This window comes from Leptolyngbya boryana PCC 6306 (assembly GCF_000353285.1).
Lineage (GTDB): Bacteria > Cyanobacteriota > Cyanobacteriia > Leptolyngbyales > Leptolyngbyaceae > Leptolyngbya > Leptolyngbya boryana.
Map to the genome: position 1 here is coordinate 5905087 of NZ_KB731324.1, position 57671 is coordinate 5962757.

53 protein-coding genes (1 of these 53 running past the window's edge) are annotated in these 57671 nt (G+C 47.5%); 25 read left to right on the forward strand and 28 right to left on the reverse strand.

The features are described from left to right. From LEPBO_RS0129450 to LEPBO_RS0129485, 8 genes are all read right to left on the reverse strand, one after another. On the reverse strand, nucleotides 1-1272 hold the 5' portion of the coding sequence (locus tag LEPBO_RS0129450) for an AAA family ATPase (RefSeq protein WP_017291190.1). It extends 252 nt beyond the left edge of the window; the window shows 1272 of its 1524 coding nt (coding positions 1-1272); it begins with the start codon at nucleotides 1270-1272; its stop codon lies off the left edge, out of view. Between the two features lie 39 nt (nucleotides 1273-1311). Next, nucleotides 1312-1848, reverse strand: coding sequence for a YceD family protein (locus LEPBO_RS0129455; protein ID WP_239741245.1), 537 nt, complete (start codon nucleotides 1846-1848; stop codon nucleotides 1312-1314). A 276-nt stretch (nucleotides 1849-2124) separates the two neighbouring features. Further along, nucleotides 2125-2628 (reverse strand): Jag family protein, encoded by a 504-nt coding sequence (locus LEPBO_RS0129460; RefSeq protein WP_017291192.1) that lies wholly within the window; start codon nucleotides 2626-2628, stop codon nucleotides 2125-2127. Between the two features lie 12 nt (nucleotides 2629-2640). Next, nucleotides 2641-3804: a membrane protein insertase YidC gene (gene yidC, locus LEPBO_RS0129465; RefSeq protein ID WP_026149017.1), complete on the reverse strand. Its 1164-nt coding sequence runs from the start codon at nucleotides 3802-3804 to the stop codon at nucleotides 2641-2643. Nucleotides 3805-3901: 97 nt separating this feature from the next. After that, on the reverse strand, nucleotides 3902-4300 hold the full coding sequence (locus LEPBO_RS0129470) for a PH domain-containing protein (RefSeq protein ID WP_017291194.1): 399 nt from the start codon (nucleotides 4298-4300) through the stop codon (nucleotides 3902-3904). Further along, a complete protein-coding gene (rnpA, locus tag LEPBO_RS0129475) occupies nucleotides 4290-4637 on the reverse strand; it encodes a ribonuclease P protein component (protein WP_017291195.1) in 348 nt (115 codons plus the stop codon). Before rnpA ends, LEPBO_RS0129470 begins: the two co-directional genes overlap by 11 nt. Before the next feature lies 1 nt (nucleotide 4638). Then, a complete protein-coding gene (gene rpmH / locus LEPBO_RS0129480; protein WP_026149018.1) occupies nucleotides 4639-4785 on the reverse strand; it encodes a 50S ribosomal protein L34 in 147 nt (48 codons plus the stop codon). Nucleotides 4786-4875: 90 nt separating this feature from the next. After that, complete coding sequence (locus tag LEPBO_RS0129485) at nucleotides 4876-5409, reverse strand: DUF2808 domain-containing protein (protein ID WP_017291197.1); 534 nt, start codon at nucleotides 5407-5409, stop codon at nucleotides 4876-4878. Between the two features lie 478 nt (nucleotides 5410-5887). Here LEPBO_RS0129485 and pntA point away from each other — a divergent pair, with 478 nt between their 5' ends. After that, nucleotides 5888-7510: a Re/Si-specific NAD(P)(+) transhydrogenase subunit alpha gene (gene pntA / locus LEPBO_RS0129490; RefSeq protein WP_017291198.1), complete on the forward strand. Its 1623-nt coding sequence runs from the start codon at nucleotides 5888-5890 to the stop codon at nucleotides 7508-7510. 9 nt (nucleotides 7511-7519) lie between these two features. Beyond that, entirely contained in the window at nucleotides 7520-8908 is a 1389-nt protein-coding gene (gene pntB / locus LEPBO_RS0129495) for a Re/Si-specific NAD(P)(+) transhydrogenase subunit beta (RefSeq protein ID WP_017291199.1), read from the forward strand. Nucleotides 8909-8971: 63 nt separating this feature from the next. On the opposite strand, the gene LEPBO_RS0129500 is transcribed toward pntB, so the two are convergent. Continuing rightward, entirely contained in the window at nucleotides 8972-9208 is a 237-nt protein-coding gene (locus tag LEPBO_RS0129500; protein WP_017291200.1) for a hypothetical protein, read from the reverse strand. A gap of 386 nt (nucleotides 9209-9594) precedes the next feature. On the opposite strand from LEPBO_RS0129500, the gene LEPBO_RS40460 reads away from it, so the two are divergent. Next, nucleotides 9595-10086: an FHA domain-containing protein gene (locus LEPBO_RS40460; RefSeq protein ID WP_190806269.1), complete on the forward strand. Its 492-nt coding sequence runs from the start codon at nucleotides 9595-9597 to the stop codon at nucleotides 10084-10086. A 12-nt stretch (nucleotides 10087-10098) separates the two neighbouring features. Further along, a complete protein-coding gene (locus LEPBO_RS0129510; protein ID WP_017291203.1) occupies nucleotides 10099-12063 on the forward strand; it encodes an FHA domain-containing protein in 1965 nt (654 codons plus the stop codon). Here the strand turns inward: LEPBO_RS0129510 and LEPBO_RS0129515 are convergent. The 4 genes from LEPBO_RS0129515 to secY form a co-directional block, all read right to left on the reverse strand. Continuing rightward, on the reverse strand, nucleotides 12060-13238 hold the full coding sequence (locus LEPBO_RS0129515; protein WP_017291204.1) for a cation:proton antiporter: 1179 nt from the start codon (nucleotides 13236-13238) through the stop codon (nucleotides 12060-12062). The genes LEPBO_RS0129510 and LEPBO_RS0129515 overlap by 4 nt on opposite strands. Continuing rightward, on the reverse strand, nucleotides 13239-13670 hold the full coding sequence (locus LEPBO_RS0129520; protein WP_017291205.1) for a hypothetical protein: 432 nt from the start codon (nucleotides 13668-13670) through the stop codon (nucleotides 13239-13241). It abuts the gene before it with no gap. 142 nt (nucleotides 13671-13812) lie between these two features. Further along, entirely contained in the window at nucleotides 13813-14364 is a 552-nt protein-coding gene (locus LEPBO_RS0129530; RefSeq protein WP_017291207.1) for an adenylate kinase, read from the reverse strand. Further along, nucleotides 14364-15668: a preprotein translocase subunit SecY gene (gene secY, locus LEPBO_RS0129535; RefSeq protein WP_017291208.1), complete on the reverse strand. Its 1305-nt coding sequence runs from the start codon at nucleotides 15666-15668 to the stop codon at nucleotides 14364-14366. The genes LEPBO_RS0129530 and secY overlap by 1 nt, the downstream gene beginning before the upstream one ends. A gap of 328 nt (nucleotides 15669-15996) precedes the next feature. Here secY and LEPBO_RS0129540 point away from each other — a divergent pair, with 328 nt between their 5' ends. Further along, entirely contained in the window at nucleotides 15997-16356 is a 360-nt protein-coding gene (locus LEPBO_RS0129540; protein WP_017291209.1) for a DUF5674 family protein, read from the forward strand. Then, on the forward strand, nucleotides 16332-16682 hold the full coding sequence (locus LEPBO_RS0129545; protein WP_017291210.1) for a hypothetical protein: 351 nt from the start codon (nucleotides 16332-16334) through the stop codon (nucleotides 16680-16682). Before LEPBO_RS0129540 ends, LEPBO_RS0129545 begins: the two co-directional genes overlap by 25 nt. A gap of 610 nt (nucleotides 16683-17292) precedes the next feature. On the opposite strand, the gene LEPBO_RS0129555 is transcribed toward LEPBO_RS0129545, so the two are convergent. Then, the gene (locus LEPBO_RS0129555) at nucleotides 17293-19386 is read right to left on the reverse strand and encodes a S8 family serine peptidase (RefSeq protein ID WP_017291212.1); all 2094 of its coding nucleotides are present in this window, start codon (nucleotides 19384-19386) and stop codon (nucleotides 17293-17295) included. 149 nt (nucleotides 19387-19535) lie between these two features. Between LEPBO_RS0129555 and LEPBO_RS42535 the strand changes: the two genes are divergently transcribed. The 3 genes from LEPBO_RS42535 to LEPBO_RS0129570 all read left to right on the forward strand — a co-directional run bounded on the left by LEPBO_RS42535 (nucleotide 19536) and on the right by LEPBO_RS0129570 (nucleotide 21770). Further along, entirely contained in the window at nucleotides 19536-19820 is a 285-nt protein-coding gene (locus LEPBO_RS42535) for a hypothetical protein (RefSeq protein ID WP_144056291.1), read from the forward strand. Then, nucleotides 19817-21067 (forward strand): glutathionylspermidine synthase family protein, encoded by a 1251-nt coding sequence (locus LEPBO_RS0129565; protein ID WP_017291214.1) that lies wholly within the window; start codon nucleotides 19817-19819, stop codon nucleotides 21065-21067. Before LEPBO_RS42535 ends, LEPBO_RS0129565 begins: the two co-directional genes overlap by 4 nt. 106 nt (nucleotides 21068-21173) lie before the next feature. Further along, complete coding sequence (locus LEPBO_RS0129570) at nucleotides 21174-21770, forward strand: hypothetical protein (protein ID WP_017291215.1); 597 nt, start codon at nucleotides 21174-21176, stop codon at nucleotides 21768-21770. Nucleotides 21771-21876: 106 nt separating this feature from the next. Here the strand turns inward: LEPBO_RS0129570 and LEPBO_RS38655 are convergent, their stop codons facing one another. The 3 genes from LEPBO_RS38655 to LEPBO_RS38660 all read right to left on the reverse strand — a co-directional run bounded on the left by LEPBO_RS38655 (nucleotide 21877) and on the right by LEPBO_RS38660 (nucleotide 24673). Continuing rightward, nucleotides 21877-22692 carry an autotransporter outer membrane beta-barrel domain-containing protein gene (locus LEPBO_RS38655; protein WP_017291216.1) on the reverse strand — a complete coding sequence of 272 codons (816 nt, stop codon included), beginning with the start codon at nucleotides 22690-22692 and terminating at the stop codon, nucleotides 21877-21879. A 44-nt stretch (nucleotides 22693-22736) separates the two neighbouring features. Beyond that, nucleotides 22737-23648 carry an IS982 family transposase gene (locus LEPBO_RS0129580; RefSeq protein WP_026148520.1) on the reverse strand — a complete coding sequence of 304 codons (912 nt, stop codon included), beginning with the start codon at nucleotides 23646-23648 and terminating at the stop codon, nucleotides 22737-22739. Between the two features lie 80 nt (nucleotides 23649-23728). Beyond that, on the reverse strand, nucleotides 23729-24673 hold the full coding sequence (locus LEPBO_RS38660) for an SGNH/GDSL hydrolase family protein (RefSeq protein WP_017291217.1): 945 nt from the start codon (nucleotides 24671-24673) through the stop codon (nucleotides 23729-23731). A gap of 301 nt (nucleotides 24674-24974) precedes the next feature. Here LEPBO_RS38660 and LEPBO_RS0129590 point away from each other — a divergent pair, with 301 nt between their 5' ends. Together LEPBO_RS0129590 and ndhD1 are read left to right on the forward strand one after the other, a co-directional pair. After that, nucleotides 24975-27047: an NAD(P)H-quinone oxidoreductase subunit 5 gene (locus LEPBO_RS0129590; RefSeq protein WP_017291218.1), complete on the forward strand. Its 2073-nt coding sequence runs from the start codon at nucleotides 24975-24977 to the stop codon at nucleotides 27045-27047. Between the two features lie 151 nt (nucleotides 27048-27198). Continuing rightward, nucleotides 27199-28803 (forward strand): photosynthetic/respiratory NAD(P)H-quinone oxidoreductase subunit D1, encoded by a 1605-nt coding sequence (gene ndhD1 / locus LEPBO_RS0129595; RefSeq protein ID WP_017291219.1) that lies wholly within the window; start codon nucleotides 27199-27201, stop codon nucleotides 28801-28803. 250 nt (nucleotides 28804-29053) lie between these two features. Here ndhD1 and LEPBO_RS0129600 read toward each other — a convergent pair whose 3' ends face one another. Then, a complete protein-coding gene (locus LEPBO_RS0129600) occupies nucleotides 29054-29773 on the reverse strand; it encodes a Crp/Fnr family transcriptional regulator (protein WP_017291220.1) in 720 nt (239 codons plus the stop codon). A gap of 265 nt (nucleotides 29774-30038) precedes the next feature. On the opposite strand from LEPBO_RS0129600, the gene LEPBO_RS0129605 reads away from it, so the two are divergent. Then, entirely contained in the window at nucleotides 30039-30935 is an 897-nt protein-coding gene (locus LEPBO_RS0129605; protein WP_026149021.1) for a DALR anticodon-binding domain-containing protein, read from the forward strand. A gap of 177 nt (nucleotides 30936-31112) precedes the next feature. On the opposite strand, the gene LEPBO_RS0129610 is transcribed toward LEPBO_RS0129605, so the two are convergent. Continuing rightward, entirely contained in the window at nucleotides 31113-31937 is an 825-nt protein-coding gene (locus LEPBO_RS0129610; RefSeq protein WP_017291222.1) for a Cof-type HAD-IIB family hydrolase, read from the reverse strand. A gap of 62 nt (nucleotides 31938-31999) precedes the next feature. Between LEPBO_RS0129610 and LEPBO_RS38665 the strand changes: the two genes are divergently transcribed. Further along, complete coding sequence (locus LEPBO_RS38665; protein ID WP_017291223.1) at nucleotides 32000-32947, forward strand: cation diffusion facilitator family transporter; 948 nt, start codon at nucleotides 32000-32002, stop codon at nucleotides 32945-32947. 70 nt (nucleotides 32948-33017) lie between these two features. Next, complete coding sequence (locus LEPBO_RS0129620) at nucleotides 33018-34196, forward strand: bifunctional sterol desaturase/short chain dehydrogenase (RefSeq protein WP_017291224.1); 1179 nt, start codon at nucleotides 33018-33020, stop codon at nucleotides 34194-34196. On the opposite strand, the gene LEPBO_RS0129625 is transcribed toward LEPBO_RS0129620, so the two are convergent. Together LEPBO_RS0129625 and LEPBO_RS0129630 are read right to left on the reverse strand one after the other, a co-directional pair. Beyond that, nucleotides 34188-35243, reverse strand: a complete 1056-nt coding sequence (locus tag LEPBO_RS0129625) for a sensor histidine kinase (protein ID WP_017291225.1) — start codon at nucleotides 35241-35243, stop codon at nucleotides 34188-34190. The two genes, LEPBO_RS0129620 and LEPBO_RS0129625, sit on opposite strands and share 9 nt — an antisense overlap. 3 nt (nucleotides 35244-35246) lie before the next feature. Then, a complete protein-coding gene (locus tag LEPBO_RS0129630) occupies nucleotides 35247-36392 on the reverse strand; it encodes an FIST signal transduction protein (protein ID WP_017291226.1) in 1146 nt (381 codons plus the stop codon). Nucleotides 36393-36558: 166 nt separating this feature from the next. On the opposite strand from LEPBO_RS0129630, the gene hemB reads away from it, so the two are divergent. After that, on the forward strand, nucleotides 36559-37542 hold the full coding sequence (gene hemB, locus LEPBO_RS0129635) for a porphobilinogen synthase (protein WP_017291227.1): 984 nt from the start codon (nucleotides 36559-36561) through the stop codon (nucleotides 37540-37542). Nucleotides 37543-37583: 41 nt separating this feature from the next. Here hemB and tadA read toward each other — a convergent pair whose 3' ends face one another. Then, nucleotides 37584-38087: a tRNA adenosine(34) deaminase TadA gene (tadA, locus tag LEPBO_RS0129640; protein ID WP_017291228.1), complete on the reverse strand. Its 504-nt coding sequence runs from the start codon at nucleotides 38085-38087 to the stop codon at nucleotides 37584-37586. A 90-nt stretch (nucleotides 38088-38177) separates the two neighbouring features. Here tadA and LEPBO_RS0129645 point away from each other — a divergent pair, with 90 nt between their 5' ends. Continuing rightward, a complete protein-coding gene (locus tag LEPBO_RS0129645) occupies nucleotides 38178-38501 on the forward strand; it encodes a DUF760 domain-containing protein (RefSeq protein ID WP_017291229.1) in 324 nt (107 codons plus the stop codon). Nucleotides 38502-38526: 25 nt separating this feature from the next. Here the strand turns inward: LEPBO_RS0129645 and LEPBO_RS0129650 are convergent, their stop codons facing one another. Continuing rightward, the gene (locus LEPBO_RS0129650; RefSeq protein WP_017291230.1) at nucleotides 38527-39705 is read right to left on the reverse strand and encodes an HhoA/HhoB/HtrA family serine endopeptidase; all 1179 of its coding nucleotides are present in this window, start codon (nucleotides 39703-39705) and stop codon (nucleotides 38527-38529) included. A 175-nt stretch (nucleotides 39706-39880) separates the two neighbouring features. Between LEPBO_RS0129650 and psbQ the strand changes: the two genes are divergently transcribed. The 3 genes from psbQ (at nucleotide 39881) to hemC (ending at nucleotide 42723) form a co-directional block, all read left to right on the forward strand. After that, nucleotides 39881-40324, forward strand: coding sequence for a photosystem II protein PsbQ (gene psbQ, locus LEPBO_RS0129655; RefSeq protein ID WP_017291231.1), 444 nt, complete (start codon nucleotides 39881-39883; stop codon nucleotides 40322-40324). A gap of 48 nt (nucleotides 40325-40372) precedes the next feature. Continuing rightward, nucleotides 40373-41449 (forward strand): NAD(P)/FAD-dependent oxidoreductase, encoded by a 1077-nt coding sequence (locus LEPBO_RS0129660; protein ID WP_017291232.1) that lies wholly within the window; start codon nucleotides 40373-40375, stop codon nucleotides 41447-41449. A 305-nt stretch (nucleotides 41450-41754) separates the two neighbouring features. Continuing rightward, a complete protein-coding gene (gene hemC, locus LEPBO_RS0129665; protein WP_017291233.1) occupies nucleotides 41755-42723 on the forward strand; it encodes a hydroxymethylbilane synthase in 969 nt (322 codons plus the stop codon). Here hemC and LEPBO_RS43060 read toward each other — a convergent pair. Then, the gene (locus LEPBO_RS43060) at nucleotides 42720-42875 is read right to left on the reverse strand and encodes a hypothetical protein (protein WP_017291234.1); all 156 of its coding nucleotides are present in this window, start codon (nucleotides 42873-42875) and stop codon (nucleotides 42720-42722) included. The genes hemC and LEPBO_RS43060 overlap by 4 nt on opposite strands. A gap of 268 nt (nucleotides 42876-43143) precedes the next feature. Here LEPBO_RS43060 and LEPBO_RS0129675 point away from each other — a divergent pair, with 268 nt between their 5' ends. Together LEPBO_RS0129675 and dapB are read left to right on the forward strand one after the other, a co-directional pair. Beyond that, nucleotides 43144-45588 carry an AMP-binding protein gene (locus LEPBO_RS0129675; RefSeq protein WP_017291235.1) on the forward strand — a complete coding sequence of 815 codons (2445 nt, stop codon included), beginning with the start codon at nucleotides 43144-43146 and terminating at the stop codon, nucleotides 45586-45588. A gap of 95 nt (nucleotides 45589-45683) precedes the next feature. Next, nucleotides 45684-46505 (forward strand): 4-hydroxy-tetrahydrodipicolinate reductase, encoded by an 822-nt coding sequence (gene dapB / locus LEPBO_RS0129680; RefSeq protein ID WP_017291236.1) that lies wholly within the window; start codon nucleotides 45684-45686, stop codon nucleotides 46503-46505. A 101-nt stretch (nucleotides 46506-46606) separates the two neighbouring features. On the opposite strand, the gene LEPBO_RS0129685 is transcribed toward dapB, so the two are convergent. Continuing rightward, complete coding sequence (locus tag LEPBO_RS0129685; RefSeq protein WP_017291237.1) at nucleotides 46607-47803, reverse strand: WD40 repeat domain-containing protein; 1197 nt, start codon at nucleotides 47801-47803, stop codon at nucleotides 46607-46609. A 147-nt stretch (nucleotides 47804-47950) separates the two neighbouring features. Between LEPBO_RS0129685 and LEPBO_RS0129690 the strand changes: the two genes are divergently transcribed. Then, nucleotides 47951-48712, forward strand: a complete 762-nt coding sequence (locus tag LEPBO_RS0129690; protein ID WP_017291238.1) for a pentapeptide repeat-containing protein — start codon at nucleotides 47951-47953, stop codon at nucleotides 48710-48712. A 124-nt stretch (nucleotides 48713-48836) separates the two neighbouring features. Next, entirely contained in the window at nucleotides 48837-49538 is a 702-nt protein-coding gene (gene ispD, locus LEPBO_RS0129695) for a 2-C-methyl-D-erythritol 4-phosphate cytidylyltransferase (protein WP_017291239.1), read from the forward strand. Here the strand turns inward: ispD and LEPBO_RS0129700 are convergent. Both LEPBO_RS0129700 and LEPBO_RS38670 read right to left on the reverse strand, forming a co-directional pair. Further along, nucleotides 49516-50268 (reverse strand): hypothetical protein, encoded by a 753-nt coding sequence (locus LEPBO_RS0129700; protein WP_017291240.1) that lies wholly within the window; start codon nucleotides 50266-50268, stop codon nucleotides 49516-49518. The genes ispD and LEPBO_RS0129700 overlap by 23 nt on opposite strands. A 28-nt stretch (nucleotides 50269-50296) precedes the next feature. Then, nucleotides 50297-52042: a sensor histidine kinase gene (locus LEPBO_RS38670; RefSeq protein ID WP_017291241.1), complete on the reverse strand. Its 1746-nt coding sequence runs from the start codon at nucleotides 52040-52042 to the stop codon at nucleotides 50297-50299. A gap of 257 nt (nucleotides 52043-52299) precedes the next feature. On the opposite strand from LEPBO_RS38670, the gene cobN reads away from it, so the two are divergent. Continuing rightward, entirely contained in the window at nucleotides 52300-55977 is a 3678-nt protein-coding gene (gene cobN / locus LEPBO_RS0129710; protein ID WP_017291242.1) for a cobaltochelatase subunit CobN, read from the forward strand. Nucleotides 55978-56051: 74 nt separating this feature from the next. Further along, a complete protein-coding gene (locus LEPBO_RS0129715) occupies nucleotides 56052-56720 on the forward strand; it encodes a hypothetical protein (RefSeq protein WP_199323808.1) in 669 nt (222 codons plus the stop codon). Nucleotides 56721-56871: 151 nt separating this feature from the next. On the opposite strand, the gene LEPBO_RS0129720 is transcribed toward LEPBO_RS0129715, so the two are convergent. Beyond that, on the reverse strand, nucleotides 56872-57234 hold the full coding sequence (locus LEPBO_RS0129720; RefSeq protein ID WP_144056292.1) for a hypothetical protein: 363 nt from the start codon (nucleotides 57232-57234) through the stop codon (nucleotides 56872-56874). Nucleotides 57235-57671: the final 437 nt, after the last annotated feature.

Genomic DNA, 57671 nt, shown 5'->3' on the forward strand with positions numbered 1-57671 from the left:
TTCGTAAGCTAAGCGATCGAGGTCATATTGTTTCAAATTGTGCGGACGCAGCCGAGACAGATGCACTGAAAAAATTGATTTCCGTTCTTCCTGAGTCGGCAATCCCACAAAGAAAATTTCATCAAATCGCCCTTTTCTCAGCATCTCTGGCGGCAAAGATTGAATGTTATTCGCAGTTGCCACGACAAAGACAGGAGATTTTTTCTCAGCCATCCAAGTGATAAAAGTTCCGAAGACGCGGCTCGTTGTTCCCGCATCGCCTCGACTATCGACTCCTGCAAACGCTTTATCGATCTCATCAATCCAAAGCACACAAGGCGCAAGCGCTTCTGCGAGTTGAATCATTTGACGAGTGCGCGATTCGGATTCTCCGACTAAGCCACCAAACAAACGCCCAACATCCAAGCGCAGCAGCGGCAAATGCCAATGATGCGCGATCGCTTTTGCCGTTAAAGATTTTCCTGTCCCTTGAATGCCGACGAGCATTAAGCCTTTTGGGTGCGGTAATCCATATTGTCGAGCACGATCGCTAAATGATCCACCGCGCCGAATCAGCCAATCTTTGAGATTATCCAATCCGCCAATATCCGAAATCGCTTCCGTTGCGGGATAGAAATCGAGAATCTGAGTTTGCCGAATCGTTTGGCGTTTTTCTTCCAAAATCAATTCAATATCTTCAGAGCGCAGTTCGCTATGTAAGGCAAAAGCACGAGCGAGAACGCGCCGAATTCTCTCGATCGATAAACCCTGGCACGATCGCACCAAATCATCCAAATTCTTACTCTCAAGCTGCTGACCTGTAGCACTTAACAGTCGCTCAATCTCAGACTTAATATCTGCGGCTCCTGGCAGTGGAAACTCCAAAACGGTGAGCACTTCGGTCAGATCATCGGGAATCGCAATCTGCGATGAAAGTAAAACTAAATTCTTAGGCTGAGACTTCAGCAATCGCGTTAAATTTCTCAATTTTCGCGAAATCGAAATGTCATCTAGAAACCGATGAAAGTCCCGCAAAATGAAAATCGCAGGCGCACTCATCGGCAGTTTTTCGACGAATTCTAAAGCTTGCAGCGGGTTGCGTTTCCCAAATCCCACATCATTCGGATTGCCCTGATAGCCATCGACAAAATCCCAGGTGTAAACGGCACGATCGCCTTGAAGTTTCGCCGCTTGTGCGATCGCAGCTTCGACTCGTTCTTCTTCACGAGTGGGGATGTAAATAATGGGGTAACGCGCCCGCAGCAGGAGATTAAATTCGTCGCTAAAACTCATAGTTTCTTAAAGTACGGTCTTTCTATTACCGTACAACACTCAATTGAGTTTTCCTTTCAATGACTGCAAGGATGCCCAGCGTTGATCGATGCCTGGGTTCTTCACTTCATCTGCTACCTCAATGCCCGCACAGTCTTGCTGACAGAGTTGGCGCTGCGGAATTTCCAGGGAAAGCTGCTCATAGAGCCAACTTTCTGGATCAAAGTAACCGTGCGGCGGCAAGGTTTCGACCAGATCATCCATCGATAAATCTTGATCCAGTGGGAGTTCGTCGAGTTGATCAGCCGTTTCATCGAGCCAAATCAATTCACTCGGCTCGATCTCTAATCGATGATTAAATTGCTGCAAACAACGATGACACGTTAAGGTGACGATCGTTTCAGCGTGAGCCGAGACTTCGAGAAAATTCCCTCGGTGAGCCACCTTCAGCCAGCCTTGAACCGGAGTCAGCGTTTTGAGATCTTTGAGGAGGGTTTTGAACTCAATCTTCTGGGTTTGTTCAGGGCACTGAGTCAGCCGAGGAATATGAATCGCTTCCATGATGTTTCTTAGAGTCGTAATCGTTCTGATCAGCATCCAGCTTTCAGAACATGTTCAGCAGTAAAGAGTCGAGTCGAAAAAGTGAAAGAAATGACCGAATCGCGATTGCAAAACCGCTCGATTTCAAGTGCAGCACGAGGGCGATTAGGCTAAAAATCTTCAAGCGTTAATCGCAGTGTTATTGCCTGTGTTATCAGAAATCTGTCTCACAAGGCTGTGCTGTTCGTACATCTATCAAACCAAAAGCGGCAGATTTGTTTTCTAAACCACAAAATCTCCCGCTTCTCTTAGTTTATCGAATTTTAGAACTTGCTAGTCTCCGTCGGAACCCGCTCCAACTAGCTTCACGACTAATCGTCGATCGGGTTCTTGTCCGCGACTGAAGGTTTCGATATCCTCGCTCCCTTGCAAAATCGAATGCACCTGTCTTCGTTCTGCTGAAGAGAGCGATTTGATCTCATACTCTCTTCCCGTCTCACGAACTTCTGCCGCTGCATTTTCAGCAATTTCGAGCAGTTCTTGATGCCGTTTTTCACGATAGCCGTTTAGCTCGATCGTATAAGCCATCTGTTCGCTTTGCCCAATGTTCAGAATCGAACTTGCTAAATACTGAATCGAATCTAAAACTGCACCTTTACTGCCCAGCAGTGCTTCGAGCTGATTCGGCTGGAGGGCAGTATGGTCGATCGTCAACCAGCAGCTTTTCTCAGCAAATGTTTCTCGTACTTCGGCAGTTACGGTTGCCGGAAAATCAGCGAACTTCAGGAAGGTTTCCAGCCATTGCTGACCTCGCTGCTGTAATTGAGTCTCAGCCATACGTCCAACCAATTATGCTTTTTTCTTACGACCGGGTTCAAACGGCAGAGAATCATCTCCACCTTCTTTATCTTTCTTCGCTCCACCCCCTGCTTTTGCCGTCGCCGCAGCTTCGGCATCCACCAGCTTCTGGAGATGTTCAGGCAAAGGTTCACGCGACAAAATGAAAGTTTGAGCCGTCTGGAAAATGTTCGCCAGCACCATGTACATCAACACACCCGCAGGCAAGGGGAAGAACAAGAACATGCCAGAGAAAATCACAGGCGTAATCTTATTCACTGTGTCTTGCTGAGCATTACCCGTTGAGCCTTGACCGGAAATCAATTGACTGATGTAAAGGCTAATCCCAAAGAACAGCACCATCCCAATGATGTCCCAGTGCAATGTGCCATCTGGATCGATCGCGCCGACGTGACCTAGCTGATCGATGAACAGGAATCCTTTATCGGCTGCCAGTCCAGGAATAAACGCTTGAACCGTTGCATCTCCGGGCTGAAGAGCTTCGATCGTGCCATCCTCATTAATCTTGATGCGCTCCGCTCCAACCGTTGCTTTGAACTTCGGAACTAAACGACTGTCAGGATACTCAGATTGCAGGGCACTAAATGGCTTGCCTTCGACGGTTTGAAACTCGATTTTCGTTTTCTCACCGACGGCGAGCTTTGTCCCAGCAGGAGCGATCGCAGTAATTTTTGAGTGAACGCCATCTGCCAAGTAAATATTCTGAGGGGCAGTAATAAAAGCTTGCGGTGCAACTTGTTCAACTTGAGCCTGAGGCGCAATTTGAAAATTCACCGTGTAAGGCACATCCGAGAAAGGCGATCCTCTCAGAGTCGCAAACAAGGCAAAGAGAATGGGCATCTGCAACACAACAGGCAAACAGCCTGCTAGAGGATTACCAAACTCCTTGTAAAGCGCACTCATTTCTTCCTGCTGTTTGGCAGGATCGTCTTTATATTTCGCCTGAACTTCTTTCACGCGCTTTTGCATGACCGGCTGAGTCACCTTCATGCGACGCATACTACGGATGGAACCAGCACTCAAGGGATAGAGGGCAAAGCGAATGACTAAAGTCAACGCCACGATCGCCAAACCATAGCTCGGCACGATCCCATAGAAAAAATCCAGGATCGGCAGCATCACGTTATTGGATAGGAAGCTAACACCAAAGTCCATTCGCTTTACGTCTACCTAATAGGATCTAAAGTTTGACTGTGACAATTCCTGAGGCAATTTTTGTCAAATGCTTAAATTGTCAAATACAGTGTAGCGTCTAGGGTTGACTTCCGAGACTTCCACTGACTTTTTTGGCGCGCTCAGAAAGCCGCTCGTTAATGAAATCGTAAACGTCCCGAAACTTAGGCACAGCGCGTAGTTCAACACGGCTGCCATCTCGAAGCGTCAACACCATATCGCCGTAAGATCCGATCCCACGCGGTACGGTTACGACCTTCGTAATTTCGGAATAAATCACGTCGGCACGATCGCGCCCTTGCCAGCCGCCCGTCACACTGATCCGTCGATTCGTAATCCGATAGCGCAACCAAAGGGCACGCACGATCGCACCAACGGTCAACGGCAAGCAAATCACCGTGAACCCAAGCAGCACATTGATAATGAGATCCCCCATGTGAGGGCCACCTTCGTAGAAGACTTCTTCTTTAACTGCCATTCAGCACCTCAGCTTTTATCAATAACTGCTCTAATTCTTGCAGATATTGAGGGTAATCACACTCAACCGCCTCGATCCGGACTCCGATCACGATCGAGAATCCAGCGTTCAGACGCGGCAAGAAATTCCGCAAAATTGCTCTCACTTGACGTTTAATTCGGTTGCGAATGACGGCTCGCTTGCTGACCTTTTTGCTGATTGAAATGCCAATCTGGGTCGGTTGCTCAGGCGTTTTTAGCACTCTGAGCGTAAAACAGCGCGATCCTCGACGAAATCCGCGCTGATAAACAGCATCAAAATCTCGTCGATGTCTGAGCCTATTTTCCTGAGGTAACAACTCAAGAAGTCGAAACCGAGAGGCGAAGCCGCCCTTTGCGACGACGCGCTTGAATGACTTTCTGTCCGTTTTTGGTTCGCATCCGAGCGCGAAATCCCGATACTCGTCTGCGTTTGCGGCTTGTTCCGCCGAGGGTACGCTTCGTCATGTCCGTGGCTCCAGTGAATAATAAATCCCAAGCAAAAAAATAGTAGACTGCGGGAAAAGTCACAGTCTACTAGAGTATCATGATTTTCGGTTACTGAATCGTAACGATCCAGGTTCCAAGATCCCGCAGAAGAGGAACATCTCCAGGGGTGAGGATGCGACAGTTGAAGTAGAACATGCCGCCGCTATTGGGATTCTTGACGTTTGAGAAGATGATTTCGACATTGGAACCTGCCGGAACAGGTTCTTTCGGGAAAATCTCAATCACGTAGTTTTCTTTCTCCCATTTGACTTCATCGATCGCAACTTTTTTGTCATTGACCAAAAGTTCAACTTCTTTCGGATCGAACGTGCCTTTGAAGTAGTTGGGGTAGTCGATCGCAAATTGAGCGATCGCGAGTTTCACTTTTTCTCGCCCGATGCGAAACCGATAGCGATCCCAGGAGCCGCTATTTCCACCAAAGTCGAGTCGATAGCTGAGTTGGTTTTTCGCTTCAACGCCGCTGAAGATTGTCAATCCGGGCAGACCTTGAGCGAACGCAACCAGGGGAGCCGCAGCGATTAAGCTTCCCGCAATCGCGAGAGTTGAAACCGTGCGACGCATTGAACATCCTTTCAGCAGCATAGAAAAAAATAGATTAGGGGTTAAGTTCATTCAACATTGAGATTAGCAGGAACTGTTGCGTGAGGGGCTACTCCACGGCGACGAGTTTTGCCTAGGATTCGTTCCCGAGTGTTAGACATCTCATTAATATCTCTATCTAGTTTAGAACAAGAATATTAGTCCAGGTCGGCACAATCTTGCGTGTTTAACGCTGCTCGAAATGAATCAGACGTATTGAAAGTTGTAAATTTCTATGTAAATCTCTATGTTTTTATCGCAATTTTATTAATTTAGATTTGCATTTTTCTTCAGATATTTAAACTCATACAAACTTACATCTTGTCGCTCATATACTGACTCTATAATTTCTGAACCTTTGCCTCAGAAATTACTTTTTGAAACACAAGCGACACCTCGCCTTGTGTTTTCGAGTATGAATGAGAAAGGCTTGGGAATTAAGGAACATGTTGTTACAAACCTCCACATATCAGGAGATGCTATGACGATCGCGATCGATAAAGAATCAGGGGCAGAGCGGACACCCGATCAAACCCCTGCCCTGTATAGAAAAATTGGAATTCCAAAAGAGATTTATCTAGGCGAATGCCGAGTCGCCGCAACACCTGACACGGCTCAGATTTTACAGAAATATGGATTTGAAGTATTAGTTGAATCGGGAGCCGGAGAAGCTGCAAACTTTTCAAATCAAGCTTATTTAGATGCCGGTTGCCGAATCATTGTCGATACTGAAACGCTCTGGTCTTATGCAGATCTAGTGCTGAAAGTTCGTCCGCCAACTTGGAATTCCAGCTTAAACAAACATGAAGCCGATTTATTACATGAAGGGGCAACCTTAATTAGTTTTATTTGGGCGGCTCAGAATCCAGAATTAATCAAGCATTTAGCCGATCGTAAAGCGACCGTGCTCGCGATGGATGCCGTGCCACGGATCAGCCGTGCTCAGAAATTAGATGCCTTGAGTTCGATGGCAAACATCGCTGGATATCGCGCGGTGATTGAGGCGGCTGAACATTTTGGACGATTTTTTACCGGACAAATTACGGCGGCGGGCAAGGTTCCACCTGCAAAGGTAATGGTAATTGGCGCAGGAGTTGCCGGATTGGCAGCGGTGGGAACCGCGCGATCGCTCGGTGCAATTGTGCGCGCCTTCGATACTCGCCCCGTCGTGAAAGAACAAGTGGAAAGCTTAGGGGCAGAATTCCTCGAATTGGAATTTGAGGAAGATGGCACTGGACAAGGCGGCTATGCCAAAACCATGAGTCCTGAATTTATCAAAGCAGAGATGGAACTGTTCGCGGCTCAGGCGAAAGAAGTCGATATCATCATTACAACCGCTCTGATTCCCGGCAAGAAAGCTCCCACCTTGATTACCAAAGAAATGGTAGAGAGCATGAAAGAAGGCTCAGTTGTCGTTGATTTGGCAGCAGAGCAGGGTGGAAACTGCGAAGTGACAACTCCGGGACAGATTGCTCGGCATCATGGGGTAACGATCATTGGTCTAACGGATTTGCCGAGTCGGATGGCGGCTCAAGCCAGTCAGCTTTATGGCAAAAATCTGTGTCATTTGCTCGATGACATGGGCAGAAATGATCACTATCACGTGGATTTAGAAGACGAAGTGATTCGAGGTGCTTTGGTTCTACATCAAGGTGAAAAAGTCGAGCCTTTGCCGAAAGTTGAACCCACCTCGAAAGTTGAACCCGCACCGAAAGCTGAAGCCTTGAAGGTTGAAGTCAAAGCTGAAGTCTCAAAGGTTCGCAAATCCACAAGCTGGATTTGGACAGTTCTCTTCGGATTAGGCTTACTCGGAATTGGCACGATCGCGCCTGCATCTTTCCTCAGCCACTTTACTGTCTTTGTGCTGGCGTGCTTTGTAGGATGGCAAGTCATTTGGAACGTGAAACCTGCATTGCATACGCCTTTAATGAGTGTGACGAATGCGATTAGCGGCATCATCATCTTGGGTGGAATGCTTCAGATTTCGGGGACTGCCACTTCTGCAACAACCATTTTAGGCGCGATCGCAATTCTGATCGGCACCATCAATATCGCGGGTGGCTTCTTAGTCACTCAGCGGATGCTCAAAATGTTCCAGAAATAGAGGTGAGCCATGTTTGATAGTCTTTCTAATGTGGCGTACATTGCCGCGAGTGCTTTGTTCATTTTGAGTTTGAGCGGACTTTCTAACCAGGAAACGGCTCAGAAAGGGAATGGGTATGGAATTGCTGGAATGGCGATCGCGTTTCTCGCAACCATTCTCCGCAGTGATGTGACAGGGTATGGAATTCTTGCCACTGTGATTGTACCGGGAGCAATTATCGGCGCAATTCTCGCAGGGCGAGTTGCAATGACTGAAATGCCTGAGCTAGTTGCCATGCTGCATAGCTTTGTCGGGATGGCAGCCGTGCTGGTTGGAATTGCGAATCATCTTCAACCGCAGGCTTTAACGGGAGCCGAAGCAACGATTCACCAAGTCGAGGTCTTTATCGGTGTATTTATCGGAGCGGTGACATTTACAGGCTCGATCGTTGCTTTTGGTAAGCTTCGAGGCTTAGTTAGCAGTAAGCCGTTAATGATTCCAGGACGGCACATTCTGAACCTTGGTTTACTCGGTGCAAGTGTTGCTTTGGGCGCACAGTTTTTGAATCATGACTCGACTCTGGCATTGCTGATCATGAGTGTGCTAGCTGGAGTGCTCGGCGTGCATCTGGTGATGGCGATCGGGGGTGCAGATATGCCCGTCGTGATTTCGATGTTGAATAGTTACTCTGGCTGGGCTGCTGCTGCTGCTGGATTTATGTTGTCAAATGATTTGCTAATCATTACGGGCGCATTAGTTGGCAGTAGTGGCGCGATTCTGAGTTACATCATGTGTAAAGCAATGAATCGATCGTTTATCAGTGTCATCTTGGGCGGCTTTGGAACTGGGAAGAGTGCTAAGGCAAAAGAGATGACGGGAGAAGCGAAATCGATTTCGCTAGAAGACACCGTCGAGCAATTAGAAAATGCTAGTAGCGTAATCATTGTTCCAGGCTACGGCATGGCAGTTGCACAAGCACAGCATGCGATTTCTGAAATCACAAAGACTTTGCGCGATCGCGGAATCAAGGTTCGGTTTGGCATTCATCCGGTTGCCGGAAGACTTCCAGGACATATGAATGTGTTACTAGCAGAAGCAAAAGTGCCCTATGATATTGTGCTAGAAATGGACGAAATCAATGACGATTTTCCTGAAACGGATGTCGTTTTAGTGATTGGGGCAAATGATACGGTGAATCCTAGCGCTGTCGAAGATCCAGATTGTGCGATCGCGGGAATGCCTGTTCTGGAAGTTTGGAAAGCAAAAACAACGATCGTGCTAAAGCGGAGTTTAGGCAGTGGATATGCAGGCGTTGAAAACCCCCTGTTCTACAAGGAAAACACTCACATGCTTTTTGGCGATGCGAAGAAGAACACTGATGCAATTCTCAGCAAACTCAACGCATTAGTCGTCGCCTAACCCCGTTGCGTCTGAATCAAGAAGCAACCGTAAGAGCTTAAACGCTTTTACGTCTTTACAAGGTCAAACGTCATGGTAATCGCCTCGTTGAATGCATTCGACAGGCGATTTTTTTAGCTTAAGAAAATCTTCTACTTTTAAAACGACTTGACAGCTGACATCCTCGCCATGCTCATATCCTCCCATCCCATCTGCAACCACCAAAACGGGAATCTGTTCGGCTCGATCGTCGAGCAAGAAAAACACAGTGTTATCGCATTGATTCGTTTCCGTGCGAGCGTAATAGTTGGGGATCTGCATATGCTGACTTCAATCGGATTCAATTGGGTTGACAATTCTAGCCAAAAGTAAAGCTGAGCCGGAGCAAAGGCTCAACGGATTTGGAGAGATCGGATCTGAGACTGCTTTGAGCGAGATCTGTGGATGCAACGAGATAGTTATTCTACAGATTCGTTTGTATTATTTTGTTGATGTAACGTTTTCTAAAAAGGACGGCGTGATAAATATTGTAGGAGCGCGCTAGATTCAAGCAACGTCCTCATCCGTGATGAAAATTTACCCAGAACAATGCAGAATCGCTCTACAGCATTCAGTAGTCATTGCAAGATGAGATGCTACCCCGTTCTACTCTCATAAAATTGACATCGAACATGAAAGAGTTGATTCTTACCTGGAACAAGGGCACGATGACTCGCACTCTCTACTCTACTCACCCTGGAATTGCTCACCCACAATTGCGAATTGGTCGAGATCCAGTCACTTGTGATTTAGTCTTGCCTTCGATCACACAGGAAGACTTAACCGTATCGAAGTTACATGTCGAAATCTACTTTGCCCCCCCTGCAGACCAGTTTTATCTCCGCAATCTCAAAGGCAAAAGCAATCCTCCTAAGCTGTACGGGAATTGGGTGGATGACGTACCTGTGCCACTTGATCATGATGGAGAATTGCAGCTCGGCAGACGAGTGTTCCAGATCTCGGTTGTGCTCCACACCCCGATCGTGATTGCTCCAACCGCGCCTGCGGATCTCAAAGCGGAAGGTGCTCCAACATCTGCCTTGCCCCTGACTTGCCCACACTGTGCATCAGGCTATACCTACGAGGAAGCCACAAAATTTAATGGACGCTGTCCGAAAGATGGCTTCTTTTTACATGGAGCTTCTATCTATATTCCCTAAACTAGCGAAAGTATGCCAGTTACCGTTACTCTCTTTTGGAATGATCCTGTTACTGAAGCTGAGCAAGAAATCGTTGCGGTCACTCCGATCGCCATTGGGCGAAGTGCAGAAACGATGCGCCAACAGGGCATTCCTGATCGCCAGCATGTGATTCTCAATAGTCTACAAGTTTCACGGTTTCATGCCCTGATCGAGTGGAAAGACGGGAACTTGATAGTCAGCGATCAACACAGTAGTAATGGGCTCTTTGTGAATGGTCGCGCTCAGACGCAGGCAGCTTTAGTCGATGGCGATGTGCTACAAGTGGGTCCGTTTCAGGTTTCCATTCTTCGCACCCAGTTTCCGTCGCGTATCTCTATCGCTGCACCTCCTGCACCTGCTCGCACACAATCTAGCTTTCCGCCTCCTTGGTTCATTCAAGCTGAACACATTTCCCTCTCGGATTTAGACCGAGATCGGATTGAGGTTGAGCAAATTGATTTTGCAGCGGTTGGCGGTGGATTGGGGAGCTATATTTGGGCAAATTTGCTCAGGCTATCTGGAATTCGAGCCGATCAGATTCGTGTCTTAGGTAAGGTGCAATTCGATCAACAGGGCAAGCTTCGTCTCGACTCAGAACAAAAGCCCTATTGGAACTATCAACAACTGTGCGAATTTTCTCAAATTCCACCGCATGAACGATTACGATCGAACTCGGATTCTTGCCCAGATAATATCTGGGGATTTCCTAGCTATGCACTGCGAGAAGCTTGGTCAGATTTGGGAAAAGGTCAGCTTGGTCATGCGTTGAAGCTGCTATACCAAGTTTTTTCAGAGCCGACAGGCATCGAAACCTATACACCCAAGTCGGGCAATGTCTTTGCGTCGATCGATCGTGAAACCCGTCGAATGGGATGGCAGCAGATGTTTCGCTATGGTGATGTACGAGCCATTCGCAAAACCACGGACGATCGCTATGTGATTGCTTATTCACGCAGTAGTGCGAGTGGACGGAGCTACCATTATTTGGTCGCGCGCTATGTCCAGATCGCGATCGGATATCCTGCACTGCGCTATCTGCCGCTTGTAACTACCTATCGTGAAAAGACTCAAGAAGCATTTGACGATCGTTTAGTTGTCAATGCCTATGAAGACCATCAACATGTCTATCAGCAACTCAAACAGCGAGGCGGCGGAACTGTTGTGTTGCAAGGTCGGGGCATTGTTGCCTCTCGGATCATTCAACGCATTGATGAGATGCGAAAATACGAAGACACGAAAATTCTGTTGATTCACATGATGCGATCGCCCGTCTCTCAAGGACATCGCTATCAAAGCTCAACTCGTCTTGTGAAAAATCACCAAGAGCTTCAGCCGTTTAATTGGCCTAAAGCATGTTGGGGCGGTGAACTTAGAGAAGCTTTAGAAAAAGCACCCCCTGAAGAACGGAAACGGTTACTTAGTGATTGGGGCGGGACAACTACGGCAGACCGTCACGACTGGCAGGACATGATTGATCAAGGGATTCGTTCCGGTTGGTATCGGATTCTGTTTGGCGAGATCAAGGATTTGCAGCGAGAGCACGATCGCTTACGCATTGATGTATTAGACAAAGCCGAAGCTCAGAACAATGAGCAGATGATCAAAGTCGATTTTTTGATTGATGCCACAGGACTCACCAATGAGGTTCAGTTTAGCCCCTTGCTCAAAGATTTGGTGCTGCGGTATAAGCTCGATCTCAATCCCACGAAACGGCTCTCAGTCTCAAATCAGTTTGAAATGCATGGCATGAGAAATGGTGCAGGACGGATGTATGCAGCAGGGGCAATGACCTTGGGAGGTCCCTATGCAGCCGTCGATAGCTTCTTAGGACTTCAGTATGCAGCATTGGTTGCCGTCGATGATCTGAGCACGGCGCAGGTTCCGGGCATCAAGCCTTTGAATGGTTTGAGATCGTTTACTCAATGGTTACGCTGGGTTCAAAATCAAGCCCCCTAACGTGCGGCGATCGCTTTGCCTGCAACAGTTGTAATGACAGGCCCGATTAAGCAAGTGACTGCAATGTAAGCCACGATCGCATTAAACACTCCGGAGCTAAGTAAACCAGCATTGCGACCAAATAAAGCAATGACGAGGACTAACGCCGAGCGCGACATTGTTAAGCCAAACATCGTAAAAATGGCTGCCCAATCATATTTGAAACAATATCCAGTCAGCCAAGCTGCTAAAAATTTTGCCCCAACTGCACCCAGAATCACGAAAGCTGCAATACCTAAGTTTTCTGGATGCTGAATCAGGACATTTGGATCAGATAACACGCCAACCGACAAAGCAAAAATCGGAATAAATAAGCTATTCCCCACGAATTCAAGTTGCTGCATGAACTGACTGGGCACTGAGCGGCTTAAAGCTAACCCTGCAATAAATGCACCCACAATGGCATCGACGCCAATGGCATGAGTCAGGCTTGCGGTTAAAAACATTGCCGCAAGCACAAATACGAATGCGTGCTGAGGATGGGTTTCATCTTTGATCACCCGCTGTGCTAGATACTGTAATCCTTTCAAGCAGCTAACGATCACGATCGGCAGCAGAACAAGCAGTTTGATCCACAGGTCGATCCCAACTCCCCCGGCTTGAATTGCTTTCACGATCGCATATGCCATCAGGGTCAGAACCGTTGTGATGATTGATCCGCCCACTGCAACAGAAACTGCTTCTTGCTGCCCAATCCCAAATGCAACAACAATGGGATATGCCATTAAAGTATGCGGCGAGTAAAGAATCCCCAGCAGTACTGCAACGAGTAAATTCTGAGTTAGAACCTGTCCAGTCACAAAGCCGATCGCAAAAGGCACACCAAACGTTAGCAGCCCAAAGGTGAGGACTTTCTTACCTGCATGATGGAGGAAATCGAGCTGCAATCCTAGTCCTGCTAAAAGCATAATGTAGAGCAATCCAATTCGCTCTAGCAAAATCAGTTGAGCATCCCGCGCGATCAAGCCCAAGCCATTCATTCCTACGATCGCACCGAATACAATCAAGAGAACGATCATCGGCAACCGCAACCAAGTTGCAAGCTTCATTGCCACAAAGATCAATCCAAGAATCAGGCTAAAAAGATAGACTGGATCAGCTAAAGGTAATCCTGCAACGCTTAAAATTCCATACATTTAGAGCCATTTACCTCCACGGAATCGCCAGCGTGGAAAGAAAATTCGCATCAGGCTCTGAGAGGCAATAAACACTGTGAGCCAAACAAGACTGTAATGGAAAATGAAGATACCCACCTCGATCGGGATGCTCTCAACTCCAGGCAAAGCGATGTCCAGTCCATTCAACACAAAGAGCAGAAAGAGTCCTTCCCAGATTCCTGCAAGCAACTGAAAACTCGCGGGCCAATCCCGATCCCAGCGAAATTTTTGAATTCTGTCGTACAGAACATCCCAGCCTAATCCCAGAATTGCGATCCACATCAGAATCCCAAGGTAATTACCCGATGGCTCGACTAGTATGCCTAGGGAGAAGGGAAGAGTGACGAACACCCCGATCGTAAATAACAGCAGAATGCGAGTTTGCCATCGACCAAAGAGCGTTGGGGTCATAGGTAGGCTTTCGTTTCCAGGATGAATAAGAGCATCATATCCGCTACACCCAGTGCTTTCTGCCTAAATTGATAGATTGATTTACAAACAAAAACCTGGCTCGATCGAACAAATCGAGCCAGGTTCATTTCATCAAACAAAGCTAAGCGACAACCTGATTTAATGCTGCAGCGACTTCATCCATCGATTGATCACCATTGACTGTGACCAACTTCTGCTGAGACTCATAGTAGCTAATCAAGGGTGCAGTCTGCTCTCGATAGACTTCTAGACGACGACGAATTGTTTCTTCGTTATCATCCTTCCGACCCCGGCTCAAAAGCCGAACCAGCAGTACCGGATCTGGAACATCAAAATTCACCACTCGATCGCAGCCTTGATGTAACTCACTCAGCAAGGCATCTAAGAACTCAGCCTGTGCCACATTGCGAGGAAATCCATCTAAAATCCAGCCCGATTGTGCATCCGGCTTGCTCAGACGTTCCCGAATCAAATCAATCACTAACTGATCCGGAACTAATTCCCCGCGATCCATATAGCCTTGAGCCTGCACACCGAGCGACGTTTTCGCAGCCACGGACTCCCGGAGAATATCTCCAGTCGAGATATGCGGAATCTGATGAGCATCCGCCAAAAACTTGGATTGAGTCCCTTTTCCGGCTCCAGGAGGTCCTACAAAAATCAGTCGCGCCACTATTGTTTCACCATTCCTTCATAACGTTGAGAGATCACATATGTCTGGATCTGTTTAGCAGTGTCGATCGCGACCCCGACCAAAATCAACAATGAAGTCGCCCCAAAGCCTTGGAAAACCTTAACAGGCGTAGCATTTTCGATAATCGAAGGCACGATCGCCACGATTCCTAAGAAGATAGCACCTAAGAAGGTCAAACGATTCAGTACGCCCTCAATGTACTCCGTGGTTGCATTCCCCGGACGAATCCCCGGAATACTCGATCCCATTTTTTTCAAGTTCTTCGCCATATCATCCGGCTGCATAATCAGCGACGCATAGAAAAAGCTAAAGAACAGAATCAGCACAAAGTACAGCAAGTTATGCCAAATCGAAGCCGGACCTAAATATTTGCCAATGAAGTTTGCCAGATCTGCATTATTAAACGATTGGGCAATAATCACCGGAATCGTCAACACGGTCGAGGCAAAAATGATCGGCATTACACCGCCTTGGTTGAGGCGTAAGGGCAGATAACTGCTTCTTTCCATCATGACGCGTCGTCCAACTTGCCGACGCGCTGAAATGATCGGAATCCGTCTTGTCCCTTCCTGAACGAAGACAATCCCAACCACCATTGCCAGGAAGACCAGCAGGAGAATTACGACACTACTGACGACTGCGCGATCGCCCGTTTGCGCTAAGTCGAATGCCTGACCTAATGTATTCGGCAAAGTGGCAACAATGTTCAAGAAAATCAACAGGGAAGCACCGTTACCAATACCGCGTTCGGTGATCAGTTCGCCTGCCCACATGACAAACATAGAGCCAGCCGTCAACGCCAACACGGTTTCTACAACGAACATGGGACTCCAGCTTTCAGCGAACGGTCGTAATAACCCGATCGTTAAAAGCGTACTTTGCACCACAGCCCACCCGGCGGACACATAGCGGGTAATCTGGGAAATCTTCCGCCGACCTGCCTCGCCTTCATTCTTCTGCAAGTCTTCTAGAGAAGGAATCGCAGCCGTGAGCAGTTGAATAATAATCGAGGCGTTAATGAAGGGAAGAATCCCTAGGGCAAATAGACCCAAGGTTCTCAAACCGCCCCCGGCGAATAAGTCTACAAAACTCAGCGCACTATTGCTTTGAATCGCTTGTGAAAAGGCGGCTCGATCGATACCGGGAAGCGGGATAAAAATTCCCAGTCGAACGAACACCAAAAGCCCGATCGTTACCAGTATTCGTCCCCGCAATCCAGCCGCCTGTGCCATTTGAGCAAAGGTTTCCTGGGCGGTGGGCGTTCTATCTCGACTCTCGACCATATAAGGAATTCCTCGTGACAGCAATTTGGATTTGCGGACTCTGCCCCCAAATCCAAGTTGAATAAAGTTAGTTTTATGCGCTTTTTTAGCCCAAGTTGAGCCGCCAAAACGACGAACATCCTATATTTTAGCGGTTCAAGCGTGAAGGTTGACGATGAATCCATCCAGCTAAGCGAGAATTTCAATTCGACGCATCACCGAATCTGGCAACCGCTAAACCCCGATCGCGAATTTCCAGCTATTAATTATCCCGGTATCATTTGCGATCGCAAAATAATTTCGAGCGAACCTATTTTCTATTAGAGTAAAAAAATAGTATTAAATCGATATGATTGAGATTATTCGGACTCGTGCAACTTCTGAGCAAATGACTGCAATGCTAGAAGAACTGGGTATCTATGTTAAGTTGGCAGTGGATGTAGAGCAAGGAATACTGGCAGGAGGCGGAGAACTTCATGCAGATTGCGAGAGAGTTTTACTGAGAGATGGAAGCCGACAATCCGACCTTTGGGGAGCGGATTGGTATCCATTTAGCCAGACCATTGGGTATGAGTCGATTATCAATATCCGAGCGAGTGCAAATAATCGTTCGATGCAAGTAGAAGATCCGAACATTCGATCGCAGATTGATGAAATTGTTTATCGATTATTGGGTGGTGTGCAATGGGAATCAACTGGGATGCTTTAAAGCAACGTTACCTGCAAACAAATCGTGCGGCTCAGTTGGAAAGTATCACGCTGAATTTGACCAGAATTCAAACCCTGGCAAATAGTGGCGAGGATGGACAGGTCGCACGGCATTTGGTGCGAGAGAGCCAGTATTTAATTGAATGGACAGTACCCACGATCGATTTAGAAACTGATTTTCAGATTGCAACTGAACTCGTTGATCTTCAACGTCAGTTAAGCGAGTGGAAATTAGATTGGGACAAGATTTGGGAAAGCGATCGTGCTTCTCTAGGAAGATTGGCGCAGCAGTGGAGCGATCGACTCCAGATTTGCGTAGCGCATTAGGGTAGACCTCAATAATGGTTTAGTTTTTTGCCCTACAAAACACACTATGAGATTGCTGCAACTAGGCTACAAACAGCACTAATTCTTCATGCAAAACACTCAGATACAAGGCTCTTTTGCATCGTCTGAAGTGTTGCAAATTCAGACGAAATTACTGCACTCAGATGGATCGGCTTTCTCTAATGCTGAGTGTTTTTTTACACGTTATACTTAGAACAACTTACAAAGCCCCTGCATTTCTGATGTTGAGAATGACTGCAATTCCTTGCCTTTCAAAGTTGCATAACTATCAACAGTTACTTTCAAGAATGTTAACCGCTCTTAATTAGGAGAAAAGAAAGTCATGGGCTTCAAACCAAAACGTGTTGTCAAAGGTGTTGTCAAAGGGGCGAGAGTTTTTACTAAAGCTGCTCCTCCTGCCTGTCTAGTCGCCGAGATTATATTTCCGCCATCAAGAGCTATAACAACACCAATCAGAGCTGCGGCAAAACTTGGGAAGGGTTTCCTATAGCCGCCATTCACTCCGATTTTTGCCAAATTAGCTGAAGGGTGAAGATATGTTCTTCACCCTTTTACTTTCCATATTTAGGTATGTTCTTTAACTGCCAAATCAAACCCCGATCGCTAATTTCCAGCTATTGATAATCCCGGTATCATTTGCGATCGCATCGACCACTCGCAACTGCCAACGCCCTTGTACTGGCTGTCCTAGCATTCTTCTCAACGGCGGTGTCGTTTGCAGAGAATAAGTTCGATTCAGCACCGTCTGCCGTCCGAGCGTGCGACCTTGGAGTAACGTTTCGCTGCCTGAAGGCGAAACTAAACTGACTTCAATATCACCCAGGAAATCGTGTGTAATGTTGACGGTGACTTGAATATCTTTGATCGTTGCAAACTCGTTGATCTGAATTTCGCTCGCAATTCCAACCGAGCTATTGTCAGGAATCATCACCATCTTGCTATTCTCAACCACCAGCGATCGCGCAACCGTTAACGAGACTCTTCTCGCGATCGCGGCTTGAGTTGCTTTCGCCGCATTAACTTTCCCATAGCCAAACCAATCACAGCGACCGCTCGCTTCATACGTTCCTTTGCGCAGTCCAAACTGCGGATCTGGATCTGGATCAACAATCTTATCGGCGGTTTGTTGCAAGATTTGACGCACTTCTTGAGCCGTCAGATCTGGATTTGCAGACAGTACTAATGCAGCAACGCCTGCAACCAAAGGGCAAGCACTCGACGTTCCACCAAATCCGTAAGTAAAATCGCCCGTATCATAGCCCTCGTTTCCTCGTCGATCGGCAGTGACAATCCCCAAACCGCGCAGTGCAGTCCGAACTTCTGGAGGCGTTGCCACATACCCAATTCCCGGCAGTCCCATTCCGGGAGGAGCATTGTTACTCGGCGCACACACTGAAATTTCAGCCCCCCAGTTACTATAGGCTGCTTTCTTATTCAAGCTAGTAGAAGCCGAAACCGCGATCACGTCAGGATGCACAGTAAAACCACCTAACCAACTCGTCCTACCGCTAATTGCATTGTTCCGCCAGCCCGATTCATTAATGGTTCCATTGGTTGGACGATTGGCATTTCCGGCGGCGAAGACAATTACACAGCCTTTTCCGTCCCGCCCTTCGGTCGCAGCACGAGTAATTGCTGCTCTTTGGCGCAAAGATAACGGATAGTAAACAGCACTCGGTCCCCAACTGCAAGAAATGACTGAAGCACCTCGATCGACGGCCCAACCAAATAAATCCTCGATCGTTTGATCATCCAAAAATCCCGTTGTCCGAATCGGCATCAAAGCACAGCCCGGAGCCGCTCCCACTGTCCCAAATCCATTCTCTTCAGCGACCGCAACGCCTGCACAAGAAGTGCCATGATCTTCACCCAAGTCGTCTGGTGCCGGATTAAAGTCTCTGCCCTTAAAGTCCCTCGGCGCAACAACCTTACCCAAGCCTTGAAAGTCAGGATGACCCAGATCAATGGCATCATCCATCACAGCAACCACAATCGATCGACTTCCACGTGTAATATCCCAAGCTTGCTCAGCAAATACATGTGCTCCAGTTGCCAGATCTTGCCCGCCTGAATGATTCAGATGCCATTGCTTTGAATACAGCGAATCTTTGGGGCGATAATGCGCTTGCTGGCGAACAATGATATTAGGTTCGGCAGTAAGAATCTCCGATCGCGAAATGAGACGATTTGTAATTTTCAGCGGATTCTCTTTTGAATCTGCGGTCAGTTGAAACACGAAAGTATTTGGAATTCCTGCAATCTGTTTCACCTGTTCTAAACCAAATTCCTGGGCGATCGCGCTCATCGTTTCAGCTTTGACAGCAGGATCAAATTGAATCGTAATTTGATTCGTCACATAAAGTTGAGAACCAGGGCTACCCTGAACCTGATAAACATGACTCGCATAGTTCACCTGAGCATCAGAGCGAACTTGATTTAAGACTTGATCTTTTTGTGCCGGATCGACAATAAATTCTGTCAATTGAGGAGGAGCCGCACCCGGGTTGATCTGGACTGGAACTTTATTCACCAGATCCCAAGCCTGCTGTTTAGAAGTCGCATTCACTGCAAAGCGATCGTCTAATTTTTCAACCAGTAATTCTTCTCCACCGCGTTGTAGAATTTTGCCGCGATTCTCATCAGGAATACTGGCATTTCCTTGAGGGGTAGATGCGTTCGTCATGGCGCTGTTCTCCAACGGTTTCACTGATTCAATTTCAATTGTCGCTCACTGAATTTCGCGACTGCTTTACGGTTTTTAACCTCAACGATTCGGGAATCTTGAGATTAGCTTGTATCTGACATATATATGTGCCTGTTCACAGGAAATCTATGAAATCTAATCGCTATCAAGTGCTGTGTAGCTTGGCAGTGTCCTCCATGATACTCTCGCTTTTTACAGCCTGTTCATCTTCTTCGACACAGAACTGCCAGCCCAATGCTCAAGGATATCTTCCTCCCGGATGCTCACCGACAGGCGGAAGTTATTCAGGCGGGAGTTCTTCAGGTAGCTCCTATCGTTCTGGCGGAAGTAGCTCGTCTGGAAGCCGCGTGTCTAGTCCAGCTTCCGGCCGGAGTGGATTTGGCAGCTTCGGTGGAGGTCGTTCTGGAGGATGAGTAGTTTATTTACTGGAACAGAGCGCGATCGTCTCTTCCGCCAACTTCAAATGCCTTGGTACAACCTCGTTCCAAACGCTGGCGTTTCGCTAGAACCGTATGCGCTGTATCACTGTCATCCCGTTTCACAACAACAAATTTCTCGGATGAAAGATGCAGCAGAACGAGTTGGCACTGTGCTGAGTCATCTCTGGTCAGTAATTCGTGGATTTGATGAAGAAACCTTGCTCGAATATGGATTTCCAGAAGAAACCGTTCGAGTGATCAAATTTGATGGATTGCCGCCGTTTTGTATGCGGCTCGATTGGTGCTGGAACGAACAAGAAGAAGTTTATAAAGTCATTGAAGCGAATGTCCAAACCCCGAGTTTTTGGTTTGAATGTTTAGAAGGCAACACAAAAGTTGCAGAACATTTTGGATTCAAGCCTGCTGAAACTCAGATTCAACCTGTTCTCAGAAATTCAATTAATCAAGCGATTAAACGCGCTGCAAATTGGTTAGGGAAATCCCTCGATCGCTGTAACATTGCGATGACCACGCTGGACAATCCCGAAGATATGGGAACGATGCGCTGGCTAAGCAAATTTGTCGATCAACCGCATCAGGTCTTTGAGATTGAACAACTTCGTATTAAAGATCATCAATACTTGTTTAACGAGAGATCAGGAGAAGCGATCGACATTTTATTTATGTGGTATCCGGTCGAATGGGCAATTTTCGATCGCGATCCAAATGGTCAAGAACTGTGGTCAGCGCTAGAAGAATTGATTCTTAAAAGAAAGCTAGTGATCGTCAATTTTGCATCTGCTTTTGCATTGCAGCCAAAAAGTATTTTCGCTTTAATTACCGATTTGGGATTAGATTTCTTCTCTCCAGAACAGGCTGAAACCGTCTTTGATTTGTTTCCAAAAACAGTTCAAACTTCTGAAGAAATGGGTGACACTTACTTTGGAAAACCTGTATTTGGCAGACAAGGAGAAGGATGTTTTTCCGTAATTGCAGGGGAAATCAGTGACCAAAGCCCCAATCAAGATCCTTGGTACACCGATCAATTTTATGTCTATCAGGAACTCTTGAAATTTCCGACGATCGACCTTGCGAATAAAGAGATGACCGCCTTATGGAGTACCTGGTTATTTAACGATGGAACGGATCATTTTGTTCCCGCCGGAATCGGACTTCGTGTTTCAGAAGGCAAAATAACCGATGACTATTCTTATTGGTGTCCAATCGGAATTGCGAACTAAATCGGACGAACTTTTGGATTTTTTTTACTTCATTTGAAAAAGGATTCTTCAGTGATAAGATCCGAGAGTTCCAAGTTGTCCTATTAAAAACATTCTGCAATTATTCATGGCTCATCTGAGAACGATTCAACCTCTTTCCATCTCTGGCATTCTTTCGCTCTCAATGCTTGCAGGTGTGATGTTTGCGGCTCCTGCTGTCCAAGCACAGACTCCCAAACCTGCACCCGGAGCAGGTCAGCCCCGTCCCATCGATCTGACTGATCCAAATGTGGTGCGCCCGACCGCGACCCAGGGTGAAGGGGGTGTTCTGAGTTTACAGGGTGGGCAAAAGCTCATGAATGAAGCTGAGCAAGCGATTCGATCGCAGAATATGCCTTTGGCGGTGAAAAAGCTGCAAGAAGCTCGCCAAGTCTACAATCAGTTGTCCAACTTCCACCAAGATTTGGCAGCTAGCTTTTCTGGGATTGATACTCGTGTCGCAGATAGCCAGCGGAAAAAAGCGTTGGAGACAGCACAATTACGAGATCAAGCAACCTATCGCTTGGCGGTAGCGCATCGGGCAATGAATCAGCCTGAATTGGCTGTGCCTTTGTTAGTGCAAATTATCCGTAGCCAACAACCGACGCGGGATTTGGGCAAACAAGCTTATCAACAACTGCAAGAACTCGGCTTTGTTGATCCGCCTCAAAGTGCGGGTCAGTAAAATCAGCAGAGCAAATTTTGTTCAAAGCTAAATAAAGCCGTGATGATCGACGATCGTCACGGCTTTAATCTTGATCTACGCGATCTTCCTAAAGAATGTCCTGAAATCAAAATTGATATCGCAATTGCGCCTGCACCGCATGATCACTCACATCTTGTTTTCCTAACACCGTCTCATACCCAACCCCAACCGAAAGATTGTTGGCAAACTGCGCCTGCACGCCAGTACTTAATCTGACAAAATCTCGATCGGGTTCTCCGGTACGAATTCGATTAGGAATCCCCGGCTGACTCGCTAATTCCGTCACAATCTCGCGGCTACCATTCGCAAATTCATGTTCATAGTTCGCTGCAATAAATGGCGTAATAGTTGCAGAAGGAGAACGAAAATCATAAGCTAGCTGCGCGCCGATATTTAGAATTACCGAATCCGCCTCTTGGTCAGGCACAGTCAGATTCAAAATGCTGCCATCCCGTTCGGTGTAGCCATCAATCTTCACTTTGGTATATCGCACTCCAATCATCGGACCGACTGAGAGTTCATTTGAGCCAAGGTTATATCCAGAATTGAACCGAACCGAGAACTGCTTCCCATCTGGCTCCGCAGTCGCAGAACGAAATCCAGTCACGTTCAGATTTCGTGTAATGTCAAATTTATTCCATCCGGAATTAATCAACGTATCCGCATAAAACTTCTCTCGGCTATAGCTGCCATAGGCTGAAACCGAGAAGCTACTCACATCTACTTCTCCAAGATTATTGTTAAGTTCACTATTATTCTGTCCATAGTTCAGTGCTAAGCCTAAAGCTAAGTTATCGGTCACACGATAATCTGCACCAATGCTGACGCTCTTGGTATCGAAATCGTAGCCAACGATGCCGTTGTTGCTATCCCAATTCCCAAAATTGAAATCTCCATTCACGAATACGCCCAGTTTTTGATCTGGGTTAACGTGAGTTCGACACGCTAAAAGATGGCAGGAGGCAAAGCAGGCAACCCTTTCGGTTGCAAATCGAGCGACGGTAACTTGGGCTGATAGGTGTAAGCAATCAACCCGGCCATCAGGTTGACCAGAAAATTCCAATAACTGCGATGACGAGAATGCTCAATCTGACAAATGTTCTTCAATTGGTCATTCACTGACTCAATGAGGGAACGCTTTCGCAGCAGAATCTTATCCATCAGCGTGACGAGCTTCTGTTTCATATTGCGCTTGCGTTTGGTGATCAGTTTCAAGCCGCGCTCGTACAGTTCCTCAAACAACTTCTGTGAGATATAGCCCCGGTCTCCAAACAGCTTGCCGAAGATGCCTTCGGTCATTTCAGCCACAGGAGCACGGTCGTCAGTATTGGCAGGAGTCAGCTTGAACGCCAGGAGTTCTCCGTGTTCGTTGATGATCAGATGCAACTTGAAGCCGAACTTCCAGCCCGTTGAGCTTTTGCCCCAACCCACTTGATGTTTGAACACCTTGTGACTGTGGGCACGGGCGGGATGGCACACCTCAATTGGAGTGGAATCGACAAAGGCAATCCCCGTCATCTCGCCGCGTCGGGTCATCAGGAAGCAACACAACAGCATCAAGCACCAAGGCATCAGTTCCACAAATCGGGTGTAGCTCACCAAATTCGGAAACGCTTTGCGCCAATGCGGTAGAACGGTCAGGGTATAGAAATCCTTGAATGTCCTTGCACCAGAAGCATGAAAGGCAATCACGATGGTCATCACTTCACTCAAGCGCAACCGGGAACGACTGCGTTTCTCTCCAGGCATCGACGGCAGTTGGGGCTGGTGTGCCCATGCCCATTCAAAGGTCTGGCAGAAGTCGTCTACGTCGCAGAACAAAGCTGTCAGGTCGAGGCGCGATACGATAGGTTCCATAAGCTGAGACTCGAAAGATTTTGATTACTCTTTCAAACGTAGTCTCAGCTTTTCTTTTGCGCTACTTTCCCTCGTCGAACTCACGTTGGGTTAGGGTTTTGCCGAAGCGCTAAAATTCGACCGTCTAAATCCCTGGAAGGACGACGTGCCACGCCTAATGCAATTTCAGTCTGAGGCGCGATCGACAACGGCGCACTCAACAGCGAGAACGCATATTCTGAAATAATCTGATGCCCTCTGGCTGTCGGATGCAATTGATCCCAAAATAAAAACTGGTCGCAGTTTGCACCAGTTCCAAGACAAGCCTGCGTGACATTCGTAAAGCCAAATCGTGCCGGATCGTTGAGAACTTGGTTAAATAGCGCATTAATGTCGATCGGAACAATGCTCAAATTCGGATTACTTTGGGCAAGCGATCGTAAAGTAGCCTGCAATCCTTGATTATGCGCGGTTGAAAGCTGCGTCAATCCCGCACTTTGCACCGGATTTCCTACCGTCCCTGGAACCCGCCCTAAATCCGGCAGATTCGGTACAACTAGCTTATTCGCTCCTGCTGCTGTCAAACGCTGCAAAATCGCACCGATATTTCCAACCGGGATCGCTGGATTTGTGATTCCACCGCCCAGATAATCATTCGCTCCTGCCCAAACGACAAACGCCTGACTTGGACTAACAGAAGGCGAAGATTGTAAAAAGCCATTCACCTGAGTTGTGACCCCAGGTAGTAGCGGCGTAATGGTATTGTTAGTGCCGCTTGTGGCTCCGCCGAATGCAAAATTTATCGTAGTCGGGGTCAAATTCAATTTTGTCGCAAGATCTTCAATCCAAACAACTCCATTCGTAAAACGACCATTTACATATGGCGGACTCGGTGGAACTAAACCATTTGTATTTCTAAACGCATTGCCATTATCTGAAAGACTGTCACCAAAAATTGTAAACCCTGCGATCGCTTGAGCCTGAGCACTTACCGGAACTAAACAGGTGAGAATTGCCAGCTTAACTGCAAAAAATTGGGGTTTCATTGTATTTAATGCTACACAGCATGTCGAATCTGAGTGTAAACCAGATAAAGCTGAGACTTTTAGAGCCGCAATTTTTATTCACGCAGTTAAAAGATCGCTGAATTTTGCTGCGAATTGTTAAGAGAATCTACCAGTTTTACCCTTCTGTATGCAGATGTTGTCTATAAACAAATTGGAAATCCTGGATGATAGAGACTATCAAGAAAATTGATAACTCTGGCTTACAATCCAGAATGAACCAGGGCAACCGAAATTGACTACTCTGGTAATGTAACGAACTCTTAAACTTTGGGCGCGAGCGATGGAATCGATTTATCAATACGCCTGGCTCATCCCCGTCTTGCCCCTGGCAGGCGCGATGTTAGTGGGCTTCGGGCTGATTACCTTCAATAAGGATGTCAACAAGCTCCGAAAAGCGAACTCTATCTTCATCGTGTCTTTGATCGGCGCGGCGATGACCTATGCGTTTGCTCTCTTCTGGAGCCAATTTCAAGGACATGCCCCCTACACTCAATCGATCGAGTGGGCAGCAGCCGGAGATTTCCGTCTAACGATGGGATATGTGATTGATCCACTCTCCTCGCTGATGCTGGTGGTTGTCACGACTGTAGCTTTCTTGGTGATGATCTACACCGATGGCTACATGGCACACGATCCGGGTTATGTACGCTTTTATGCTTATTTGAGCCTCTTCAGCTCCTCAATGTTAGGCTTGGTGATCAGTCCAAACCTGGTACAGGTCTACATCTTCTGGGAATTGGTGGGGATGTGTTCGTATTTGCTGATCGGGTTCTGGTTTTCCCGCAAAGCTGCGGCAGATGCTTGTCAAAAGGCATTTGTAACCAACCGAGTCGGTGACTTTGGATTATTACTTGGAATTTTGGGCTTATACTGGGCAACTCGAAGCTTTGACTTCGGAGAAATCGGCACCCGCTTGCAAGAAATGGTGGCAACGGGATCGCTCAGTGGCTTTATCGCAGCATTGTTCGCGATTTTGGTGTTCTTAGGACCAGTCGCAAAATCGGCGCAGTTTCCTTTGCATGTGTGGCTACCAGACGCAATGGAAGGTCCGACTCCGATTTCGGCCTTGATTCACGCAGCGACGATGGTTGCAGCAGGTGTGTTTTTGATCGCGCGGATGTTCCCCGTCTTTGAGGGCATTCCGGTGGTCATGGATACGATCGCTTGGACAGGATGCTTTACTGCCTTTTTGGGAGCATCGATCGCGATTACGCAAAACGACATCAAGAAAGGCTTAGCGTATTCAACGATGTCGCAGCTTGGCTACATGGTGATGGCAATGGGCGTTGGAGCTTATAGCGCTGGATTATTCCACCTGATGACTCACGCTTATTTCAAGGCAATGCTGTTCTTAGGTTCCGGCTCAGTGATCCACGGCATGGAAGCAGTGGTTGGTCACGATGCAGCCTACGCTCAAGATATGAGAATGATGGGCGGTTTGCGGAAATACATGCCGATTACTGCCACGACCTTTTTGATTGGAACATTAGCCATTTGTGGAATTCCGCCTTTTGCTGGATTCTGGTCAAAAGATGAAATTTTGGGTTCGACCTTTGCTGTGAATCCGGTGATGTGGGCAATTGCGTGGTCAACGGCTGGCATCACAGCGTTCTACATGTTCCGGATGTACTTCACAACGTTTGAAGGCGAATTTCGAGGCGAGAGCGCTGATGTCAAGCAAACCATCAAAAACGAGCAGCTTCAACTCGCAGGTTTAGCTTTTGGGCCTGGCGCAATGGATCCTCGTGAACTCACGATCGAAGCACCCGCAGATGATCATGATCACGATCATCACCACGACAGCGAACCGCATGAATCTCCGATTACGATGACGCTGCCGTTGATGATTCTGGCAATTCCATCCATGCTGATTGGTTTAGTCGGAACGCCGTTCGCAAACTACTTTGAGCATTTCATCCATGCACCGAGCGAGGCTGTACAAGTTGCGGCGGAAGCGGGTGAGGAAAACCTGACGGAATTCCTGATCATGGGCGGAAATTCAGTTGGGATCGCTTTGATTGGAATCACGTTGGCATCGCTGATGTATCTGCGAGGCAAAATCGATCCCAGCGCGATCGCAGCCAAATTCCCTGCGTTATATCGCTTGTCCAAGAACAAATGGTACTTCGATGAGATTTACAACGAAGTGTTTGTGATGGGAAGCCGTCGCTTAGCTCGCCAAGTCTTAGAAGTGGATTCCAAAGTCGTAGATGGGGTCGTCAACCTCGCTGGACTCGCCACCGTCTTAACCGGCGAAGGACTGAAATACTTCGATAATGGGCGCGCTCAATTCTATGCGCTGATTATCTTCATCGCAGTTCTAGGATTAGTCGTCTTCTCCGGTATCACCTGATTGGCTGGCACAGGGTGGGGTTCGCCTCACCCTGCTCCATCTGCAAATAGTCTTAACAATCCTGAGGTTTCAGAAAGAACCGACTAGGATTGTCATATCACGAATCCATACGAATTCTTTTGCTACTCATAAACAAATCTTAACAGTACGCATGGTGACAGCAAATTTTCCTTGGCTGACCACGATCATTCTTTTCCCGATCGTTGCGTCACTCGCCATTCCCTTCCTCCCCGACAAAGATGGCAAAACCGTTCGCTGGTATTCCCTAATTGTCGGATTGCTTGATTTTCTGCTCATTGTCTATACGTTCTACACCCAGTACGATTTCTCCAACCCAGAGATGCAGCTCGTCGAGCGCTATGCCTGGATTCCTCAAATTGATCTCAATTGGTCAGTTGGCGTGGACGGGCTGTCGATGCCGTTGGTGATTCTGACTGGATTTATTACGACATTGGCAATTTTGGCAGCATGGCCTGTGACCTTCAAGCCACGCCTATTTTATTTCCTCATGTTGGCAATGTACGGCGGACAGATCGCTGTATTTGCCGTTCAAGATCTACTGCTGTTCTTCCTAGCGTGGGAATTAGAACTCGTTCCGGTCTATTTCTTGCTGGCAATTTGGGGCGGGAAAAAGCGGTTGTATGCAGCAACAAAGTTTATCTTGTACACCGCAGGCGGTTCGCTGTTCATTTTGGTTGCGGCATTAGCGATGGCGTTTTATGGCGATACGCCTTCGTTCGATATGCAAACCTTGGCGCATCGAGGCTTCCCGGTCAACTTTCAGTTATGGATTTATGCGGCTTTCTTAATCGCTTATGCGGTGAAGTTGCCGATTATCCCGTTGCATACGTGGTTGCCGGATGCTCACGGGGAAGCAACTGCACCCGTGCATATGTTGCTGGCTGGAATTCTCTTGAAGATGGGCGGATATGCCTTGATTCGGATGAATGCAGAAATGCTGCCTGCGGCTCATGCGATCGTGGCTCCAGCACTAGTGATTCTGGGTGTCGTGAATATCATTTACGCGGCATTAACTTCATTTGCACAACGCAACCTCAAGCGGAAAATTGCTTACTCTTCGATCTCCCATATGGGCTTTGTGCTGATTGGGATCGCATCGTTTACTGATTTAGGCTTAAGCGGTGCAGTGCTACAAATGGTGTCGCATGGTTTGATCGGAGCGAGTTTGTTCTTCTTAGTGGGAGCAACTTACGATCGTACTCACACCTTGATGCTGGACGAGATGGGCGGCGTTGGTAAACAGATGCCGAGGATCTTCTCGATGTTTACGGCATGTTCGCTCGCATCCTTGGCATTGCCTGGAATGAGCGGATTTGTAGCGGAATTGATGGTGTTTGTTGGGTTTGCGACCAGTGATGCTTACAGCATGACGTTCCGGGTAATTGTCGTGGCACTGGCTGCGATCGGAGTCATTCTCACCCCGATTTATCTATTGTCGATGCTGCGTGAGATCTTCTACGGTCCTGAAAATAAAGAGTTAACGTCACACGAAAATCTGATCGATGCAGAGCCGCGTGAGGTGTTTATCATTGCCTCGTTGCTGGTTCCCATTATCGGCATCGGCTTCTATCCGAAAATGCTGACACAGATTTATGACTCGAAAACTTTGCAGTTAACGGCACGTCTGCGAGATGAAGTGCCGACCTTAGCAGATCGCAAGGGAACGAATGCGATCGCGCTCAGCGACAGCAAAGCTGCCATCACGCCAGCAGTCTCGGCTCCTTCGATTCGCTAATGTGCTAGATTCAACTCTCTAATCATCTCCAAGTAGTTCACCTAAATTCGATGGGGAGATAGAGGGATAGGGGATAAAAGTGAAGATCTGAAATCATGGTTGCTACCCCCCACTCCCCATCTCCCCACTCCGCAAAATTAATGCGGTTGACTAGATGCTTCTCTTCATTTATATGACTGAAAAAACGCGGGCATTCCACTTAGGAACCCCGCGTTTTTTAACTTCAACCTTCTACAGCTACCAGCCCAATCTAATTTTCGTTCAACTTTCCTTCTGACCGAGTAATCACTGAATCGGTAGGCAAGCATAGTAGATTGTCACCCTGAGTCTTAATCATGCCTTTCTGACGCAATTTACCCATTAACCGCGTCACGGTCACCCGTGTAGATCCGATCGCGCTTCCAATTTGCGCATGCGTCAATGGGAACGGTAGGCAATACCCTTCATCAGTCGGTTCCCCATACTCTTCGATCAAGAGCGTCAAGAAGCCCAGTAAGCGATCGATCGTTCGACGCTGACCTAACGTACTCAACCACAGCAACTTCCGCTGATGCTGATACCGGAACGCATCCAATACCTCACGACGAAAATGTGGCCAATTATCCAGATCGTGCCAGTACATCCACACGACCGAAGTCTGATCCACATGTGCGTAGGCTTGGAGCGTAAACGGTGATTGAGCAACAATTTCAAACGGTTGACCCGTTCCAACAAATCCCAAAAATGCTTCTTCAGGACTGATGCGAGCCAAACGGGATGCATTGCCGCCTGTCGCATTCACCTGCGCCGTTCCAACTAACCGAACCGCACCTTTCTGAACCAAATAGAGCAAACCGGGGCGAGTCGGAACCCGCTCATCTTTACTAAAATTGCGGACACGATAATGCTCTTGTGCCCAATCGATAATTCGTTGCCAAGTTAGGAATGGACGAGCCGCATCGGAATTTTGAGGAGAATTAACTGAGTACATAAGTTATAGGCTGTTTGAGAACAATGGGACTTTGACAAGCGCTGAGTTGTCAGCGAGATTGCAATCAAGTCACAGGCGAACCAGGTAGGATGAGCAATCGCTGTAAGGTTGCCTAAATTTCACTGACTTACGAGATCATACTTAGAAAATGACATATCGCCAGTGAGATCACGGTGATCTTTACAGAATTGACCATAAAATGCTGGTATTTTTGAACTTTTTAAACCGAAACCTATCCCATTTCAGAGCGCAAACCGTAATTACTGTGAATTGTAACCTACCGAAGATCACTTATCCTACGCTCCGCTCATTGTTACTGCTGAAAATTTATGAGGCAATCTCCCTACGGAAAGATGTTCAAGTAGCAAATCAGTCGATCGAGAATTCAGACTTTCAAAAAAACCGAGAAATCATCAAGCTTCTAGCGCCTCGCCCTGCTTTAAAACGAGTTAAAAGTGCGACTTCGGTAGTGGCATATGCCTCGACAATCGCCTTGCAATTGGGGGCGAGATCCAGTTCAACACCTGCGGAAATTGCGGACAAAATCATTCACTTTCTGCGACACTCTCCATCTAATCTTTCGGATGAAGAAACTGAAAATCAGCTTCTCCGTGATCTCACGGTGACTTACCTAGAGCCGGGCAGATTGGTATTTGAATTTGGCGATCGCGCGATCGCCAAATATCTTCAGGAAATCCTTTCTCACTGCACCGATGAGACGAACAGAGCTTCTGACAGGTCATTTCTCAGACTGAAGCGCGAATCCTCCGGTGACTCTAAAATCTTCCTCTGTCAGTACAGTTACGCGCGATGCACCGCCCTGATCGAGATGGCATCTCGTTCCAATCACATAGATAAAAGTGTAGAAAATGATTCAGCTAAATGGCTGAACGAAAGTAAATTTTTATTACAAAAAGAATCAGAGTTGCTGTCTCAAATCATCGCGACGCTAGATGAATGGGAGGAGACAAATCCTCTAACCCTTGCTATTTCTCTGAGTGAAGCCTTTCAGACTTTTTATCAGAATTGCCAAATTGTAAAGTACGACACAATTCATCTTCAGGTGGCACAATGTCGATTAGCTTTAGTAATGATTACTCATTGGCTGTTAAAACAGCTTTTAGAGCAGGGACTTGGTGTTGTAGCGCCGGAAACACTTTAATTTTCGATTCGGGATCGTTTTATCCTGTCACACCGTCGTCATGTTATCGACATAACGAATTTTTATCGACAAACACGTGACAAAGCTATTGAACCCGCCTATAGTATTGGAGTGTGAGGAGCGAACCAGTTAGAACGCCGAGACGAAACACGGCCAGTCGTCGGCGTTCTTTCTGTTTTAAAGCAAAAATTTCCGAATGGCGATCGCAGCTCCATCTGCTTCAACGCTCGGCGCAACCCAATCGGCATATTGTTGGACTCCGCCCGGAGCATCTCCCATTGCCACCCCAATTCCAGCATATTGAATCATTTCGAGATCGTTGAAGTTATCACCGATCGTCATCACGTTCTCAGGCTTCAGACCCAGAATTTCTTCAGCTAAATACTTCACAGCCGTTCCTTTATTTGCAGCCGGATTCGTTGCCTCAAAGAACGTTGCGACAGATTTTGTTAGGTAAAGCTCAGCAGGAGTGTACTGCTTCTGAAGCGACCCCAGCATCGTATCAATGAGTTCAGTGTCGTCGCTGAGCGCCAAAACTTTTGTCAGTTCCATATCTAATGTATTCCGCAGATCCCCAACTTCGATTGGGACAATGCCTGATCGCTGAACATAAGCTGCCGTCTCCGGAGTCATCGATCGAATATAGAGATCGTCATTGATATAGAAATGAATTGATAACAATTCTCGGAGATGCGATTGCTCAAAATAGTCGAGCAGTTCCAAGACTTGTGCTTTGGGAACTGACCATTGCCGTAGAATCTGATTCGTCGCAGGATCTTGAATCCATGCGCCTTGATAGGCAATTAACGGCAGAGAAGACCCCACGGTTTGATAAAAGCGCAGTGCAGAGCGATACATGCGACCCGTCGCGATCGCAATTTGCACCCCAGAATTCTGTGCGTCGGAAATCGCTGCAAGCACAGGTTCGCGGATATTATTAGACTTGCCTGCGATTGTCCCGTCAATGTCTAAGACCAATAATCGAATATCAGAGTGCTGCATAACTTAAATTCAGGGTGAGGGATGTCAGCCTTTTCCATCATCCTCCTACCTTAGAGCGCGTTATGGCTGAAGTCAGAAATCAAAAAGGAGTAAGCCGCCAAATTCTATTGATGACACTTTGGCTGACGCTACTCATGTTAGTTGTAAAAGTGGGTGCAGCTTGGGCAACAAAATCTTTAGCGATCGTGGCTGAATGTCTTCATACTGTTATTGATGGCTTCAGTACAGTGCTCGGTTTAATTGCAATCTCTTCACCCCATCGCATCCCAGGGCGAGAAATTTGGGGGCATAGTCGGTTGGAAGCAATGTTGGCGTTGCTGCTAGTCGCATTATTAGGATTTGCCTGCCTCAGTTTGTCTGGAACCGCCATCGAGCAATTAGCCAATCAGCCTACGCTAGCTATCCTGCCACCGATTCGGATGCGGCTATCTGTGATTGGACTGCTCGCGATCGTGTCTCTCGCCAGTGTGGGCTTAGCGTTTTTTGAGCGAAAAGTGGCACGGACGCTCGATAGCTCGATTTTGAAAGTGAATGCGCGTCAGATTTTGCAGGACGCTTGGCTGACGATGTTTTTGCTCCTGGGACTCCTGGGAATTTGGAAGGGATATGCTTGGCTTGATCCCTTGTTGGCGATCGTCATGGTAATTACCGCCGGATTGAGCTGCTGGCGGGTTTTAAATTGGCAATTACCGTTAATGGTCAGACAAGTTGCAATTGCACCTGAAGCGATCGGGCAAATGGTCAGACAGGTGCAAGGGGTGACCCAATGTTATGACGTGCGATCGCGCGGAATCGTCGGGCGACAAGTTTTAGTCGAAATGCGAGTTTTCGTGCATCCAGACTTTCTGGGAGCGAGTGAATGGATTATCGAGCAGATCGATGGAGCCATTCGCGATCGCTATGGCCCGGTACAGGTGTGCATCTCGATCGAAGAAGCGCAAGACGATTTACAACATCCCTTTGAAACACTGCGATCGGATCAATCCAGTCGCGAAATGGATTGGAATTAAGATTTGGATCGACAGACTCAAGGTAAAGTAGGGAAAGAATTATTAAGAAGCATTACGTTATACCCACTTCATGGATTTCTCCCTTTTGCCTCAGATTGCTATTCAATGCCTCTTGGGAGCGTCTGCGATCGTGTTCACGGAACTGGTGCGAGACGCTTACCACATTGCTGGACACTACTGGCAGCCACTAAAGCGAGGACACAATTTACATCACAAGGCTTATCGTCCTGATTTAACGATTACAAGCTTAGAGATGTACCAAAAGGCGCAACTCAATAATGATGTGCCAGAAGCGATCGCGATGCTAGGTGCCGCTGCAATTCTGGCAGCCTGTACTCAATTGCCTGTTTTATGGATCGGTTGCTTGTATTCGCTGGTCTTCTTAATTCCAGCTGTTGCCCGATCGCAAGGGTTACTGCTGCAAACCGATGTGACTCATAAGCCCGGTGACTTAATTGAGTTGCCCAAGCCTTGGATTGTGAATCGAACCTACCATTGGCGACATCATTTTGATGATCAGAATGCTTATTATTGTGGTCATTTTACAATTGTGGACAAATTGTTAGGGACAAGTTTGGCGCTGAAAGGCAAAACAGTGGCTATTACTGGCGCATCCGGAGCATTAGGGCAAGCATTGATTGCAGAGCTATCGAAGCATGGAGCGAAAGTTGTTGCGCTAACGACGAGCGATCGCGCGTTTGCTGAAGGCATAGAAGTGCTGCACTGGCAAATTGGAGCGGAAGAAGAATTGCGATCGCGGCTGCAAAAGGTAGACATCTTCATTCTGAATCATGGCGTCAATGTCTATGGCGATCGCACACCAGCCGCAATCCAGACTTCCTATGAAGTGAATACATTCTCAACTTGGAGACTCGCAGAGCTATTCCTTGAAACAGTCACCGAATCTTCGCACAAAGCGCTCAAAGAACTTTGGATTAATACCTCTGAGGCTGAAGTGAATCCGGCGCTGAGTCCGCTTTATGAGCTATCGAAGCGAGCTTTAGGAGATTTGATTACCCTGCGGCGATTAGATGCACCTTGTATTATCCGCAAGTTGGTTTTAGGACCCTTTAAGAGTCAGTTAAATCCTTATGGGGTGATGTCTGCCTCTGGGGTCGCTTGGGCGATCGTGGCACTCGCGAAACGAGATTTTCGCGACATCATTGTGACGATTAATCCGATCACTTACATTCTTTTTCCGATCAAGGAGTTCTTTCAGTCGCTTTATTTCCGCTTGTTCTCAAAGTAGTGGAAGCTCAATTAAAAATTCTGTGCCCTGATCAACAACAGAATGACAATTCAATTTGCCGCGATGGTGCTCTGTGATGATTTGGTACGCAATCGACAAGCCCAATCCTGTTCCCTGACCAATCGGCTTTGTCGTAAAGAATGGGTCAAAGATTCGCGTTTGGATCGCTTCTGGAATCCCTGTTCCATTGTCAGCAATTCCGACTCGTACCCAGTCCGAATCAATTTCTGTCCGGATCGTCAGTTGGGGTTGCCAGTCGGGTTCTGATTTTTGCGATCGCACATCCAACGCGTCGATCGCATTGCTCAACAATGACATGAACACCTGATTTATTCGCCCGGCATAGCATTCGATCTTGGGCAATTCTCCATAGGTGCGCACAATCCGAATTTCTTGCCGATTCACTCTGCCCCGCAGCCGTGATCCCAAAATCATCAACGTACTTTCCAGACCTTCATGCAGGCTGACTGACTTCAGTTCTGCTTCATCCAGCCGCGAAAATGTCCGTAATAGATTCACAATCTCTTCAATGCGCTCCGCTCCTGATGACATCGATCGCAGCACATTGGAGAAGTCTTGCAACACAAACGAGAGATCGACTTCTTCGCTGAGCGTTTGAATTTCCTCGATCGAGCTATTCTGATATGCCCGAATCATCTGCACTAATATTTCTGCGTACTCCTGAGCATGGCGTAAATTCCCATAAATAAAACTGATTGGGTTATTAATTTCATGCGCTACCCCAGCCACCAGTTGCCCCAAACTCGACATTTTTTCGCTCTGAATCAACTGAGCTTGAGTCAGTTTGAGATTCGACAATGCTTGTTCGAGTTCGGCAGCCTGCTGCTGTAGGATTTCATGACTTTTTTGAACGGTCTCCTGTGAAACTTGTAAATCCCGAATTGCTTTTCTAAAGAGAGCCTCTTTCAGATCATTCGTTCTTTCCAGTTCAGCCTGACTCGATTCCGAGCGTTTTAATTTCTTCTCAAGAATCCGATTTGCTTTTTCCAGTTCTTGCACTCGTTGTTTTAACGCTTCGCAATCCATCCATCAAGTCCCCAAAAGCAAGGTCACGATCGTCATATTATGTAACCGAGTTGCCCCATACTCATGAAGTGGGGAAAGTTCTCCATAAGTATAAAAACCGCTACAAACTACTTCAGCAGGTAGACAATCTCGAATCAAATCGTATTCTTCTGTGACTCGACTGCCTAACAGTTTGAAGCGACAGTCACAGCTAAAAATTAAAGCGATCGTTGGATGGGGGCTGGGATAAGATTGGGTCGCTTGCTGAATCGCAGTTTTGCACGCAGCAAGAATATCTTCACGACCTGCAGTACTCACTTGGACGATCGAGTTTTCAGGCACATCTGCCAGACAGTGCACCTCTCCTGTTGTCTCATCAAATCCACTAAACCCCCGCAAGTAAAACTCAGGCTCTCCCGCTTCAAAAACTGCTAAAGGATTCTGGGGAACGGGATCTGCACCACCGAGTTGTTCACGAAAAAACGATAAAGCAGATTGCTCTCCAATCGTTACAACGCAATTGCCTCGCGCTTTGGTCACTTGGCTAGAGACGCTAATTGGCTCCCATCCATTGGCGATTCCATATGAAAATTTCAGCGCTGCACCAGAAAACAGCAGAATCGGAGCCGCGTCGGTCAATACTTCAGTCTTATAAAACTGGTAGGTCGCTTCAAACCGATAATTGTCAGTTGACATGCCGCCAAAGATCGGAAACTGTTCTCCTAATGCAGCTTGTAATCCCTTGAGAATCAGGGTTCCATTGGTTTTGATGCCTTCTGGGATGGTGATACAGAGTCGAGGTGGTTGAGCACCTGTTGCCTGTTCAACTGCCGATCGTGTGGCAGCGATCGCATCTTCACCAAGATTCCGCGCGACCCCGGCGCGGATTTCAATTTCATCTGAGCAAAAGAGCGTCAGCACGATCGAATCGTATTGAAATTGCAGCGTATCGGATAATTCTGCATCGCTTGTGCAGCCAATCAGTTCAAGGTTTGGAAAGGCTTGATCAATCTCTTGCAAAATCAAAGCGTGGTCAAAGTCGATCGCGGCAAATAACATGCCTGCATTCGGTGTTAATCCATTCAGTGCAGCTTGACATTGAGCAATGACTTCTGCAATGGCGCTGGAGGAATCTGGATCGTTACTGTGTCCGACAATCGCTTTCAGCATAGGGCTTCTCTAAGGTGAGATTTCCCCTAACATGCCCGATCGCGCAAATTAACCTAACAAAGGCATTTTACAGTTCGTTACCTTCAGTCGTTCGGTTCCAGCCACGTTTTAGACTTGTAAAGTCTCCCCGAATTGATTCGGATTTTTTATCGAAGTTGATATTCCTATGTTTCCAACTCATCGCCCTCGTCGGTTACGCACCCATCCTCAACTGCGCCGCATGGTGCGCGAAAATGTCCTAACAACGAGTGATTTGATCTATCCTTTGTTTGCCGTTCCAGGTGAAAGTGTGGCGACCGAAGTCAGATCAATGCCTGGCGTGTATCAATTATCGATCGATAAAATCGTTGAAGAAGCCAAAGAAGTCTACGACTTGGGCATTCCGTCGATTATCTTGTTTGGGATTCCAGCCGACAAAGATGTAGATGCCACTGGAGCATGGCACGACTGCGGAATTGTTCAGAAAGCAGCAACGGCGGTGAAAGAAGCGGTTCCAGAGTTGATTGTGATTGCAGATACTTGCTTGTGTGAGTATACTTCGCACGGTCATTGTGGATTTTTGGAAGTCGGCGATTTAACAGGTCGCGTCTTAAATGATCCAACGTTGGACCTGTTGAAGAAAGTTGCGGTTTCTCAAGCCAAAGCTGGAGCCGATATCATTGCGCCTTCTGGAATGATGGATGGCTTCGTTGCTGCGATTCGGGAAGGATTGGATGAAGCAGGATTCCAGGATATTCCGATTCTGTCTTATGCCGCGAAGTATGCCTCGGCTTACTATGGCCCATTCCGCGATGCCGCAGAATCAACTCCGCAATTTGGCGATCGCCGCACATACCAGATGGATCCGGGCAATGCACGCGAAGCAATTAAAGAGATCGAACTGGACATTGCCGAAGGAGCAGATATGCTCATGGTGAAGCCTGCTCTAGCCTACATGGACATCATTCATCAAGTGAAGCAAGCCTGCAATCTTCCGGTCGCTGCCTACAATGTGTCGGGCGAGTATGCAATGGTGAAAGCAGCAGCGCTGAATGGATGGATTGATGAGGAACGGGTGGTGATGGAAACCTTGCTCAGCTTTAAGCGCGCGGGTGCAGATTTAATTCTCACCTATCATGCGAAAGATGCTGCGCGTTGGTTAGGAGCGTAGTCTAATGGGGAATCGGGGCATGGAGAAGTTTCCCGACTCCCCTACTTCCGACGATCGCGCCTCTGCCGAAACCAATCCCGCAACTGCTCCCGACAAGGTGCTTCTAAAATTCCACCTAACACGGTTAAGCGATGGTTTGACGCTGGACTATCCGGCAGATTCAATACAGTTCTGACCGCTCCTGCTTTTGGATCATCCGCACCATAGACTAACAATCCTAAGCGCGCTAGCACGATCGCACCCGCACACATTGGGCAAGGCTCCAGAGTGACATACAGTGTACAGTCTTCTAAATGCCAACTGTTTAACACCTGTCCTGCCTGCCTTAACGCCAAAACTTCGGCATGAGCCGTCGGATCACGATCGCGTTCTCGCCGATTTTCGCCTTCTGCGATCACCGTATCGCCTCGCACAATTACTGCCCCTACTGGCACTTCTCCTGCATTTCCCGCCTGTTCTGCAAGTTCTAGCGATCGCTGCATCCAATTGCGATGGCGAAGATATTCAGGATGATCAATCTCAGGGGGGGCAATCCGGAACGGCATACAGTTTAAAGACTTGATTTTGTCTCGTTTCAGTGTGGGCGAATCTGTAAAGAAATGCCAAAATAATTGGATAGGTTTTAATGGAACTCAATGGCATTTAATCCTGACCGTGCAAATTTCCTTCATACCGATGCAGAAGCGAATGATGCGAATGCGCTCCTTCGTTATCTCCAGCATCAACCTCCGGAAGTTTTAGAACGTGTTGCGCGTACCGTTAGCCCACAAGTCAAACAAATCGTTTCGCACAACGTTCAAGGCTTAGTCGGTGTCCTACCCAGTGACGGCTTCAACGTCAAAATTACCACCGATCGCGAAAATCTCGCAGGACTGCTCGCCTCTGCCATGCTGACAGGCTACTTCTTGCGCCAAATGGAACAGCGCATGGAACTCGAAGATCAAATCGGCGACCTTTAAATCGATCGCCCTATCCTCTCTAGTTCTATCGCTTCGGAAATGCTCCTGGGCGGACTTGCAACGTTTCGGTCTTGCCGCCGCGCTTCACCTCAATTCCAAGCGGCGTTCCGATGCGGCTACCTTCCACTTGTGCTTGTACATCTGAAGACGTTTTGACAGGCGTACCATTGATCTTCTGAACGATGTCGCCTGGTTTCAGCCCCCCTTGCGCGGCTGGAGAATTTTCTGCAACTCGGGCAATAAATATGCCCTGCTCCTCAGTCACCTGAGTCTTGCCATCCAATTCTTTATTCAGTTCATCCCGAATCGCAGCACTGAGATCAATCATTTGAATTCCAAGATAGGGATGATCGACGCTGCCTTTGGTGAAAAGCTGTTCTGCAACGCGCTGAGCCGTTTCAATCGGAATCGCAAATCCTAGCCCTTGAGCGTCGGCTCGAATTGCCGTATTGATCCCAATCACTTCTCCGCGATCGTTGAGTAACGGACCACCCGAATTGCCGGGATTGATCGCTGCATCGGTTTGAATAAAACTGACTCGCTTGTCGGAAACGCCCACTTCTCGGCTCGATCGTCCGATCGCGCTAATAATTCCCGCCGTCACCGTGTTATCTAAGCCAAGGGGATTGCCAATCGCGATCGCCCATTGCCCCGGCAGAATTGATTTAGAATTGCCAAGCGTCACTGTGGGTAACTGATTCGCGTCAATCTTCACCGCCGCGACATCGGTTACAGGATCACTGCCAACGACTCGCCCTTCAAACGTACGCCCATCCTTCAGCGTCACTTCTACCGTATCCGTTCCATCGACCACATGCGCATTCGTTAACAATCGACCATCTGCGGTTAATAGGAAGCCTGAACCCGTTCCCCGCTCCACTCGATCTTCAGGCGCAGGGAGTTGGTCGCCAAAAAATCGCTTAAACACTGGATTACGCAAAGCTTCTGGCACATTGCTCGACACCCGTCGTACGGCATTAATTCGCACCACTGCGGGACCTGCACGATCGACAGCAGACGAAATAAAATTCTCATTATTTCTGCCATTCGCCGCAACGGAGACCGAACTCGGTGGAGCAAGCTGCACCTGAAACGGCTGTCCCTGACCGCGATTGACCAAATAATGATTGGCAACCAAACCCGCGCCGCCGCCGACCGTCAATAATGAAGCGGCGATCGCGACCTGTCTGAAGGAGAGAACCATAACTTAAGCGCAAAAAACAGTGACAATCCTAGTTTATCTTTGCCTTTCGATTACGGTGGCGATTTGTAAACAGGAGGCTTTGGTGTAGGCACGTTTTGAGATACACTCCTTTACATAAGCTGTGACTCAAAACCCTTTGAGAGCGCGGTAACCCAGTGATTTAGAAATTAAGGTTATGTCAAAGTATCGGTCTATTTTGGGACTCATTTGTTGTACTCTCCTAGCAATTGTGATGGTGGGATGTGGCGGACCGGCAGCGGTGAAGCCGACCTACACTCCCGACAGAATTGCTGAAATTCAGGGTCATACAGCGGACTTGCAGCAGTTAACTGAGCGATTGCCCGAATTGCAAGAGTTAATTCAGAAAGAAGATTTCATTTTCGCGCGCAATTTCATTCATGGGCCTTTGGGAGAAATGCGCATCCTGATGGGTCGCATTTCGACTGATTTGTTGCCAAAAGAGCAAAAAGCTGCACGGGATCTCGCAAAACAGATCGCGAATGATTTGGTTGAGATCGACCAAGCATCTGCAGAAAATAACTACAAAGTCGCTGTTCGCTACTATGGAGAAACGGTGAAAGACGTGGAATCATTCTATAAATTGATTCCGCAAGGTTAAGGCTTAAGGCGGAGAATGAAAAGTGTGATTTCTCCGCCTTAATCATTTATGAAAGTGACGATCGCAGGTTGTGGTGTAGTTGGCGCTACGATCGCTTATGAACTGAGCCAAGTTCCAGACCTCGAGATTACGGTTGTAGACGCGCAGCCGACCCCAATTCAAGCCGATGTGAAAGAGTGCCCAAGCTCGACAGGGGCAGCGCTCGGCGTTTTGATGGGTGCAATTAGTAAAAAAGAAAAAGGTCGCAATTTGAGAATGCGACTGTTTGGAATTCAGTACTATAACCACTTAGTTCCTCAATTAGCAGAATTAACCGGACGATCCATTCTGTTTAATCGTCAGGGAATTTTGATGCTGCAATTTCCAGAAGATGATTTGACCGTCTGGAATCGTTTGATTGAAGTGCGGCGCAACCAGGATTTACCGTTAGAGCTTTGGGATCGAGAACGGTTGAATGCAGAGTTTCCGTTTTTACAGCAAGCCAGTGCTGCGGTTTATTCACCGAGCGATCGACAAATTCATCCGATCGCACTCACTCAAGCTTTGATTGAAGGCGCAAAAATGCGCGGTGTAGCCTTCAAGTTTGGAGCAAAAGTACTGGGGATGCAAGGGCACCAGACTCAAACTTCTGAAGGCTCGATCGACTCGGACTATCTTGTAATTTCAGCAGGAATTGGATCGCGTGAGATTTCAGCCGTTGATATTCGTCCTGTCTTAGGACAAGCGATTCATCTACGCTTACCTCAACCGCTAAGTAATTCAGATTTGCCTGTAATCACAGGGAATGATGTGCATATTGTCCCACTTGGAAATGCTGAATACTGGGTCGGTGCAACCGTTGAGTTTCCAACAGAATCAGGAGAAGTGTTGCCGCCCGATCGAGAAATGTTTGATGCGGTGATGAAGCAAGCGATCGCGTTTTGTCCAAATCTCAAAGGGGCGGAAGTTGTGCGATCGTGGTTTGGGTTGCGTCCGCGTCCGCAGGGTCGTCCGGCCCCAGTGATTGAAGAAGTTCAGCCCAATGTTTTACTCGCATCTGGACATTATCGAAATGGAGTATTGCTTGCCCCTGCAACCGCAGAGCAAGTCAAAGCAAAAATTCTACAAATTGATTCATCTATATAATCTCGACAGGCAGTAATACTGAATCTGAACAGCAGGTTTCGATGCTCCAGCTTTACACATTCAATCAACCTTTACCGAAAGAGCTAAACTGACACGCCTTACCTGATTCCCCTTTTCCACAGACGTACAGTTTGGAGACTACGCCAAACCCAAGACACCATCGAGCGATTTCTCAATCCTCAATTACAATCAGTTGCTTAATCATCTGTAACGAATTCGGCGGAGTTGACGCGCAAATCGGGCAACACACTGCGGTAAGGTGAAGAATAGTCACTTGATAAGCTCGTACCAACTTTCCGTTAATTATGTCCTCAACTGTTTCTAGCCCAACTCGTACTATTCGGATTGCTTCACGCAAAAGTCAGCTTGCTTTAGTTCAGACTTATTGGGTGCAGGAGCAGTTACAGAAAGCTTTTCCTCAACACACGTTTGAAGTTCATACGATGAACACTCAAGGCGACAAGATCCTTGATGTGGCATTGGCGAAAATTGGGGACAAAGGTTTATTTACCAAAGAACTTGAAGATGGAATGCTCAATGGCACAACCGATTTCGCAGTGCATTCCTTGAAAGATTTGCCGACTCGATTGCCCCAAGGGTTGATGCTAGGTTGCGTGACGGAACGCGAAGACCCCGCAGATGCTTTGGTCGTCCATGAAAAGCACAAGGATAAAGACTTAGCATCGTTACCCGAAGGTTCAGTGATTGGAACTTCTTCACTGCGGCGGCTAGCACAATTGCGGCATCACTATCCACATCTCAGCTTCAAAGATGTGCGTGGAAATGTGATCACGCGATTGGCAAAGTTGGATTCGGGTGAGTATGATGCGCTGATTTTGGCGGCGGCAGGATTGAATCGGTTGGATTTAAGCGATCGTATTCATCAACTCATTCCATCTGACATCTCGCTTCATGCCGTTGGACAAGGTGCATTAGGCATTGAATGTCGTGAAGGCGATACTGAGATTCTTGAAATTCTCAAAGTGCTAGAACACCAGCCCACTGCTTATCGGTGCTATGCAGAGCGGGCTTTCTTGCGAGAACTAGAAGGCGGCTGTCAGGTTCCGATCGGTGTCAATACCAAGATTGAAGGCGACACACTCACCTTGACCGGAATTGTTGCTAGCTTAGATGGCAAAAAGCTTGTGAAAGATAGCGTTTCTGGTGCGGCAGTCGATGCTGAGAAATTAGGAACCGAACTGGCTCACCGAGCAAAAGAGCAAGGCGCACAAGAAATTCTCAACGATATCTTTGCCACAATTAATCGCGGCTAACCCACAATTGCTGCACTAGTGTACTTGAGCGATCGCATCCCTTCTAGATCAGTCTGAGAGGAATGCGATCGCTTTGGTCTGTTGGTATGATGCGCTGATTCAGTTTGTTCAATCTTAGCAACATGAGGTGGACTGAGTGTCTGGCTCGGCATCAAACCTTGCAGGCGTTTTTGGCAAATCGGTGATCGCGATTAACACGCTCCATCAAGTTTTCCTAAATTATTCACTGAATGTAGACTAATAGTAATCCAAGATATTTCTATACCCCGGTTGAATTAACGGTTTTAGCCTGCGGGAGATTACTGAGTTAGTATTACGTAAAATTGTTTTGTTATTACAAAGTCTTCGTCAGAATACTGCTAAATCTAAGCAAAATTAGCTAGGGTAAATCGTCAGTCGCAAGCAAAATTGACTTGAACTATGACGATCGATGAAACTCGAAACTCAGTGAGAACGCGCCTTGGAATTGTCGCCCTAAATTCCACAGGCTATCTTGATGCGATATTGACTTGTCTTGAATCCGAAGAAATTGCAGTCCCGCTTAAACACGGAGACGATCACGATCGCATCAATGCTGCAAAAGTCGATCGTGTCTTCACTCCAACCTCCGAAGCAGGCTGGATGAGTCGAGGCTTCAAACCTTCTACGAGTCATGAGCCTGCGGTTATTTCTTTTACATCTGGAACTGAAGGCAAACCAAAAGGCGTTTTACTGACCCACGGCAATTTGGCAGAAGTCGTTAGCCGACTCAATGGCTTGATGCAGGTCACTGATGAGATTCGGGAGTATATTGGCGTTCCGGTCTATCATTCTTTCGGATTTGGGCGAGCAAGAGCGATCTCATCGGTTGGAGGACAGCTTTACTTACCGGAAACAGGCTTCAATCCAGCTGAAATCGGTGCGATGCTGAAACGCGGTGAGATTAACGCGATTTCAGCGGTTCCGAGTCTGTGGCGAGTGTTATTGGCAAATTCAGATTTGATTGGGAATGCGGGCAGACGTGTGCGCTGGATCGAGATTGGAAGCCAGTATATGAGCCGACAGGAAAAAGAAGCCATGAAAGCTCTCTTTCCAGAGGCGCGGATTGTTCAGCATTACGGCTTAACTGAGGCTTCTCGAACAACATTACTCGAACTGCATAACGCTGAGGGAGAAGCACTCGAATCCGTTGGCAAAGCGATCGGCTCGGTTGAGGTGCAGTTAACCGAAGATGGGCGGATTGCCATTCGAGGAGAGCATGTAGCGCAGACTTATCTGATCGAAGGAGAAGAAGCCCCGATTCCAGATGCAGACGGATGGCTGATCACAAAAGATTTAGGAAGTTTGGAGCATGGACTGCTGTATTACAAAGGCAGAGCCGATGATGTGATTAACTGTGGAGGGCTGAAAGTTCATCCAGAAGCCCTTGAGACAAAGCTCTATGAAAAAATTGGGTATACAACCGGGCTGGCAATTTGTCGTAAACCAGATCCAGTACGGGGAGAAGGTTTTTTGGTCGCCGTGACTCCGGCAGTGACGATCGATAAATCTCAACTTCGAGACGCTGTGTTAGAAGCAACTCAAGAGTTTGGCGTCAATGCAGGCAATGCGATCGCAATTGTCGAACTCGATGAACTTCCAAAAACAGCAACCGGAAAAGTGCAACGCCGACAACTTGCAGACTGGTATACTCAGCAGACACCAACCGCGACTGTCGAAACAGTCGATCCGAAGCGGAAAAATTACATTGAATCCGCGTTCTGTCGGTTGTTGAACTTGCGGCATCTTCAGCCTGAAGATACGTTTATCTCACTGGGTGGAGATTCGTTGTCGTATGTGCAACTCGCGATGGAACTGGAGCGGCATCTAGGCTACTTGCCACAAGGCTGGGAGCATCTGTCAATCGCCCAGTTAGAAACACTCACACCTGAGAAAAAGGCGTTCAGCCCGATTGAAACTAATATCATTTTGAGAGCGATCGCGATCTTCGTCGTCGTTGCCGATCACGCGGGGCTCATGAATTTCTCTGGGGGCGCATTCCTACTCTTGATGATCGCAGGAGCCAACCTCGCTCGATTTCAATCTGAAGCCTTGGTGCAAGGGCGACTCGTTCAACCCATTCTCTCCCTGCTCCGCAACCTGGTCACGCCTTATCTCATCATTTCCCTCAGCTATCAACTCTGGAAACGGGACTTCGACTTGAGTGTGCTCTTCTTATTCAGTAACTTTGTGAATCCAGAAGTCTCTGCGATTTTCCCAGTGTGGTTTGTCAGTGTGTTAGTCCAAATCATTCTGCTTTTCTCGTTACTGTTCACCCTCAAACCTCTGAGACAATTTGCACGAGTCTCTCCTTGGGAATTTGGATTAGCGACCCTAGTTATCGGAATTATTGCCAAGCTTGGAGTAGGCGCGGTTTGGAATACTGCTCACTTGTATGACCGACTGCCCCACATGCTACTTTGGATGTTCTCGATGGGTTGGATCATTCAGTTCGCTCACACCAAACAACAAAAAGCAGTCTCAACAAGTCTACTCTGGGCACTGGTTCCAATCTTAACTCGTCTGAGCTATGCCTATATCAGTTACACCTATGCCGTGTGGATGGTGCTCGGAGGCACATTACTGCTCTGGATTCCTACCGTTCCAATTCCTCAATTCATCAAATCGCCACTCCAAACTGTTGGAGCCGCAACCTACTATATCTATCTGTTCCACATGATCCTTATCCATATCGTCAGTACTGTCGGACATACCGAGAATCCCTGGGTGAATACAGTTGCAGGTATCTTCGGCGGAATTGCAGTGTGGGCAGGAGTTCAAACCGTACAGTCCTTTCTGGCAAATCGGCGATCGACTCAAGCTGAGATCGATGCAACTGCCCTATAAAATCCGCATGCGGATTCTGTGTCAACCAGAAGAATTGTTTAGCGGGTTGGCAGAATCGCCCCTTAAGATAAGAAAGCTGAGTTTGGGAACATCATATGGCGGGTCGGATTCCAGTGGTCGTCAATGGAGCGACCGGAAAAATGGGGCGGGAAATTATTAAAGCCGTCTCGCAGTCGCCGGATATGAATTTAATCGGCGCACTGGCGAAAAATCCCAAATATCTCGGAGAAGATATCGGTGAAGTCATTGGTTGCGGAGCATTGGAAGTCCCCGTGACCAACGAATATGAATCGATGATGGCAATGCTCTCTCAAGAAAAAGAGTTGGGAGTCGTCGTGGATGTGACTCACCCCGATGCTGTGTATAACAATGTCAGATCCGCGATCGCGTATGGGGTACGTCCTGTTGTCGGAACCACCGGACTGAGTGCGGGACAGATTCAAGAATTAGCAGAATTTGCAGATAAGGCAAGTACGGGCTGTTTGATCGTGCCCAATTTCTCGATCGGGGTTGTGCTGATGCAGCAAGCTGCAATTCAAGCTTCTCAGTATTTCGATCATGTTGAAATTATTGAACTTCATCATAATCAAAAAGCAGATGCACCGAGCGGAACAGCAGTTCAAACGGCGCAGATGCTCGCAGAACTGGGTAAGACTTACAATGAGCCGCTTGTGCATGAAACCGAAAAGATCACAGGCGCAAGAGGCGCACAGGCAGAAGAAGGCATTCGCATTCACAGTATTCGCCTGCCTGGGCTAGTCGCACATCAAGAAATCATCTTCGGTGCAGCAGGGCAAATTTATACCTTGAGGCATGACGCAACCGATCGCACGTGCTACATGCCTGGCGTGTTGCTCTCGATTCGGAAAGTGATTTCGTTGAAGTCTTTGGTCTATGGATTGGAAAAGATTATCTAGCTTGCGTTAGGTCAGGTTCCGGCTGCACTCAACTCGTAAAGATCTAGGATCTAGAAGGTTGAGCGCAGTCGAAACGCGAGAATAAACAGGTCTTTTCGACTTTAGCGATCGCATTGCCAAACTTTTAACCCACTCTCAACGCTGGTCACTAAGTAGCGACTGTTTTGACTAAATTGGACAGCTTGCCACAGTCCTTGACCTAAATCTGCTTGCCCAAGGCTATTTAACAATTGCCCCGTCTCTGCATCCCAAATTCTCAAAAGATTCTGGCGACGCGCATAATTTCGGTGTTTCGGATGGATATCAACTCGCTGATAGCCTGCGACAAACCATTGACCATCGGGGCTGAGCGCAGCGACATGTGGCGCGCCATCGGCTGGGTCAAGCTGAATTCGACAGCGGATCTCACCCGTTGCCACTTTGCGGATCCAGACCTGCCGACCCACGATCGTTGCAACACGCTGCCAATCTGGAGTCATGTCGAGCCATTGCTCATACGGTGTGAGCCAATTTAAGCTAAAGCGAGCTTCGCCCGTCTTTAAGCTAATGGCTTCGGGGCGCTGTTCGATCTTGAGCAAGCCTTTTCCACTCATGGCGACCGCAAGAATCGGAACATCAGTCAGACAAGGCAAGATGTGAGTATTTTCGCCTTGAGGCAGGTTCCAGATGCGTAAGCTGCGATCGCGTACCGTCAGATCCGCGCGACGACCTAGCCACTCATACTGATTGCAACCACTACTGACCACCATCTGCCCGTCTGCACTAATGGCGATCGCGGTAATTGGGCTGTGATGACCTTTGAGCGTCGTTAGTTCTTCCCCGGTGGCAACTTGCCAAACCTTGATCGTGCAATCCTGGCTTCCGGTGACTAAAGTCTTGCCATCCTGGCTCAGCGCCATTGCGGTAATTGGAGCGGTATGTCCTTGCAAGGAAAAGAGCCGCTGACCCGTGCGCCAATTCCAAATCTGCACCGTATTCGTGAGTTCAGATGGGCTAGTACGGGTAAGAGAACCAACGCTTAAAAGTGTTTTCCCATCAGGATGTAGCGCAATACGTCGCAAAGCATTGCCAGGATTCAAAGTTTGCAGAGCATGTAAAGTGGCTTTTCTAGTGGTGAAATCGGATTGTACTGTTTTCTTAAGAGATGGAGAGATGCGATCGCAATCCGGATCTCCTTCACGTAGCGGGTAGTCTACTGGATCAAACCAAACTCCAGCATCTTGAAACAAATCGGAGACTGAATCAGGAAGGCGATCCAACACAACAGGCATTTCTTCGATCGATGAGTCTTGGAACATAGCTTCTCACCAAGGGGGATCACCGCCAGTGTTCACTCTGAGTCTGATTCGCTCTACGGTGTTACTGATGAACTCTCGTTAAAGTTTTGATAAGGTCTAGCTAGATCTACGCAAAGGGTTTTAGATTTTTGGATTGGAAGGAACGTGATGAAAAAAAGCTGGTTGACGATCGCAGTTTTGACGAATTTATTGGCAGTCTCAGCGCGGGCAGAAAATTCGCAGCAACTTCAAGAATTTCGATCGACCAAGACCTGTTACGGTTGCGATCTCACAAACACGAGTTTGGCAAACCTCGATCTCAGTAATGCAAAGCTGATTAATACCTCATTGTTTGGCACAGATTTTAGAGGCACTAATCTCAGTGGAGCAAATCTCAGCGGGATTCAAGCCGGGGAACTGATCGTGAATGCGCGATCGAGTGAGCGCCGAATTAGTGACTTTTCAGGAGTGAATTTCACAGGAGCCGATATTAGTCGGGCTTCTTTGAGCCGAGCGATTCTCGCCCAAGCAAATTTTACAAATGCGTATCTGCTGAATACGGATTTTGGATCGGCTCGATTAGTAGGCGCAGTGTTTCAAGGCGCAACGTTAGGCAACACATTCTTTGGTGGAGCAGATTTGACAGGTGCGAACTTCACAAATCAACCGTTGGTTGGGGTGTATCTCAGAAATGCTCGATTAGACAATGCTCAACTCGCAGGAGTCAGGTTTGATTCGAGCGATTTGACCAATGCGGTGTTTAGAAATGCTGATTTGCGCGGAGCTAGTTTTACAAGTACAACGATCGCGAATGCTGATTTTTCGGGTGCAAGACTCGATTCGGACACGGTCGCTCAACTGTGTCAGACAGCAGGCGGCTCGAATACCTTGACGAACACTGATACTCGGGTGAGTTTAGGCTGTCGCTAGGCTGATAAACTGACAACAGCAAATCGATTTTTTGTCCTGATCTGACTCGCCCGTAAGCAAGCAGGCATGAGCAGATGAGGATGAGATCGCCTTATTTTTGTCAGTGTACTTGGATTGAGAGAACGTGTATTTATTAATTCCTGCGGCAGGTTCAGGGCAGCGCATGGGCAGCGCGTGGCAACGCCAGAACAAAGCTCCCCGCAACAAATTACTGCTTGATCTTTTGGGAAAGCCGATTCTTGCCTGGACACTGCTTGCCGCAGAAGCATCTCAAACGATTACTTGGATTGGCATCATCGGACAGCCGTTCGATTGGGATGACTTCAAAGAGATCGTGCAATCTCTGAAGTTGACCAAGCCTGTTCACTTTATTCAAGGCGGGACAACTCGCCAAGAATCGGTTTACAACGGACTTCAAGCCCTGCCGCCCGAAGCAGAACAGGTGCTCATTCACGATGGCGCGCGATGCTTAGCAACTCCAGAACTGTTCGATCGCTGTACAGAAGCCTTGCAAACCTGTGATGGATTGGTTGCAGCAATTCCTGTCAAAGACACGATTAAGGTCGTCTCAGAGGGTCTAGTTGCCTCGACTCCAGAGCGATCGCAATTGTGGGCAGCCCAAACTCCGCAAGGATTTTCGGTGCCCTTGTTGAAAAAATGTCATTTAGAAGGACGCACTCAAGGCTGGGAAGTCACAGACGATGCAGCGTTATTTGAACAGTGTCAACTGCCTGTGCAAATTCTTCCAGGAGAAGAGACGAATTTGAAAGTCACAACGCCAATGGATTTAGCAATTGCGGAATTTATCCTGCGTCAACGGGATTAGCGGCAAACATCGCCTCAATCGTCTTGCCCAATTGGTGTAAGTCGGTTAGCTCGATCGCTTGAACTCGTCCCGAGTCGATTAAAGGAATCGCGCGATCGTCAGTTGGTTCTCCTCGCAAGCCTGCCGTAATCAAATCCGCTGCACGTCCACTGCCTGAAATCACAATCAAAGGTCGCTGCTGAACCGTGACATTTTGCAAAGCATCTTCCCAAGTGATCTCGCCACCATTTAACAAAACCGTCACAGAGGGTGCCGACTGCGCAATCTCGGATGCTGCTGCTGCTAACCAGGATGATTCATCGCCCCAATTTGATCCTGGAACGAGTAGGAAATGAGAATGATGTGGCTCTAAGGGTGCAGCATGTTCCGAGTCGATTCCTTGACCCGGTAAAGTTGCTAGTCCCACCGGGGCGATTCCCATCAGCGGAAATGTTCCTTGAATCTGCTGCCGTGCTCGACCCATTAACTGCATGACACCCGTATCCGTTCCACCATCGACGATCGCTGCTTGCCATTTTTGAGCGATCGGGGCAAGAACTTTTACAAACAGTTGCTGTATCAGTTCATAATCAGCAGCACTAATCTTACTGGCTCCGCCAATCACCACCAGCACTGGACGATTGACAGAGATAGACATATCAGCGATCGCTGCTTTCATCTCCTGCAATGATTGCACGGTCGCGATCGCAGCTTCGTGACTTTGAAATTTCACAACAAAGGGGGTTGACATTTCAAAATTTTAGCTTCAAAACAAATATTCAAGCTCTTGGCAAAGGTAAAAAGACGGTAAATTTTGATCCCACCCCGACTTTCGAGTCTACCTCGATCGTACCCCCATGCAGTTCCACTAATTGCTTAGTCAATGCCAGTCCTAATCCTGTCCCTTCATATTTGCGATGGTAGGATGCATCCAATTGTTTAAATTTTTGAAACAGCAGCGATCGCTGCTCAGCAGGAATTCCAATGCCTGTGTCCTCGACTTGCAGAATCGCTGTAGTGCTACTCACTCGCACACGCATGGTCACTTGTCCCTTCTCTGGTGTGAATTTGATGGCATTACTTAGCAGATTGAGGCAGATTTGTTGCACCCGCAGCGGGTCAGCTTGAAATCGAAAATCACGGGATGTTCGCTCTCCCGGTGGTAACAGTTCGAGCGACAATGCGACTTGTTTCGCATCAGCTTTTCCCTGCACCAGTTGAATCGACTGTTGAGCCAATTTTGATAGAGAAACCTCTTTGCATTCCAAAATCATTTTTCCGGCTTCAACTTCCGAGAGATCTAGCAAATCATTGATCAAAGCCAGCAGGTGTTCGCCTCGTTCTTGAATGATTTGTAAGTATTCAATCTGTTTTTGAGGCGTGAGAATGTAGTTGGTATCTTGGAACGCGCGAATCAGCGTGGCTGCCATTCCCAAAATTGTCGTCAGCGGAGTGCGAAGCTCATGGCTCATCGTCGAGAGAAATTCAGACTTGGCAAGGCTAGCCGATTCGGCTGCAATTAATGTGTCTCGCAGTTCTTGAGTGCGATCGATAATTTGCTGCTCTAAGGTATTTTTTTGCTGTTGCAGTTCGCTGTAGAGTTTGGATTGATAAATTGCGATCGCTAAATGTTCAGCAATTCGCTGGAGTAGAATTTTTTCGCGCTCCAGCCATTGTCGCGGATGCTGACATTGATGCACGATTAGCAGTCCCCAGAGTTCCTCTTGAACCATGATCGGCGTGACAAGTTCAGCTTGAATTGAAATGGCAGTAGGCTCATCGAGTAAAGACGCGACCGTTGAACTCTTGGATTTTGTGCTGTTGGCTGCCCAAGTTACAGAATCGCTGTGGCGTTTTTGCAAGTGCTTCAGGCTCGCTGCACTGTACTCATTCATCAAATTGAGAATAGACGGAATTCTATCGCTGCTACGCGCTTCATAAGTAATGCCATCCAGATTTGGCACAGTCGGATCGGCTGTGAGAACTTCGCCATCGATCAGGCAAGAAGGTGCCGGAAAATTGAACTGGTAAATGATCACGCGATCGGCTTCGAGAAACTCACGCACTTGATGCACTGCCGTTTCTAAGATCACGGGCAGATTTAAACTGTGGCGAATCAGGGTCGTGACTTGATTGATCAAGCGTTCTTGTTCAACTTGATGCTGAATTGAAGGGTGCGCAGAGTGAGCAAAAAGTTTAATCAGATTTAAGGTGAATTCGCTTTGATGATCGCTTTGATTTTCTTGCAGCAGGAACGGCAAAGCATAATTGATTTCTTCTAAAAAAGCCGAAATTTGGTCAGGCGAGAACGTGAGATGCAACTGACAGTAATCGGCATCGATCGCATCAGCTTGAATGAGTGCACTAAAGCTCGGTGAAGCTGCCAGGAAAAACCGTTTGGGAGCCTGATTTTCAGTCAGAACGATCGCATCTGTTCCAACTGTAGCTTGTAGCAGATCTACTACTTGGTGAAATATTGCCCAAGACAGGAGTTGACCGACAGAATGAGTTCGGGAGCTTGTCATATCCGGGGAGCGGGCGCAGAGGGTGGTAAAGGAGAGATCGCATCCAAAAAAGAATGCCGCGATCTCTATGAGCCTTTCTTTTATTATTAATCTGAATTTGAATGCACTGGAATTTGTAACGCTCTAGTTTATTAGGCAAAGGTATATCTCTGCAATTCTATATAAGTCTTAATATCTGCCCATCTTTCAAGAGGCAGAGATGGCAAAGCTGAAGGAGTCACGATAGAGTGAAAAGCTGATAATACTGTGTGATTTTTATGCATCGGATTGCTGCAACTCCTGGCGGTTGGACTCCTGATCTAGAAGGGGTTGTCTTCATAGAACAGACTCCCGCGCCGATCGTCATCATGACGGCAGCGGATACGGATATTCAGACTTTAGCAGGGGCAATTTCGCAGTTGCCGACTCCCTTCCCCGAAGTCAGAGGCGTGAATCTGTTACAGCTTCAGCAGCAATTGACGATCGATACTTATGCCGAAGAAGTGTTAGAGCAGGCAAAAGTGATTGTGCTGCGAATTATTGGAGGGCGATCGTATTGGTCGTACGGACTAGAAGTCGTGCGTGAAACTGTGCGGCAGTCGGGGGCAACATTGATTGTCTTGCCCGGAGACGATCGACCGGATTTAGAGTTGATGAGCCATTCGACGGTTCCATTTACTCAAGTGGAACGGGTTTGGCGCTATTTCAATGAGGGAGGCGTTGAAAACTATCGCAATGTGATTCAGCTTTTGGCGCAGCGTTATCTGGATTTTGATCTCAATTCTTCGGTTGCCGAGCCTCAGCCTGTGCCGCGTGTGGGACTATATCGGGCGGGAGAAAGCTGCCCGTATCGCTCCGTATGTAGTCGGCGCAAGGTAGGAATTTTATTCTATCGGGCGCATTATTTGTCGGGTAACACGACGGTAATTGATGAATTGTCAAAAGCATTATGCGATCGCGATCTGTGTCCTGTTCCCGTCTTTGTATCTTCGTTACGCGATCCAGATGTTCAGAGTGAATTGCTGAGTTACTTTCAGCCGAAAGAGCAACCGTCAATTGATCTGTTGCTAAATACAACCAGTTTCTCGATCGCGTCGCCTTCTTCAACGGTGCCGGAACTTTGGCAAGCTTTAGATATTCCAGTGCTACAAGTGATTTTAAGTAGTGGCAGCGTTGAACAATGGAATGATCAATTACGAGGACTTTCGCCACGTGATACTGCGATCAATGTTGCGTTACCTGAAGTCGATGGACGAATTATTAGTCGAGCAATTTCGTTTAAATCGGTACAGTCGCGGCATCCAGAATTGCAGACTGAAGTAGTCACTTATCAAGCAGTTCGAGATCGAGTAGAGTTTGTCGCAGATCTAGCACAGAATTGGGTGAACTTGCGACGGAGTGAAAAATGCGATCGTAAAATTGCGCTGATTTTGGCAAACTATCCTAGCCGAGATGGGCGTTTAGCAAATGGTGTGGGACTAGATACGCCAGCAAGCTGTATTGAAATCCTCAAAGCCTTACAGAATGAGGGATATCACGTTGAAAACATTCCTGAAACTGGAGACGAGCTAGTAAAGTTACTAACCACAGGCGTAACGAATGATCCAGAAGCAAGAGAGCTACGCACCATTCATCAAGCATTACCTCTAGCAGAATACACAGCTTACTTTTCAACCTTGCCTGCATCGATTCAGCAATCTGTTTTGAATCGCTGGAATACTGCAACTGAATCATTTCCGATTCCAGGCATTCAACTTGGAAATGTATTTGTGGGCATTCAACCTGCGCGAGGCTATGATCTCGATCCTTCTTTGAACTATCATGCTCCGGATTTAGAACCGACTCATGCTTATCTAGCTTTCTACTATTGGGTGCGCCAGAGCTTTGGAGCAGAAGCGATCGTTCATGTCGGCAAGCACGGAAATTTAGAATGGTTACCAGGTAAAAGTGTAGCGCTCTCTGAGAATTGCTTTCCTGAAACTGCGATCGCGGCTTTACCTCACCTCTATCCCTTTATTGTCAATGATCCAGGCGAAGGCTCTCAAGCAAAACGTCGCGCTCAAGCTGTGATTTTAGATCATCTGACTCCCCCAATGACCCGTGCAGAGCTTTATGGGGATTTGCAAAAATTAGAAGCTTTAATTGATGAGTACTACGAAGCTCAAGATCTCAATCCTTCGCGATTAGAGCTAGTTCGCGATCGCATTGTCAACTTAGTAGAACAAGACAATCTTCAAAACGAGCTAGCAGGCGATTCTGATCTGATTACGAATACTGATCGCTATCTCTGTGAGTTAAAAGAAGCTCAGATTCGAGACGGACTACATATTTTTGGGAAATGCCCAGAGAATCGGCAGTTGAGAGATTTGATCATTGCGATCGCGCGTCATCCGCAAGCCAATCGGATGGGATTGACTCGTGCGATCGCAGAAGATTGGAACTTAGATTTTGATCCACTCACTGCTGATCCAAGCGATGCAGTTCCAGGCTATCAAAATGCTGGAGACGCGATCGAAGCAATCGAGCTTGAGGCAATTCGCTTAGTCGATCGCTTACTCGAAAATGACCTTGCAGAAGGACATATTTACACGGCAGAACTTAAGTGGATTCAGAGCTTTCTGCTTCCGGCTCTGCAAAATACGCATCAAGAAATTGGCTATCTCTTACATGGGTTGAATGGGGGCTATGTTCCGGCTGCTCCTTCTGGCGCACCAACTCGCGGACGACCTGAAGTTTTGCCAACCGGACGCAATTTTTACTCGGTTGATATTCGAGCAATTCCAACTGAAAGTGCTTGGCAAGTCGGGCGAAAAGCAGCAGAAGCGATCGTGGAACGCTACACCCAAGAGAACGGCGAATATCCTCGTACCCTTGGATTATCGATTTGGGGAACATCCACGATGCGAACGGGCGGCGATGACATTGCAGAAGCTCTCGCATTGCTTGGCGTTCAGCCAATTTGGGACGGCGTTTCTCGGCGAGTCGTCGATTTTGAAATTTTACCGCTCTCGTTTCTCGGTCGCCCCCGGGTCGATGTCACATTGCGAATTTCAGGTTTTTTCCGTGATGCATTTCCGAATTTGATTGATTTATTTGATCAAGCCGTTGCTGCGATCGCTCAACTCGATGAACCCGCTGATCAAAATCCACTCGCGGCTCAGGTCAAAGAAGAGACGCAAACCTGGGAAGCAACAGGTCTAACGACTGAGCAGGCAGATCGACGATCGCGACATCGCATCTTCGGCTCAAAACCAGGCGCATACGGGGCAGGATTGCAAGGATTGATTGAATCTCAGAATTGGGAAACTGAGGAAGATTTAGCACGAGCTTACATTAACTGGAGTAGTTATGCTTACATGAGTTCTAGTGTTGCTCAATCTGCTCCCGAAGCGTTCCAAAATCGATTGAATTCCATGCAAATTGTTCTACAAAATCAGGACAATCAAGAGCATGATTTACTCGATTCCGACGATTACTATCAGTTCCAAGGTGGACTGACAGCGGCAGTTCGGACAAGCCAAGGAAAGAACCCAACAACTTACTTCGGCGATCATTCACTCCCAGAAAATCCGAAGATACGATCGCTCAAACAACAAATTGCAAGAGTCTATCGATCGCGAGTTATCAATCCAAAATGGATTGCTGGAGCAATGCGACACGGTTACAAAGGGGCATTTGAGCTAGCTGCTACGATCGATTTTCTATTTGCGTATGATGCAACAGCTCACTGTGTTGAAGACTATATGTATCAGGGAGTTGCTGAGGCATATCTGTTTGATCAACAGGTTCAGGATTTTATTCAATCTAAGAATCCTTGGGCGCTGCGAGACATGGCAGAGCGATTATTAGAAGCGAATCAACGAGGCTTGTGGCAAAGTGCAGATGTGAAAACCTTGGAGCAACTAAAAGCGATCGTACTAGAAGCGGAAGGCACGATCGAAGCGCACATCAGCTAGGTTCAATCTGCCTTTAGAGGGTGGATTTGACCGCTCCCAATCTCAACAATCAAGCATATTGAGATGAGGGTTAAATGATGGCACGATCGCAAGTTCTTTGGTTGATTTGGGTGGGGTTTATTGTTTACGTCCTCTTCTTTGCCCCACCGACTGCAGCCGATACGTTTCAACCGTTACTCTCAGGACACTTGTTGTCGATCAATCCAGTTCTGATCGCAATGTTTAGTCTGGTTGGAATCTGGCTCTTGATCTACAGTTGCTTGATCTTTGTAGATGGAAGAATGCAATCGATACCTGCTTGGGCATTTATGCTAGCCGCGATCGCAACAGGTGTGATTGGTCTCATCCCATACTTAGCACTACGTCAGCCCAATCAATCATTTGAGGGTGAGAAAGATTCCTGGATTGCGATTCTCGATGCTCAGAAAACAGGCATCATTCTCACCATTAGCACTATCGTTTTAGTTGTTTATGCGATCGCTTGGGGAGATTGGACTGGATTTGCCCAAGAGTTTATGACGAACCGATTTGTGCATGGGATGACACTCGCAAATGGATTATTTTGCCTCCTATTTCCCTATCCGACGTTGCTAGAGGATGACATGGCACGACGCGGATTGACAGCGGATTCTCAGCTATCTCGGATTGCTTGGATTCCTCTATTGGGTGCGTTGGTTTACTTGTGCCTGCGTCCGCCAATGCTAGTTCATCGATCTCTGAGCCGCGACGCACTTTTGAAATAAAACATTGCAGCCAACGATTGAGGCAAGCTCCTCAACATCTGACTAACTCCAAGCAATACCAATGCGTACTCCACTTCCCAAGTTGTTACAGGTGTTTGACAAAGACTCTGCGGACAAAGGATATATGTGCAAAGTCTTTGTCCGCAGAGTCTTAAAATTGAGCACCGTTTCTAACTCCAAGGTTGGACGGAGAAAGAATCGGTTGAGCCTCAATGACTACAGTTGGTCTTCCTGGATCTGCTGCTCCTGGTAACTGACCAGGAAATGTTACATGCCTTCTAGCTTGCTGTTGGCATTCCCCATTGTCTGTACACCAATACGTAGGACTGCCATCCTTTGTACATTCAATGAAGTTGACTGACACTCTTTCACAGGTATATCCACCTTTCTTTAACTCGTCCATCTTCGTTCCACTTCCACCGTTGTTCGGCACAGCAAGTGAGGGCATAGCTAACCCAAGCGCCATCGGTAGAGCAAACAGTGCAAGTCCAGAGAGCAGATTCCTTGTGTTCATAGGGTTCTCCTTTTGTCTAGAGGCTGTACTAGTCCCTACGACTCTGTTTTTGATCTTATGCATCTCTCACTTCTATTTCTATCTCTCCTAAAACATCAACAATCTGTAGTTAGTTCTCTAGAGCAGATTTAGGACAGTTCTGAGCAGTCAGTGAGATGAGAGGTGAATGATGGAAGAATGCACTCGACACTTGCTTGGGCATTGATGCTGGCCGCGATCGCAATTGGTGTGATTGGTTGAATCACTTAGCACTGCATCCGCGCACTTGTAAAATATTTTTTGCAACCTAAAATCGATGGATGACCTGGGACTCGAACCCAGAACCAGCGGATTAAGAGTCAGCAAATAAAAATGCCTGTATCGCTTTGATACAGGCAGAAAATCAATAAATATAAGGCTTCTGGCTCTGAGCAAATGTACCAATAAATTGCGAAACA

What these genes read in the sequence shown, in the direction of transcription:
- LEPBO_RS0129455 (WP_239741245.1), bottom strand. Translation starts at nt 1,848, where the DNA reads ATGCTGATCAGAACGATTACGACTCTAAGAAACATCATGGAAGCGATT.
- LEPBO_RS0129460 (WP_017291192.1), bottom strand. Translation starts at nt 2,628, where the DNA reads ATGGCTGAGACTCAATTACAGCAGCGAGGTCAGCAATGGCTGGAAACC.
- yidC (WP_026149017.1), bottom strand. Translation starts at nt 3,804, where the DNA reads ATGGACTTTGGTGTTAGCTTCCTATCCAATAACGTGATGCTGCCGATC.
- LEPBO_RS0129470 (WP_017291194.1), bottom strand. Translation starts at nt 4,300, where the DNA reads ATGGCAGTTAAAGAAGAAGTCTTCTACGAAGGTGGCCCTCACATGGGG.
- rpmH (WP_026149018.1), bottom strand. Translation starts at nt 4,785, where the DNA reads ATGACGAAGCGTACCCTCGGCGGAACAAGCCGCAAACGCAGACGAGTA.
- LEPBO_RS0129485 (WP_017291197.1), bottom strand. Translation starts at nt 5,409, where the DNA reads ATGCTGCTGAAAGGATGTTCAATGCGTCGCACGGTTTCAACTCTCGCG.
- pntA (WP_017291198.1), top strand. Translation starts at nt 5,888, where the DNA reads ATGACGATCGCGATCGATAAAGAATCAGGGGCAGAGCGGACACCCGAT.
- pntB (WP_017291199.1), top strand. Translation starts at nt 7,520, where the DNA reads ATGTTTGATAGTCTTTCTAATGTGGCGTACATTGCCGCGAGTGCTTTG.
- LEPBO_RS0129500 (WP_017291200.1), bottom strand. Translation starts at nt 9,208, where the DNA reads ATGCAGATCCCCAACTATTACGCTCGCACGGAAACGAATCAATGCGAT.
- LEPBO_RS40460 (WP_190806269.1), top strand. Translation starts at nt 9,595, where the DNA reads ATGACTCGCACTCTCTACTCTACTCACCCTGGAATTGCTCACCCACAA.
- LEPBO_RS0129510 (WP_017291203.1), top strand. Translation starts at nt 10,099, where the DNA reads ATGCCAGTTACCGTTACTCTCTTTTGGAATGATCCTGTTACTGAAGCT.
- LEPBO_RS0129515 (WP_017291204.1), bottom strand. Translation starts at nt 13,238, where the DNA reads ATGTATGGAATTTTAAGCGTTGCAGGATTACCTTTAGCTGATCCAGTC.
- LEPBO_RS0129520 (WP_017291205.1), bottom strand. Translation starts at nt 13,670, where the DNA reads ATGACCCCAACGCTCTTTGGTCGATGGCAAACTCGCATTCTGCTGTTA.
- secY (WP_017291208.1), bottom strand. Translation starts at nt 15,668, where the DNA reads ATGGTCGAGAGTCGAGATAGAACGCCCACCGCCCAGGAAACCTTTGCT.
- LEPBO_RS0129540 (WP_017291209.1), top strand. Translation starts at nt 15,997, where the DNA reads ATGATTGAGATTATTCGGACTCGTGCAACTTCTGAGCAAATGACTGCA.
- LEPBO_RS0129545 (WP_017291210.1), top strand. Translation starts at nt 16,332, where the DNA reads ATGGGAATCAACTGGGATGCTTTAAAGCAACGTTACCTGCAAACAAAT.
- LEPBO_RS0129555 (WP_017291212.1), bottom strand. Translation starts at nt 19,386, where the DNA reads ATGACGAACGCATCTACCCCTCAAGGAAATGCCAGTATTCCTGATGAG.
- LEPBO_RS42535 (WP_144056291.1), top strand. Translation starts at nt 19,536, where the DNA reads ATGAAATCTAATCGCTATCAAGTGCTGTGTAGCTTGGCAGTGTCCTCC.
- LEPBO_RS0129565 (WP_017291214.1), top strand. Translation starts at nt 19,817, where the DNA reads ATGAGTAGTTTATTTACTGGAACAGAGCGCGATCGTCTCTTCCGCCAA.
- LEPBO_RS0129570 (WP_017291215.1), top strand. Translation starts at nt 21,174, where the DNA reads ATGGCTCATCTGAGAACGATTCAACCTCTTTCCATCTCTGGCATTCTT.
- LEPBO_RS0129580 (WP_026148520.1), bottom strand. Translation starts at nt 23,648, where the DNA reads ATGGAACCTATCGTATCGCGCCTCGACCTGACAGCTTTGTTCTGCGAC.
- LEPBO_RS38660 (WP_017291217.1), bottom strand. Translation starts at nt 24,673, where the DNA reads ATGAAACCCCAATTTTTTGCAGTTAAGCTGGCAATTCTCACCTGTTTA.
- LEPBO_RS0129590 (WP_017291218.1), top strand. Translation starts at nt 24,975, where the DNA reads ATGGAATCGATTTATCAATACGCCTGGCTCATCCCCGTCTTGCCCCTG.
- ndhD1 (WP_017291219.1), top strand. Translation starts at nt 27,199, where the DNA reads ATGGTGACAGCAAATTTTCCTTGGCTGACCACGATCATTCTTTTCCCG.
- LEPBO_RS0129600 (WP_017291220.1), bottom strand. Translation starts at nt 29,773, where the DNA reads ATGTACTCAGTTAATTCTCCTCAAAATTCCGATGCGGCTCGTCCATTC.
- LEPBO_RS0129610 (WP_017291222.1), bottom strand. Translation starts at nt 31,937, where the DNA reads ATGCAGCACTCTGATATTCGATTATTGGTCTTAGACATTGACGGGACA.
- LEPBO_RS38665 (WP_017291223.1), top strand. Translation starts at nt 32,000, where the DNA reads ATGGCTGAAGTCAGAAATCAAAAAGGAGTAAGCCGCCAAATTCTATTG.
- LEPBO_RS0129620 (WP_017291224.1), top strand. Translation starts at nt 33,018, where the DNA reads ATGGATTTCTCCCTTTTGCCTCAGATTGCTATTCAATGCCTCTTGGGA.
- LEPBO_RS0129625 (WP_017291225.1), bottom strand. Translation starts at nt 35,243, where the DNA reads ATGGATTGCGAAGCGTTAAAACAACGAGTGCAAGAACTGGAAAAAGCA.
- LEPBO_RS0129630 (WP_017291226.1), bottom strand. Translation starts at nt 36,392, where the DNA reads ATGCTGAAAGCGATTGTCGGACACAGTAACGATCCAGATTCCTCCAGC.
- hemB (WP_017291227.1), top strand. Translation starts at nt 36,559, where the DNA reads ATGTTTCCAACTCATCGCCCTCGTCGGTTACGCACCCATCCTCAACTG.
- tadA (WP_017291228.1), bottom strand. Translation starts at nt 38,087, where the DNA reads ATGCCGTTCCGGATTGCCCCCCCTGAGATTGATCATCCTGAATATCTT.
- LEPBO_RS0129645 (WP_017291229.1), top strand. Translation starts at nt 38,178, where the DNA reads ATGGCATTTAATCCTGACCGTGCAAATTTCCTTCATACCGATGCAGAA.
- LEPBO_RS0129650 (WP_017291230.1), bottom strand. Translation starts at nt 39,705, where the DNA reads ATGGTTCTCTCCTTCAGACAGGTCGCGATCGCCGCTTCATTATTGACG.
- psbQ (WP_017291231.1), top strand. Translation starts at nt 39,881, where the DNA reads ATGTCAAAGTATCGGTCTATTTTGGGACTCATTTGTTGTACTCTCCTA.
- LEPBO_RS0129660 (WP_017291232.1), top strand. Translation starts at nt 40,373, where the DNA reads ATGAAAGTGACGATCGCAGGTTGTGGTGTAGTTGGCGCTACGATCGCT.
- hemC (WP_017291233.1), top strand. Translation starts at nt 41,755, where the DNA reads ATGTCCTCAACTGTTTCTAGCCCAACTCGTACTATTCGGATTGCTTCA.
- LEPBO_RS43060 (WP_017291234.1), bottom strand. Translation starts at nt 42,875, where the DNA reads ATGCCGAGCCAGACACTCAGTCCACCTCATGTTGCTAAGATTGAACAA.
- LEPBO_RS0129675 (WP_017291235.1), top strand. Translation starts at nt 43,144, where the DNA reads ATGACGATCGATGAAACTCGAAACTCAGTGAGAACGCGCCTTGGAATT.
- dapB (WP_017291236.1), top strand. Translation starts at nt 45,684, where the DNA reads ATGGCGGGTCGGATTCCAGTGGTCGTCAATGGAGCGACCGGAAAAATG.
- LEPBO_RS0129685 (WP_017291237.1), bottom strand. Translation starts at nt 47,803, where the DNA reads ATGTTCCAAGACTCATCGATCGAAGAAATGCCTGTTGTGTTGGATCGC.
- LEPBO_RS0129690 (WP_017291238.1), top strand. Translation starts at nt 47,951, where the DNA reads ATGAAAAAAAGCTGGTTGACGATCGCAGTTTTGACGAATTTATTGGCA.
- LEPBO_RS0129700 (WP_017291240.1), bottom strand. Translation starts at nt 50,268, where the DNA reads ATGTCAACCCCCTTTGTTGTGAAATTTCAAAGTCACGAAGCTGCGATC.
- LEPBO_RS38670 (WP_017291241.1), bottom strand. Translation starts at nt 52,042, where the DNA reads ATGACAAGCTCCCGAACTCATTCTGTCGGTCAACTCCTGTCTTGGGCA.
- cobN (WP_017291242.1), top strand. Translation starts at nt 52,300, where the DNA reads ATGCATCGGATTGCTGCAACTCCTGGCGGTTGGACTCCTGATCTAGAA.
- LEPBO_RS0129715 (WP_199323808.1), top strand. Translation starts at nt 56,052, where the DNA reads ATGATGGCACGATCGCAAGTTCTTTGGTTGATTTGGGTGGGGTTTATT.
- LEPBO_RS0129720 (WP_144056292.1), bottom strand. Translation starts at nt 57,234, where the DNA reads ATGAACACAAGGAATCTGCTCTCTGGACTTGCACTGTTTGCTCTACCG.